This window comes from Duganella sp. GW821-FHT07F09 (assembly GCF_059418705.1).
Map to the genome: position 1 here is coordinate 228,266 of NZ_JBWKQJ010000012.1, position 56,576 is coordinate 284,841.

Below are 56,576 nucleotides of genomic sequence, written 5' to 3' on the forward strand. Positions count from 1 at the left end.
TTGCTGGGGATGGCCTACGCGGCGGTGGTGGTGCAATCGCGCCTGCAGGAGATGAACAAGTCGCTGGAGGAGGCGGCGATGGACCTGGGCTGCAAGCCATATCAGGTGTTCTTCCTGGTGACGCTGCCGAACATCAAGCAGGCTTTGGGCTCCGCGTGGCTGTTGACGTTCACCTTGTCGCTCGACGATGTGGTGCTGTCCGCCTTCCTGTCCGGCCCCGGTTCGTCGACGATGCCTATCGTGATCTTCTCGCGCGCCCGTCTGGGTCTGGACCCGCGCGTGAACGCGGTGGCTGCGTTGACCATCCTGGTCGTCACCATCGGCGTGATCGCGTCGAGCCTCTACATCGCCCGCAACGAGCGGCTGCGGCAAAAACAGATCTCGTCGGCGGCGAAAGGCTGACATAAAAGGCTGGCATAACACGTAGGGCGGATTAGCGAAGCGTAATCCGCCATGGTTGCACCGCCGACGGCGCAAGCATTGGCGGATTACGGCGTTCCGCCTAATCCGCCCTACGTGTCTATGATGATCCTCGCCAGCAGCCTGCCGTAATGGGTAATCTGCTCCGGCGTGCAGTAGGCATAGCCGACCAGCAGGCCGCGCCGCACCGGCTGCGACAGATAATAGGTCGACAGCGCCTTCACCTGGATTCCCTTTTCCGCCGCCTTGCGCTCCAGCGCCACGTCGTCGACGTCGTCCGGCAGTTGTACCACGAGATGCAGTCCCGATTCCTCGCGGGAGATGGTGACGCTGCCGTCCAGGCGGGGTCCGAACTGGTTCACCAGCGTACGCCGTAGCAGTTCGCGCCGCGCGCCATAGATCTGGCGTATCTTGCGCAGGTGCGTGGTGAAGTGGCCGAGCGAGATGAAGTCGGCCAGCGCCGCCTGCACCATCAACTGGCCGGGCCGCTGCAGATCGTACAGCGCGGTCTTGAACCCGTCGATCAGCGCCGGCGGCACCACCAGGTAACCGATCTTGATGCCGGGGTAGAGCGCCTTGGAGAAGGTGCCCATGTAGAGCACCCGGTCATCGTTATCCAGCCCTTGCAGCGCGGCCAGCGGCCGGCCGGTGTAGCGAAATTCGCTGTCGTAGTCGTCCTCCAGTATCCAGGCGTCCTTGCGCACGGCGACATCGAGCAGCTCGCGCCGGCGCGCCAGGCTCATGACCGCGCCGGTCGGGTATTGGTGCGAGGGCGTCACGTAAATCAGGCGTGGTTTGGTCGCCAGGTCCGCCGCCTTGATCGCCATGCCTTCGCCGTCCACCGCCACCGGATGCAATTTGAGCTCGCGCGCCTGGAACACGCGCCGCGCGCCCCAGTAGCCGGGGTCCTCGATCCAGGCGGTATCGCCGGCATCGGCCAGCAGATGTGCGCACAGATCGAGCGATTGCTGGGTGCCGCCGGTGATCAGCACCTGTTCCACCGATACTTTGACCGAGCGCGATAAGCGCAGATATTCCGTGATGGCTTGGCGCAGCGGCGCATGGCCTCCGGCCTGTCCGTAATCCAGCAGGTCGGAACGCAGGTCGCTACCCACCTCGCGCCACACGCGGTTTTGCAGCCGATGCCACAGCTTGAGCGGAAACGATGAGAAGTCCGGATCGCCAGGCGCGAACGGTTGTATCTCGAATTTGGGGCCGGCGGCGACGCGCGTGACCTCCTGACCGCGCTTCGACAGCCTGGCGGCGCGCTGCACCCTCTGCGCCGCCCGTGCACCATGCGGGACAGGCGGCTGGCCGCCGCGCATGCTGGCGCTGTGCGCTTGCAAATCGGCGACATAGGTGCCGCTTCCGAGCCGGCTGGTGACGTAGCCCTCCGCCGCCAGCTGCTCGAAGGCGGCGATGACTGTGTTGCGGGCGATGCGCAGGTCGGCCGCCAGGTCGCGGCTGGACGGCAGCTTGCTGCCGGCGCCGAGGTGCTGCTGATGGATCGCGGCCTTGGCCGCCTCGTACAGGCGGCGCTGCTGGGGCAAACGTGGATGGAAGCCGGTTTGCGCCAGCGTCTGGGCCAGCAGGTCGGAGGTGGGGGAGATGGAACGCAAAGTGGTTCTAATAAATATCAACAAGTGGTGCTCACCATGATACCAAAATAGGACTATGATCAAATGTAATTCATGTTAAATCGATAAATATGCGCAGCCCCATCGTTTTGGTCCCCGCTTGCGTCAATCTGGTTGGCGTCCACGCCAGCCACACGGCGCATCTCAAGTACGTCGCCGCCGTGGCCGACGGCGCCCGCTGCACGCCGCTGATCGTGCCGGCGCTGGGCGAGGCCACCGATTTCGACGCGCTGCTGGACCTGGCCGACGGCATCATGCTGACCGGTTCCCCATCGAACGTGGACGCCGCCCTGTACGGACAGCCGGTGCTCGATCCCCTGTTGCCGCGCGACCCCGCGCGCGACGCCACCACGCTGCCGCTGATACGGGCCTCGATCGAGCGTGGCATACCGCTACTGGCGATCTGCCGTGGCTTCCAGGAGATGAACGTGGCGCTTGGCGGCACGCTGCACCAGGCGGTGCACGATGTGCCGGGCATGTCCGACCATCGCGAGCAAAAAACGCTAACGCTGGAGCAGCAGTACGCCGCGTCGCACCGCGTGACGCTGGAAGCAGGCGGCCGTTTGGCGCAAATACTGGATGGCGCATCGACGATCATGGTCAATTCCCTGCACGGGCAAGGCATCGCCAAACTGGCGCCGTCGCTTGTGGTTGAAGCCCGCGCCGACGATGGCCTGGTCGAGGCCTACAGCCTGGCGGGCGACACGGGATTCACGCTCGCGGTACAGTGGCACCCCGAGTGGCGGTTATCCGAAAACCCCGACTCGATCAAGTTGTTCCAGGCCTTCGGCGAGGCCTGCCGCATCTACAAGCAAGGGAGCGACGCATGAAGACCTACGAACAGTGGGCGCGGCGGGTCCCTTAGTGCCCCTTTTCGCGTCATCCCACGGCACCACGGCAACGGCGGCCCGCATTCGGCCCCGCCCACGATCAAAACAACAATGAGAGAATTACATGGCAATCCGCGAGAACTTTACGTACACAGACATGGATCTGTGGCTGAACGAAAAACACGTCACCGAAATTGAATGCCTGGTGCCCGATCTGACGGGCGTGGCACGCGGGAAGATCCTCCCGCGCGGTAAGTTTACGCAGGAGCGCGGCATGCGCATTCCCGAGGCGGTGCTGGGCATGACCGTGACCGGCAATTATCCGACCGAGGACGCGGGCTACGACCGCGCCATCTCCAGCACCGACCGCGACATGATCCTGAAGGCCGATCCGACCACCATCACCATGGTGCCGTGGGCCAGCGACCCGACCGCGCAGGTGATCCATGACTGCTATTTCTCCGACGGCCGCCTGGTCGACTTCGCGCCGCGCTCCGTGCTGCGCCGTGTGCTCAAGCTATATGAGGACAAGGGTTGGAAGCCGGTCGTCGCGCCGGAGCTGGAGTTCTACCTGACGGCGAAAAACACCGATCCCGATCTGCCTTTGAAACCGCCGATCGGCCGCAGCGGCCGCGCCGAGACCAGCCGCCAGGTCTACAGCATCGATGCCGTCAACGAATTCGATCCGCTGTTCGAGGACATCTACGACTACTGCGACCTGATGAACCTCGACGTCGACACCTTGATTCACGAAATCGGCGCCGGCCAGATGGAGATCAACTTCCTGCACGGCGACCCGCTCGGACTGGCCGACAAGGTGTTCTTCTTCAAACGCACCCTGCGCGAGGCGGCGCTCAAGCATGACATGTACGCGACCTTCATGGCCAAGCCGATGGCGGGCGAACCGGGTTCCGCGATGCACGTGCACCAGAGCGTGGTCGATGTGAAAACGGGGATGAATATCTTCAGCGCGGAGGACGGCTCGGCCGCGCCGATCTTCAAGCAGTACATCGCGGGCCTGCAGCGCTATATGCCATCGGCGATGGCGATCGTCGCTCCGTACGTGAATTCGTACCGCCGCCTGGTGCGCCACACGGCGGCGCCGATCAATATCCAGTGGGGCATGGACAACCGCACCGTCGGGTTCCGCGTGCCGGAATCGGGCGTGCAGGATCGTCGCGTCGAAAACCGCATCATCGGCGCGGACGCCAATCCCTACCTGGCCCTGGCGGTGACGCTGGCCTGCGGCTATCTCGGCATGACCGAGCAGCTGGAACCGACGCCGATGACCGTGGGCAGCGCCTACGACCTCAAAGTCGAATTGCCGCAAGGCTTGCCGGAGGCGCTGCAGCATCTGCGTGCCGAGGACAAACTGCGCAGCGTATTGGGCGGCCGCTTCATCGACGTCTACGCCGCCATCAAGGACCTGGAGCATCAGGAATTCATGACCGTCATCAGCCCCTGGGAACGCGAACACCTGCTGCTGCACGTCTGATCATCCACCTCTCCAACAAGGAATCACTATGGCTAACAACTCATTGGCACCAAGCGCCGCGCTGGTCGCGTCGGTAAAAAGTCCCGCCGCGCCGCAGGTGTACGACACCGCCGCGATCCAGAAGCTGGATACCGCCCACTACATGCATCCGTTCACCGACCACAAGGCGTTGGGCGAAAAGGGTGCGCGCGTGATGGTGCGCGGCGAGGGCATCTACCTGTGGGACTCGCAGGGCAAGAAGGTCCTCGACGGCATGTCCGGCCTGTGGTGCGTCAACGTCGGCTACGGCCGCACCAGCATTTCGGAAGCGGTCTACAAGCAGATGGAGACGCTGCCGTTCTATAACAGCTTCTTCAACACCACCAACGTGCCGGCCGTGCAGCTGGCTGCCAAGCTGGCGAAGATATCGCCGCCGCAGTTCAATCACGTCTATTTCACCGGCTCCGGTTCGGAAGGCAACGACACCAATCTGCGCATGGTGCGCCGTTACTGGGACGTGTTGGGCTACAAGGAACGCCACACCATCATCAGCCGCCATAACGCCTATCACGGCAGCACCGTGGCCGGCGCATCGCTGGGCGGCATGGACGGCATGCATGCGCAGGGCGGCTTGCCGATCCCCGGCATCGTGCATATCGGCCAGCCGAACTACCTGGAGTCGGGGCGCGGCATGACCGAGGACGAATTCGGCATCGAGGCCGCGTCCTGGCTGGAGAAGAAAATCCTGGAGATCGGCGTCGACAAGGTCGCGGCCTTCATCGGCGAGCCGGTGCAGGGCGCGGGCGGCGTGATCATCCCGCCCGCGACCTACTGGCCCGAAATCCAGCGCATCTGCGACAAGTACGGCATCCTGCTGATCGCCGATGAGGTGATCTGCGGCTTCGGGCGTCTCGGCAAGTGGTTCGCGTCGGAGCTGTTCGGCATCAAGCCCGATCTGATCACGTTCGCCAAGGGCGTCACATCCGGTTATGTGCCACTGGGCGGTGTGCTGGTCGGCGACCGCGTGGCCGATGTGCTGATCGGGCAGGGCGGCGAGTTCAATCACGGCTTCACTTATTCCGGCCATCCGGTCGCCTGCGCTGCGGCGCTGGAGAATATCCGTATCATCGAAGACGAGAAGCTGGTCGAGCGCGTCGCCGGCGAAACCGGGCCCTATCTGAAGAAGCGTTTCGCGGAACTGTCCGACCATCCGCTGGTCGGATACGCGGACAGCTGCGGCTTTGTCGCGGGCCTCAACCTGGTGCGCGCAAAGGGAGCCGTTCCGCACGATAACGTGTCGTTCGACGAGGCGCTAGGCGTGGGCATGGTCTGCCGTGGATACATGTTCGACAACGGCATGATCATGCGCGCCGTCGGCGACCGCATGATCATCGCGCCGCCGCTGGTCATGACCGTGGCCCAGATCGACGAGATGGTGGCGCTGATCCGCAAGTGTCTGGACCTGACCTACGCCGACATCAAGGAACGCGGCTGGGTCTAACCTGAATTGGATTGGAGCGAAAAATGACGACAAAGACGGTGGCAACATCGTGGCATGAGCGGGCGGCAAACCTGCGGATGGACGGCCGCGCCTTCATCGGCGGCCAGCGTGTATGGGCGAAGAACGAGCAGCAGTTCGAGAACCTGTCGCCGATCGACGGCCGCAAGCTGGGCATGGTGGCGCGCTGCGACGGCGCCGATGTCGATGCGGCCGTGGCCAGCGCGCGCGAGGCTTTCGAAGCGCGCAGTTGGGCGGGCAAGTCGCCGGCGCAGCGCAAGCGGATCATGATCAAGTTCGCCGACCTGGTGCAAAAGTACGGCCAGGAGCTGGCCCTGCTCGAAACGCTGGACATGGGCAAGCCGATCAAATACAGCCAGAGCGTGGACGTGGGCGCGACCGCCAACTGCCTGCGATGGTACGGCGAGGCGATCGACAAGATCTACGACGAGATCGCGCCGACCGCCGAGAACAGCCTGGCGCTGATCACGCGCGAGCCGGTGGGTGTGGTCGCCGCCATCGTGCCGTGGAACTATCCGATGATCATGGCGGCGTGGAAGATCGCGCCGGCGCTCGCCGCCGGTAACAGCGTGGTGCTCAAGCCGTCGGAGAAGTCGCCGCTGACGGCGCTGCGGCTGGCCGACATCGCGCTGGAGGCGGGCGTTCCGGCCGGCGTGTTCAATGTGCTGCCCGGTTACGGCCACGAGGCCGGCGCCGCGCTGGCGCTGCACATGGACGTGGACTGCATCGGCTTTACCGGTTCCACGCGCGTCGGCAAGCAGATTTTGCAGATGGCCGGGCAGTCGAACCTCAAGCGCGCATGGACCGAGTTGGGCGGCAAGTCGGCCAACATCGTCTGCGCCGATTGTCCCGACCTGGATGCCGCGGTGGCATCGGCCATCGGCTCGATCTACTTCAACCAGGGCGAGAGCTGCAACGCGCCTTCGCGCCTGTTCGTCGAAGCATCGATCAAGGACCAATTCATCGAGAAGGCGCTGGCGATGATGCCGGACTTCCAGCCGGGCGATCCCCTCGATGAAAACACGGTGATGGGCGCCATCGTCGACGCGACGCAGCTGAAGACGGTGATGGGCTACATCGAGGCCGGCAAGGCGGATGGCGCCAAGCTGCTGTCGGGCGGGCGCCAGGCGCGCACCGAGACCGGTGGCTTCTTCGTCGAGCCGACGCTGTTCGACCAGGTCGACAGCGGTATGACCATCGCGCGCGAAGAGATCTTCGGGCCGGTGCTGTCGGTGCTGGCCTTTACCGACTTGAAGGAAGCGATCAGGCAGGCCAATTCCACGCCTTACGGCTTGCAGGCCGCCGTGTGGACATCCGACATGACCAAGGCGATTCAAACGGCGCGCGCGCTGCGGGCCGGCACCGTGCACGTGAACCAGTACGACGGCGACGACATCACCGTGCCGTTCGGCGGCTACAAACAGTCCGGCAATGGCCGCGACAAGTCGCTGCACGCCTTCGATAAATACACCGAACTGAAAACCACCTGGATTCAGATCGGCTAGCCAAACGGGAGACGGCGATGAGCCAGGCAATGAAGGATTTTCTACGCGACCGCAACATCCACGAGGTGGAATGCGTGATCGCCGACATGACCGGGATCGCGCGCGGGAAAATCCTGCCCAAGGACCTGTTCCTCAGCGAAGGGGAGATGCGCCTGCCTAAGAGCGTCCTGCTCAACACCGTCAACGGCGAGCAGCCGAACAACCTGCCTTACACCGGCGCCACCGATCCGGACATGATCTGCGTTCCCGATCTGGCGACGCTGCGGCAGGTGCCGTGGGCGGCGGAAAACGTCGCGCTGGTGATCCACGATTGCCAGAATTTCGACGGCACGCCGGTGGGGCTGTCGCCGCGTGCGGTGCTGCGCAAGGTCCTCAAGCTGTACGCCGAGCGTGGTTGGCAGCCGGTGGTGGCGCCGGAGATGGAGTTCTATCTGGTCGCCCGCAGCAGCAATCCGCACGAGCCGCTGACGCCACCGCTGGGTCGCAGCGGCAAGACCGAATCCGGCCGCCAATCGTACTCGATCGACGCCGTCAACGATTTCGATCCCTTCTTTCTCGAGCTCTCCGCTTTCTGCAAGCAGCACCAATTGGGCGTGGAAACGCTGATCCACGAAGCCGGCGCCGGCCAGATGGAGATCAACTTCACCCACGGCGACGCGCTGGAGCTGGCCGACCGCGTGTTCCTGTTCAAACGCGCGGTGCGCGAGACGGCGCTGCGACACGGGATCTTCGGCACCTTCATGGCCAAGCCGATGGAGACGGAGCCGGGCAGCGCGATGCACATCCACCAGAGCATTCTCGATGCCGCGACCGGCAACAACATCTTCACTGATAAAAAAGGTGAGCCGAGCCCCTTGTTCTTCAACTATATCGCGGGCCTGGAGCGGTACACGGCGGCGGCCACGCTGCTGTTCGCGCCGCACGTCAATTCCTACCGGCGGCTGTCGCGCTTCATGTCGGCGCCGACCAATGTACATTGGGGCTACGACAACCGCACCTGCGGCTTCCGCATTCCCAACTCCACGCCGACCAATCGCCGCGTGGAGAACCGGGTGCCCGGTGTCGACGTCAATCCTTACCTGGCGATGGCGGCAACGCTGGCCTGCGGCTACCTTGGGATGGTCGACGGCCTGACGCCTTCCGAGCCGACCGAGGGCAGTGCGGAGCATGTGCACGACCAACTGCCGCGCAATCTTGAAGATGCGATTCTGCGGCTGCGTGAGTGCAAACCATTGAGTGAGATACTGGGCGAGTTGTTCGTGCAGGCGTTCTGTGAAGTCAAGGAGCTGGAATTCGCCACCTACAGCCGCGTGATAAGTTCCTGGGAGCGTGAGCATCTGATGCTGTTGGTGTGAGGAGGGCGTGATGCACAACACACGCGATGGATTGAACTGGCCGCGCGCGCAGGCGCTGGCGGCACGGGAGCGCGCCGGCTACGCTTCGCGCAATCCCGAATCGGCCAGGCTGGCGGGGGAGGCGGCACGACACCTGCTGTTTGGCGTGCCGATGCACTGGATGAACGACTGGTCGACGCCGTTCGCGCTGACGGTGGGCGAGGCTTCCGGCGCGCGCTTTCGCGATATCGACGGCCATGAGTATGTCGATTTCTGTTTGGGCGACACCGGCGCCATGTTCGGTCACGCGCCGCCCGCCGTGGCGCGGGCGGTGGCGCGCCAGGCCACGCGTGGTTACACGGCCATGCTGCCGTCGGAGGACGCGGCGCCGGTGGCGGCCGAACTGGCGCGGCGTTTTGGTTTGCCCTACTGGCAGTTCGCGCTATCGGCTTCGGACGCCAACCGATTCGTGCTGCGCTGGCTGCGCGCGGCGACTGGGCGCGACAAGGTGCTGGTCTTCAATGGCTGCTATCACGGCACGGTGGACGACGTGTTCGTCGATCTGGTTGACGGCGTGCCGACGCAGCGCGATAGCCTTCTGGGACAGGTTCACACGCTGACGGATCATACCGTGGTCGTCGAATTCAACGATCTGCCGGCGCTGGAGATGGCGTTGGCGCGCGGCGACGTCGCCTGCGTGCTGGCCGAGCCGGTGATGACCAATATCGGCATGGTGCTGCCGGAACCCGGATACTGGGAAGCGGCGCAGCGGATCATCCAGCGCCACGGCGCGCTGCTGGTGATCGACGAGACGCACACCATCAGCAGCGGCCCCGGAGGCTACGCGCAGGCGCACGGCATGCGGCCGGACGCGCTGGTGATCGGCAAACCCGTCGGCGGCGGAATACCCTGCGCGGTGTATGGTTTTACCGAAGCGCTGGCGCGCCGGGTCGAGCAGGCGAAACGCGCCGCGCCGCCGGGTCACTCCGGTGTCGGCACCACCTTGAGCGCAAACATGTTCGCGATGGCCGCGATGCGCGCCAATCTCGAACAGGTGATGACCGACGCGGCGTACCAGCACATGTTCGCGCTGGCGGGGACGCTGGAGCATGGGCTGCGCGACGTCATCGCCCGCCACCGGCTGCCGTGGTGCGTGACGCGGGTCGGCGCCCGCACCGAATTCCAGTTCGCGCCGACGGCGCCGCGCAACGGTGGCGAGGCGCAGAAGATCCTCGACGGCGAGCTGGAACAGATTATCCATCTGTACCTGCTTAATCGCGGCCTGTTGATCACGCCCTTTCACAACATGCTGCTGGTCTGTCCAGACACCACCGAAGCCGATGTCGCCCGCTTGCTGTCCGTCTTCGACGACTGTCTGCGAGAGTTGGTTTAACCAACCCACCGCTGAAACAATCGCGATACAAATCGGCCTACAAACGTGTCGATTGATGAGCCCGCTATGTGCTCCACCGAACCGATGCGATCGCCCGCCAGGTCTACCCTCGGCAGAGCGCGGGCCTGCATTCGACATGCCCGCGCACTTTGACAGTGCGAGGATATGATATGAAAATCGGTATGGTAGGTCTGGGGCGCATGGGCGCCAACATGGTCTGGCGGCTCGCCAGGGACGGCCACCAGTGCGTCGCCTATGCGCGGCACGCGGAGACGGTGAAGTCGGTACTGCGCGAGGGCGTAACCGGCGCCTCCTCGCTGGAGGATCTGGTGTCGCAGCTGGAAACGCCGCGCGTGCTATGGCTGATGGTGCCGGCGGCATCGGTCGACGCCACGCTCGACACGCTCAAACCACTGCTGGAGGCGGGCGACATCGTCATTGATGGCGGCAACTCCCACTATCACGACGACATCCGGCGCGGCGCGCAGCTCAAGGAGATCGGGCTGCACTACGTCGATGTCGGTACCAGCGGCGGCACGCATGGCCTTGAGCGCGGCTACTGCCTGATGATCGGCGGCGAGAAAGAGATCGTCGGCCATCTCAAGCCTTTGTTCGTGTCGCTGTCGCCGGGCCACGCGGCCGCCACGCCGACGCCGGGCCGCGACAAGCCCAATAGCAGCGCCGAACAGGGCTACCTGCATTGCGGACCGAATGGCGCCGGCCACTTCGTCAAGATGGTCCACAACGGCATCGAGTACGGCATCATGGGCGCTTACGCCGAAGGGCTGAACATCCTTCGCAACGCCAATATCGGCAAGCTCGAACACGATGTCGACGCCGAGACCACGCCGCTGCGCAATCCCGAGCATTACCAGTACGACCTCGATCTGGGCGAGATCGCTGAAGTGTGGCGTCGCGGCAGCGTGATCAGCTCATGGCTGCTCGACCTGACCGCCGACGCGCTGCTCAAGGACCCGCATCTTGACCAATTCGCCGGCCGCGTCTCCGATTCCGGCGAGGGCCGCTGGACCATCAACGCCGCCATCGACGAAGGCGTGCCGGTGCCGATCCTGAGTTCCGCGCTGTTCGAGCGATTCAGCTCGCGCGGCAACGCGGATTTCTCCGGCAAGGTGCTGTCGGCGATGCGCGCCGGCTTCGGCGGCCACGCCGAGAAACCGGCCAAGCCATGATGGACGATATCGTCTTTCTGGTCGACTGCGACAACACGCTGATGGACAACGACGCGGTCCAGCGCGACCTGCGCGACCACCTGGAGCGCGAGTTCGGCGCCGAGGCGCGCGACCGCTACTGGGCGATCTTCGAGGAGCTGCGCTCCGAGCTGGGCTACGCCGACTATCTGGGCGCGCTGCAGCGCTACCGTGTCGAATCGCTCAACGAACCGCGCCTGCTGCTGATGGCCGGCTGGCTGATGAACTACCGCTTCGCCGACCGCCTGTATCCGCAGGCGCTGGAGGTCATCAAACACCTGGGCCGGTGGGGCAAGGTGGTGATCCTGTCCGACGGCGACGTGGTCTTCCAGCCGCGCAAGGTGGAGTATTCCGGGCTGTGGGACGCCGTCGACGGCCGGGTGCTGATCTACATCCACAAGGAGACCATGCTGTGCGAGGTCGAGAAGGCCTACCCGGCGCGCCACTATGTGATGGTCGATGACAAGGTGAGGATACTGGCGGCGATGAAGTCCGGCTGGGGCGATCGCCTGACCACCGTGTTCCCGCGCCAGGGGCACTACGCCACCGCGACCGATGTCGCCAGCTTCACCACCCCGGACCTGACCGTCGAACGTATCGGCGATCTGTTGCAGCACCAGTTGCCGGCGTTCGCCGGCCGTGAAAAGGAGAGCACACCATGAACCCTGCATTGCGTCTGTATGAGCTCGGGCAAAGCCTGTGGCTGGACAATATCACGCGCGGATTGCTCACCAGCGGCACGCTGGAGAAGTATATCCACGAGTACGACTTGAAAGGATTGACGTCGAATCCGAGTATCTTCGAGGCGGCCATCCATGGCGCCGATTTCTACGACAAGGCGATCGCTGAACGCAGCGCCGCCGGCGAGTCGGGCGAGTCGATGTTCCTGGAGCTGGCGCTGGAGGATTTGCGCGCCGCCGCCGATCTGTTCCTGCCGATGTACAAGGCGTCGCAGGGGCACGACGGCTGGGTGTCGATGGAGGTCTCGCCGCTGCTGGTGCATGACGCCGAGGGCACGCTGCGCGAGGCCGGGACGCTGCACAAGCGTCTGGACCGTCCTAACGCGTTCATCAAGATCCCCGGCACGCCGGAGGGAGTGAAGGCGATCGAGGAGGCGATCTTCGCCGGCATTCCGGTCAATGTGACGTTGCTGTTCTCGCGGGAGCAGTATCTGGCGGCGGCCGAGGCGTATATTCGCGGTGTCGAGCGGCGGCTCGAGAAGGGGCTCGATCCGAAGGTGGCGTCGGTGGCGTCGGTGTTCGTCAGCCGCTGGGATACGGCGGTCAAGGACAAGGGGCCGGAGGGGATGAACAACACACTGGGGATCGCGATGGCGCGCCGCACTTATGTGGCCTATCGCGAGTTGCTGGCGTCGCAGCGCTGGAAGCTGTTGGCGGAGCGGGGCGCGTTGGCGCAGCGGCTGCTGTGGGCCAGCACCGGGAGCAAGGATCCTGCAGCGTCCGATGTGCTGTACGTGACGTCGCTGACGGCGCCCAATACGATCAACACGGTGCCGGAGAAGACCTTGCTGGCGTTTGCCGATCATGGCATCGTCAATGGCAGCATGCCGCCGGAGGGGGGCGATGCGGAGAAGGTGATCGCGAAGTTCGCCGATGCCGGCATTGATGGCGACGAGTTGGCGGAGCGCCTGCAGCGCGAGGGCGCGGAGGCGTTCAGCAAGTCGTGGGCGAAACTGCTCGAGGTGATCGCGGAGAAGAGCGGGCGGTGAGTTGATTTACGTAGGGCGGATTAGCGCAGCGTAATCCGCCAAGCTCCGTCGGCGGCTCATCGATGGCGGATTACGGCGTGCCGCCTCTAAGGCCTACCGGCCAGGTAGGCCGCCTCTTCGATGGGCCCCCGGGGCGGATTGGCGGGCCTCGCCCGCTAATCCGCCCTACGTGTTTTACGGGTTCATTCAGTTCAGCTTATAACCAGCTAGCCCAGAATCTGCCGCGCCATCAGCAACACATTCTCCACCCCGAAGCCATACTCCCGCAGCAGCCGGTCACCCGGCGCCGAGGCGCCATAGCCTTCGACCGACAGCACCTTGCCGCGCTGCCCGACGTACCGATGCCACCCCTGCGCGACGCCGGCCTCGATCGCCAGCCTTGCATCCAGCTCCGGCGGCAGCACCTCATCGCGATACGCCTGCGGCTGATCCTCGAACAATTCCCAGCTCGGCATCGACACCACGCGCGCCCGCACGCCGTCCTCCAGCAACCGCGCCTGCGCCCGCAACGCCAGATCCACCTCGGACCCTGTCGCGATCAGCACCAGTTGCGGCTTGCCGCCGGTCGCCTCGCCGACCACATACGCGCCGCGCCGCAAGCCCTCGGCCGCCGCATAGCGCTCGCGGTCCAAGGTCGGCACATGCTGGCGCGTGAGCACCAGCGCCACCGGCCGACCTGCCGATTCCACCGCGACCTTCCACGCCACCGCCGTTTCGTTGGCGTCGGCCGGCCGTATCACCACCAGCCCCGGTATCGCCCGCAGGCTGGCCAGGTGCTCGATCGGCTGGTGCGTGGCGCCATCCTCGCCCACGGCGATGCTGTCATGCGTGAACACGTACACCACCTGCAATCCCATCATCGCCGACAGCCGTATCGCCGGCCGCATGTAGTCCGAGAACACGAAGAAGGTGGCGTTGAACGGCAGCGCGCCGCCATGCGCGGCGATGCCGTTGCTGATGGCCGCCATCGCGTGTTCGCGCACGCCGAAGTGCAAGTTGCGTCCGCGCCGGCTCCAGCCGCCGCCGTTCGATCCCTGGCGGTCGCCGGTGCTCTCGTCCATTCCGTCCGGCTGGAAGTCGCCGAAGCCGGTCAGCGCGGTGAAGGTCGACGGATCGAGATCGGCCGAGCCGCCGATCAGCGCCGGCAGCCTGGCTGCGATGGCGTTGGCCACCTTGCCCGCGGCGGTGCGCGTGGCCATGCCCTTGGCGTCGACCGGGAACACGGGGATGTCAGCGTCCCAGCCGGCCGGCAGCTCACCGGCGCCGTCGCGCATCAGCTGTTTGAGTTCGCGCGCCTCGCCGGGGAATGCTTGTTCGTAGGCGGCCAGCCGGTCCCTCCACTCGGCCTGGTGGCGCCCCCCATGCGCGCCGCCGTTGGTGAAGGGGCTGGCCGCGCCGTCGGGAATCAGGAACGGCGGCTGCTCCGGCCAGCCCAGCGCGCGCTTGGTCAGCGCCACTTCGTCGGCGCCCAGCGGCGAGCCGTGGGCGTCGATCTTGTCTTGCTTGTTGGGAGAGCCGAAGCCCAGATGGCTGCGCACCAAAATCAGCGACGGCTTGTGCACCTCGGCGCGCGCGGTGGCCAGTGCTTGCTCGATCGCCTCGATGTTGTTGGCGTCTTCCACCGTCTGGATATGCCAGCCGTACGCTGCGAAGCGCGCGGCGCGGTCTTCGCTGAAGGTCATGTCGCTGCCGGCCGACAGCGTGACCTGGTTGTCGTCGTACAGGTAGATCAACTTGCCCAGCTTGAGGTGGCCGGCCAGCGAGGCCGCCTCCGACGCCACGCCCTCCATCAAATCGCCGTCGCTGACGATGCCGTAGGTGTGGTGGTCGATGACGTTGTGGCCTTCGCGGTTGTAGCGCGCGGCCAGGCTGGCCTCCGCGATGGCCATGCCGACGCCGTTGGCGAAGCCCTGGCCCAGCGGGCCGGTGGTGATTTCCACGCCGGGCGCGTGGCCGCGCTCCGGATGTCCGGGCGTGCGGCTGTCCCACTGGCGGAACTGGCGCAGGTCTTCCAGCGACAGGTCGTATCCGCTCAGGTGCAGCAGACCGTAAAGCAGGGCCGAGCCGTGGCCGGCCGACAGCACGAAGCGGTCGCGGTCGAACCAGTGCGGATCGGCGGGGTGGTGTTTCAGGAAGCGCGTCCACAGCACGTAGGCCATGGGGGCGGCGCCGAGCGGCAGGCCGGGGTGGCCGCTGTTGGCTTGCTGGACCATGTCGACGGCCAGGAAGCGCAGCGTGTTGACGCTGAGCTGGTCGGTGGTGTTCATGCGTGACTCCTCGTGGTGCATAGCAATGCGAAGGAGGCCGACGCCGGGATGGGGCGGCCGCCTCAGTCAGGCTAGCCCAGCCATGCTATCGACTCTGTGCGGCACGCCACCTTGCCGCGCGCGGAGGGCGGCCACCACGTAAGAAGGAAAAATACTTATCAAAAACGAATATAATCTTTGCAATATCCAAATGACAAGCTTATAGTCGCCATGTCGCACTGCAAAAAAACCAGTTGAAGTCTTCGCAAATTAACTTTTGATTAGGAGCGCTATCTTGGGTAAATTGTTTTCCGCCAAATCCGTCCTCGCTTCCGCCGCTTCCGCTTTGTTCCTGCTGGCAGCCAGCGCCGCCCATGCCGACATCACCACCTACACCAGCCAGTCGTCTTATCTGGGGGCCGTGGGCACCACCGGCGTCGATACCTTCGACGATCTCGAGATCGATAGTTACCAAGGACCGCTCACGCGCGCCGCCGGCATCTATGAATATACGGTCGGCACCGCGCCAACCTCGCCGATCCTCTATGGCGCCTCGGACGACGACTCGGACATCTGGCTCACCGGCAACAACCGCATCGATCTGATCACGTTCGCGCCGAGCACCCCGGTGGCGGGCGTCGGCGGCTTCTTCTTCGGCTCGGACATTTTCGGGTTCTCCACGCCGGCCGCCTACCTGACGCTGTCGGCCACCGACAGCACCGGCGCGACGGTCACCTATACGCTCGACGCGCCGGAGCTTAACTCGTTCGTCGGCTTCGTCTCGACGGGCAGCCTGGTGTCGTTCAGCGTCACGGCGGGCAACCAGCCGGGCGTGTGGGCGACGGTGAACGACCTGCACCTGTCGGGTGCCGCGGCGGTGACGCCGGTGCCGGAGCCGGAAACCTACGGCATGATGCTGGCCGGTCTGGGCCTGCTCGGCTTTATCGCCCGTCGCAAGCGCAAGCAGGCGTAACCGGCAAAAACCATCGGCGGCCCGTGCGGGCCGCCGTGGCGTTTTAGAAGCAGTGCTCCAGCGCCGGGAAGCTGCCGTCCTTGACCGCCGCGACGTACGCGCCGATGGCGGCGTCGATGCTGCTCTGGCCCTCCATGAAGTTCTTCACGAAGCGCGCTTTGCGGCCCGGGAAGACGCCCAGCAAATCATGCATCACCAGCACCTGGCCGGAGCAATCCGGCCCCGCGCCGATGCCGATCGTCGGTATCGCCAGCAGGCCGGTGACCTCCTTGCCCAGCGACGACGGTATCGCCTCGAGCACCAGCACCGAAGCGCCGGCCGCTTGCAGCTTCAACGCGTCGGCCTTGAGCAGGTCGGCGCTGTCGGTGGTCTTGCCCTGCACCTTGTAGCCGCCCAGTTGATGCACCGATTGCGGCGTCAGGCCGAGGTGCGCGCAGACCGGAATCCCGCGCTCGGTCAGGAAGCGCACCGTGTCGGCCAGCCATGCGCCGCCCTCCAGCTTGACCATGTGCGCGCCGGCCTGCATCAGTTGCACCGAGTTGGCGTACGCCGTCTCCGGCGTGCCGTAGGCGCCGAACGGCAGGTCGGCGACGATCAGCGCCGACTTGCTGCCGCGCGCGACGGCTGCCGTGTGGTACGCCACCTCGGCGACGGTGACCGGCAACGTCGACTGGTGGCCGTTGCAGACCATGCCGAGCGAGTCGCCGATCAGCAGCATCTCGACGCCGCAGCGGTCCATCAGCGAGGCGAAGCTGGCGTCGTAACACGTCAGCATGGAGATTTTTTCACCGGCCGAACGCAGGTTGGCCAGAGTGTGGACGGTGACAGCCTTGGTGGCGGCCGCTTTGGCCGGTGCAGGTGAGGTGGTGGCGGCGGGCTTTTGGCTCGCGGCCAGTTCGTTTCCTTGCAAATAACCAGACATGGTGGTTCCTTTAGAGATGAAGTCGGACCGCGATAGTGTAGTCCTGAATGCTATCGCGTGCAGAAGGTCAGGTGGCCGGGGCGATGCCCTGGCCGGCGACGCCGGCCGCGTAGTCGCGCGCCGGGCCGCGTCCCGGGATATGGATCGCCGGCGCCAGTTCCAGCAGCGGCACCAGCACGAAGGCGCGTTCGGTCATGCGCGGGTGCGGCACGGTCAAGGTGGGGCTGGCGATGATGGCGTCGCCGTACAGCAGCAGGTCCAGGTCCAGCGTGCGCGGGGCGTTGCGGTAGGGGCGTTCGCGCCCGTGCGCCTGTTCGATGTCGTGCAGCGCGCGCAGCAGCGCCTCGGCGTCCAGGGTGGTGGCGACGCGGGCGACGGCGTTGATGTAATCGTCGCCGTCGGAGTCGATCGGCGCGGTGCGGTACAGGCTTGACGCGGCCATCAGGGTGCAGCCGGGCAGGCGTTGCAGGCGTTCGAGGGCGTCGGCGACGTTGCCGCGCGCGTCGCCAAGGTTGGCGCCGATGCCGATGTAGGCGATGATGAAGGCGAAGCCGCCTTCATCCTGTTTGCCGATGATGCCCATGGTCGCGTGGACGGACTACTCGCCGCTGCCGCCGGCGCCGCCGGTGCCACCTTCGGCCGCGGGGCCTTTGCTACGGCCGCCGCGACGCGGTGCGCGTTTGCGCTTGCTCGCCGCGCCGCCGGGGGCCGACGACGACTGGCCGGCCGTCGCGATCAAGTCCTCGCGGGTGGCCTCGTCGCCCTCGTAGAAGGCGGTCCACCATTCGCCCAGCTCCGCGTCGATCTCGCCGGAGGCGCAGCGCAGCAGCAGGAAGTCGTAGCCGGCGCGGAAGCGCAGGTGCTCCAGCAGCTTGTAAGGGGACTTGCCGGTGCGGCGCTCGAAGCGCGGCTGCATCGACCAGATGTCGCGCATGTCGGTGCCGATCTTGCGCTGCAAGGCCAGCTTCTCGGTCTGCGAATCGAGCACGTCGTCGGCCGCCAGGTGCAGCGCCGGAATGGTCTGCTCGCCGGCCGCGCGATAGGCGGTCCATTTTTCCAGCACCTGGTGCCACAGCAGCGACGCGAACAGGAAGCCCGGCGACACCGTCTTGCCGGCGGCGATGCGGGAGTCGGTCGAATCGAGCGCCAACGTGACGAACTTGAAGCCGAGCGGCTGCTCCAGCACCACGTCGAGCAGCGGCAGCAGGCCGTGGTGCAGGCCTTCCTTGCGCAGCTGCTGCAGGCAGGCCAGCGCGTGGCCGCTCATGAGGAGCTTGAGCATCTCGTCGAACACGCGCGCCGGCGGCACGTTGTCGATCAGCGACGCCATCACGGGAATCGGCGCGGCGGTGACCGGCTCGATGGTGAATTTGAGCTTGGCGGCGAAGCGCACCACGCGCAGCATGCGCACCGGGTCTTCGCGGTAGCGCGCCTCCGGCTGGCCGATGATGCGCAGCGTCTTGGCGCGGATGTCCTCGATGCCGCCGTGGTAGTCCAGCACCTGCTGGTTGGCAGGGTTGTAGTACATGGCGTTGATGGTGAAGTCGCGCCGCACCGCGTCCTCCGCCTGCGAGCCGAAGGTGTTGTCGCGCAGGACGCGGCCATGGTCGTCCTTGGGCGCGTTGTCCAAGGTGGTGCCGCGGAAGGTGGTCACCTCCAACAGGTCCTGGCCGAACATCACGTGCACGATCTGGAAGCGCTTGCCGATGATGAAGGCGCGGCGGAACAGCTTGCGCACCTGCTCCGGCGTGGCGTTGGTGGCGATGTCGAAGTCTTTCGGCTTCACGCCCAGCAGCAGGTCGCGCACCGCGCCGCCGACGACGAAGGCCTCGAAGCCGGCTTCCTGCAAGGTGCTGGTGACGCGCACCGCGTTCGACGACAGCAGCTTCGGATCGATGCCGTGGGCGTCCGGGCCGAGTATCACCGGCGTGTTGGTGTCGCGGGCCTTGGCGGTCTTGTCTTTGGTGCCGAGGATTTTTCGGATCAGTTTCTTAATCATTGAATAGTTCAATTAAAGCCCAGCCTTGAGCGGTGGCGTGCGTTTTCAGGGTGGCGTTCGGGTTGGTCGCGATCGGGTGCGAGACGATCGACATCAGCGGCAGGTCGTTGTGCGAGTCGCTGTAGAAGTAGACGGTGTCGAAATCCTCCAGCGTCTTGCCCATCTTTTCCAGCCAGGCCTTGGTGTGGACGATCTTGCCGGGGCCCTGGGTCGGCGTGCCAAGCAGGCGGCCGGTCATGACGCCCTCGGCGTCGAGTTCCGGCATGGCCGCGATCAGGTGCTCCACGCCCAGCGCCCTGGCGATCGGCGCGGTGACGAAGTGGTTGGTGGCCGTGACGATGGCCACCAGGTCGCCGGCGTCCTGGTGTTTTTTCAGCAGCGCCAGCGCGGCCGGGCGGATCGCCGGCACGATCACCTCGTTCATGAATTGCGCCTGCATCTCCGCCAGCCGCACGGGCGGGAAGCCGGCCAGGGTGCCGAGCGCGAACTCCAGGTATTCGACCGGGTTGATCGTGCCGGCCTGGTACTGCGCGTAGAAATCGTCGTTGCGGCGCTTGAAGGTGGCCGCGTCCACGGCGCCGATGCGCACTAAAAACTCGCCCCATTCGTGGTCGGAGTCGATCGGCAGCAGCGTGTGGTCAAGGTCAAAGAGGGCAAGCTTCATGCGGGATTCGTCATTCTTTCGCTTCCGCCTGCAACCACTCGCGCAACAGCGGCAGGGTGATCGGGCGTTGGGTTTCAAGGGAATACTGGTCCAGCGAGTCGAGCATCGTCGATAACGATCGCATGTCGCGCTGAAAATGGGACAGCAGGTAGGGTATCACGCCGGGCGACAGCGTCAAGCCGCGGGCGGTGGCGGCGGCGCCCAGCGCGGCCACCTTTTCGTCGTCGGTCAAGCCGTGGATCTGGTAGATCAGGCCCCAGCCCATGCGGGTGCGCAGGTCCTCGCGCACCGGCAGCACGGCCGGGGCGACGGCGCCGCTGCACACCATGAAGGCGTTGTTGGCGCGGATTTCGTTAAACAGCGCGAAGGCGTCGATCTGCGCCACCGGCGACAGTTTTTCGCAGTCGTCGAGCAGGTACAGGTCCACCTCCGGCGAATACTGGAACTCGGACTCGATCGAGAACGGCGAGATGTAGCGCGCGCGCCGCTGCTCGTCCTCGCCGCCGGCGCTGGCCAGGGCTTTGAGCAGGTGGGTCTTGCCCACGCCGCCCAAGCCCCACAGGTAGGCGAAGTGCTCGCGCGAGCTGCGATCGGCGAATTGCGCCATCAGCGCCGCCGCCTCGGCGTTCTGTCCCACCTCGAACGATGCGAGGCTGTGCGCCTGGTCCGCGCCTAAATCGAGCACCAGCTGTTTCATGGCGTTCGCCTTGGTTTGATCGTTTGCATAACGCTGTTCTTGACGCTTTTTTTCAATACGTCACGCATTATAGAGGGGCGCCGGGGCGCGTGGTGCCGAAATGCCAAGGGGATGGGTCGCCCGTGCCGCCAGCCAGAATGCCGTGTGCTTGTGCTCTAGCGCGAGGGGAAATGGCATGGAATGTGATTTAGATGGTTAAAAACGGCAGGTGGACGAGGCATTTTGATAAAATAGCGGATTGACCGGGTTCGCGCAGGCTTATTTGCGCGGATTTGTGCAGAAAAGCGCCGAAAACGTGCGATTTTGTTACGAAACGGTCTCCGCCTTCTATTTTACCGCCTCCGCTGCGAAATACACCATGAGCCAAACTTCAAATGTTTCCCTGTCCTACCGTGACGCCGGCGTCGATATCGACGCGGGCGACGCTTTAGTCGAAGCAATCAAGCCTTTCGCCAAGCGCACCATGCGCGAGGGTGTCATGGGCGGCCTGGGCGGTTTCGGCGCCATGTTCGAGATCAGCAAGAAGTACAAGGAGCCGGTGCTGGTGTCCGGTACCGACGGCGTCGGCACCAAGCTCAAGCTGGCGTTCGAGCTCAACCGTCATGACACGGTCGGCATCGACCTGGTCGCCATGAGCGTCAACGACATCCTGGTGCAGGGCGCCGAGCCGCTGTTCTTCCTTGATTACTTTGCTTGCGGCAAGCTCGACGTGGCCATCGCCACCGACGTCATCAAGGGCATCGCCCAGGGTTGCGAGCAGGCCGGTTGCGCGCTGATCGGCGGCGAAACGGCTGAAATGCCGAGCATGTACCCGGCCGGCGAGTACGACCTGGCCGGTTTCGCGGTCGGCGCGGTGGAAAAATCGAAAATCATCGACGGCACCAAGATCGCCCCGGGCGACGTCATCCTGGGCCTGGCCTCGTCGGGCGTGCACTCGAACGGTTACTCGCTGGTGCGCAAGATCATCGAAGTGGCCAAGCCGGACCTGGAAGGCGACTTCCATGGCCGCAAGCTGGCCGACGTGCTGATGCAGCCGACCCGCATCTACGTCAAGCCGCTGCTGGCGCTGATGGCCTCGATGGAAGTCAAAGGCATGGTGCACATCACCGGCGGCGGCCTGGTCGAAAACATCCCGCGCGTGTTGCAGCCGGGCCTGGTCGCCGAGCTGGACTCGACGTCGTGGACCCTGCCACCGCTGTTCACGTGGCTGCAGCAGCACGGCGGCGTGGCCGACGCCGAGATGCACCGCGTGTTCAACTGCGGCATCGGCATGACGGTCATCGTCTCGCAGGAAAACGCCGCCGCCGCCATTGAGCAGCTGGAAGAGGCCGGCGAGATCGTCTACACCATTGGCAAGATCCGCGCCCGCGTCGGCGACGAGCACCAGACCATCGTCGTGTAAGCCCAGGTTTACATGCAAAAAAGAAGCGGACCACGCCAACGCGTCGTCCGCTTTTTTTATTGGGCGCTAGTATAAATAAGTTCCGCATGCGGACCGGAGTGACACGTAGGGCGGATTAGCGAAGCGTAATCCGCCATGTATGAGCCGCCACCGGCTCATACCGACCAGCCCGTGTAGAAATGGTGGACCTGACCCCGGAGTTGCTTTTGATTATGGCGCGGCTTCGCAGACGCCTTTGACCAGGAACGCTTGCGTGACCTTGGCGATCGCCGCCTTGAGCTCGGCGCCGCCGCCGTCGTACATGTCGTTGTGCCTGGCGCCGGGCGGCTTGACGATGCAGGTGCCGTATTGTTTTTGCTCTTGCGCGTCCGGCAGCACGCCGGGGTCGGCTTGCGTGTCGCTGGCGCGGATCGACAGCACTTTGACCGCCGCCGTGCGCGGCAGCGCGCCGCGCCGGTTGTCCAGCGTGACCACGCGGGTGATCGTCGGGTCGCCTTCGCTGGCGCGCTCGGCTGAGATGTCGCCGCCCAACGAGTGGCCGATCAGCGTCACGTGCCGCCAGTCGTAGCCGGGGTGCGATTTGCTCAGACTGTCCTGCACGAAGCGCAGATTGGCGACGCCACGGCGCCGCATGGTCTTCAGTTGCGGGACGACATCCTCGTTTCTGTCGAGCTTGGCATCGGTCGGCAATTGGTGGTCGACGCTGACCACCAGCCAGCCGGCCCGGTTCAGCTCCTCGACCAGGAAGCGGTATTCCTTGTAACCGATGCCGTAGCCGGCGCTGAGCAGGGCGACCGGGCAGGGCGCCTTGGTGCACGGCGCTGCCGGCAGCGACAGTTCGACAGGGATAGTGCGCTGCCTGGCCTGATCCTGCAAGGTCAGGTCCAGGGTCGCGGCCGACGCGGCCGGCATAGCGCCGCCGAGGGCGAGCGACAACACTAAAGCGGATTTCATTGGGAGATGGCGATGACTGACCATTGGACGTCCTTGATCGGCGTGCGCGTTTCGCGGTCGCGCCGGTAGCTGTGGTAGGCGAAGCCGGTGTCGCCGGGATGGCACATGGTGCATTCCGGCGCGGCTGAAAAGTTGGCGAAGCCGGCGCGCTCCAGTTGCCAGGCGGCGATGCCGGCCAGGTTCAGCTTGCCCGCCTCCGACGAAATGACGCGCGCCGGCATGGCGTAACGCTCGCCGAATTGCGCGATCAGCTCCGGCGAGACTTGATAGCAGCAGTCGCCCGCCGCCGGTCCCGTCGCGGCCAGCCAGTCGCCGGTCCGCTCGCCGCGCGCGGCCAGCATCTCGGCGAAGCGCGCGATGATGCCGGCGTAGGCGCCGCGCCAGCCGACGTGCAGCGCGGCCACCGCTTTGCCGTCCTTGCGCGCCAATAACACGGGCACGCAGTCGGCGGTGGCGATGGCCAGCAGCAGGCCGGGGCGTTCCGTCAGCATGCCGTCGGCATCGCCGCAGTCCTGCTGCTCGCTGTCGGCGATGGCGATATGCGTGCCGTGCCGTTCGTGCTGCACCGGACGCCGCTCCCAATACTGTGGAAAGTGCCGCGCCATGTCGTCGTGCCGCGCGCCGAAACCATGTACGACCGACGCCACCGACGCTAAAACCGTGCTTCTGATAACCATTGATTCCAATATCTAGCGTTTAAGGATTTTCTCCACCGGCGCCGGGCGCAGGCGGAAGGCGTCCGGCATGCCCGAGCCGAGCAGCGGCCGCAGATACAGCCGGAACGCTTCCGTGACGTCGGTGCCGCTGGCGCTGATGAACTCATCCTCCATCACCCGCGTCTTGCCGGCCACCGCTTGCAGCGCCTGCAGTTCGTAGTCGACCGCATAGAAGCCGGTGCGTTTGATGGCGACCGAGCCGTCGCGGTCGCCCCACATGGCGAACTGCACCGCCTTTTCGGCGACCTCGCGCGCTTCGCGCTGGTCGACGTCGGACACGCAGCCGATGAACGAGCGCTGCAGATAGCCGAAGGTGTCGCCGCGCACGCGCTTGATGCCCAGCTTGGCCTTGATCTCGTCGCACAACAGGTCGGCCAGCGCGCCGGTGCCCGACAGCTGGACGTTGCCGTGCGCGTCGCGTTCGACTTCCTTGGCCAGCAGGCTGGCGATGGCCTCGCCGGAGGCGTCGTGGATGCCTTCGGAGACGGCGATCACGCAGCGGCCGTAGCGCTCGTACACACCCTTGACGTCGAGCAGGAACTGGTCGAGCGAGAACACGCGCTCGGGCAGGTAGATCAGGTGCGGGCCGTCGTCGGAATATTTCTTGCCCAGCGCGGCGGCGGCCGTCAGGAAGCCGGCGTGCCGGCCCATCACCACGCCGACATACACGCCCGGCAGCGAGGCGTTGTCCAGGTTGGCGCCGGCGAACGCTTGCGCGACGAAGCGCGCGGCGGACGGGAAGCCGGGCGTGTGGTCGTTGCCGACCAGGTCGTTGTCGATGGTCTTGGGGATGTGCATGCAGCGCAGCGGATAGCCGGCCTGCTGCGCCTGTTCGCTGACGATGCGCACCGTGTCGGACGAGTCGTTGCCGCCGATGTAGTAGAACTGTTCGATCTCGTGCGCGCGCAGCACTTTGAAGATTTCTTCGCAGTACGGCAGGTCCGGCTTGTCGCGGGTGGAGCCGAGCGCCGACGACGGCGTGGCCGCCACCAGTTCGAGGTTGCTGCTGGTTTCGCGCGTGAGGTCGACGAAGTCCTCGTTGATGATGCCGCGCACGCCGTGCATGGCGCCGTAGACCCGGGTGACGTCGCGGAAGCGGCGCGCTTCCAGCACCACGCCGGCCAGCGACTGGTTGATGACGGCGGTCGGGCCGCCGCCCTGTGCGACCAGAATTTTCCCTGAGGACATGTTCCGCTCCTTATCGTTGATAAGACTGAGCCGTGACTATACAGCGAATTTTTTACTTCCCACCGATGTTTTTATCCAGGAATTTTTCCACCCGGCCCCAGAAATCGATGCGGTTTTTCGGCAGCGCCCAGCCGTGGCCTTCCTCCGCGTACTCGACCCACTCGACGTCCGGGTTGGTGCGTTTGACGGCGTCGTAGAACTTGACGCCGTGGACGAGCGGCACCCGCAGGTCGGCGCCGCCGTAGGCCAGCAGCAACGGTTGCTTGATGCGGGCCGCCTGCTCCAGCGGCGAGGTCGCCTTCAGCTGCGCCGCGTCCTTGACCCGGTCGCCCACCAGCTGCGGCATGCCGTACTGCTTCCAGTCGTTGGAGATGTCCGAGCTGTAGCGCCAGCCGGCGTCGTACATCAGGCCGATGTCGGTCACGCCCACCCAGTCGATGCCGCATTGGTACAGGTCGGGATCGTTGATCAGGCCCATCAAGGTGGCGTAGCCGCCGTAGCTGGCGCCGGCGATGCAGATGCGCCTGGCGTCGGCGGTGCCCTGGGCGATGGCCCAGCGGGTGCCGTCGGCGATGTCGTCCTGCATCTTCAAGCCCCATTGCTTCCAGCCGGCGCGGAAATGTTTTTCGCCGTAGCCGGTGCTGCCGCGAAACTCCGGCTCCAGCACCGCGTAGCCGCGCGAGGCCAGGAACTGGGCGTCGGCGTTCCAGTTCCAGCTGCCGCCGCGCACGAAGGGGCCGCCGTGGACCAGCACCACCATCGGCAAATTCTTGTGCGGGCCGCCCGGCGGCAACGTCAGCCAGGCCGGGATGTCGAGGCCGTCGCGCGCGGCGTAGCGCACCAGCTCGCGCGTGCCCATGTCGGCCGGCTTGATGTCGGGGGCGACGGTGCCGACTTCGCTCATGCGCTTGGTCTCGGTGTTGAAGATCAGGTAGCGCGACGGTTGCTGGTCGGAGAACGATTGCACCAGCACCCACGGCGTTTCCGGACGGCGGGCGGGCGTGATCAGATTGATGGTGCCGGGCAGCCTGGCGTCGACGGTTTGCTGCAGCGCCTTCATGGCCGGATCGAACCAGGCCGTACCGACCGCGTCGGCATGCACGCGCACACCGAGCAGCTTGTTGTTGCTGATGATCAGATGGCCACGGAAATCGAAGCCGTCCAGGCTCACCAGGGACTCGCCCAGTTTGTTGTTGGCCAGGTCGTAACGGTACAGGGAGCTGCGATCTCCACCACGGTTGCTGGTGACGTACAGCGCGCCGTCGGGCCCGAAGGCGAGCGGATCGAACTCGTTGTCGCCGCCGACGTAGGCGTCGAAGGTCGCCAGCACGCGCCATTGCCGGGTGGCCGGGTCCAGGTAGCGGATCGAGCGCATGTTCTTGTCCAGCGTTTCGACCAGGCGCGGCTCGCCGTTCTGGTCGAGCAGCCACGAGCGCGCCACGCCGGGATGGTCGACCGGCCGCGCGCCGCCGGTGCGGGTGTTCAGGCGCAACAAGTCCAGCGAGACCAGGATGCCGGGGTTGACGATGCCGGCGTCGCTGACGTAGACGTCCTCGCCGGTCTGCGGCCCGTCCTGGTTGAGCATGAAGGTGTGCCACGGCAGCATCTCATTGCCGCTGCCGTCGGTGAGGAACGGCGAGTTGCGCTTGGCCAGTTGGCGAAAACCCTTGCCGTCGCGGTTGGCCGCGAACAGGCCGGGGCCGAAGCGCAGGTCGCGCTGGCCGGTGGTCTTGTCGGTCGTGCTGAATATCAGGCGGTCGTTGTTGACCCAGCGCGCCTCGCCGATATCGGTGTCGGAGAACTGGGCCACCATGCGCGCGCTCATGTCGCCGAGGTCGACCACCGCCAGGCCGTCGCGGCGCCCTTTGGCGCCCGTGAAGGCGGCCAGATAGCGGCCGTTGGGCGACAGCATGGCGCCGTTGAAGGATGGATTGGAGAAGAAGCTGGCGATCGGCGGCCGCGCCGGGGCGGTGGCCGCCGCCGGCGCGTCGGCGGCATGCGCGGCGGACCCGTGGGCGGCGAAGATGGCGGCAACCGCCAGGGCGACGCGGGGCAGGAACTGGTGAAGTCTCATAGTTATTATAGTTAGATAGTTTTGATTGGCGAACGGCGTTGGCGCTCAGGGGATCGCCGCGTTCGGGCCGATATTCTTGTCCAGGAATTTCTCCACCCGGCCCCAGAAATCGATGCGGTTTTTCGGCAGCGTCCAGCCGTGGCCTTCCTCCTCGTACTCGATCCATTCGACGTTGGGGTTGCCCTGCTTGACGGCCTGGTGGAACTTGGTGCCGTGCGGCAGCGGCACGCGCCGGTCGGCGCCGCCGTAGGCCAGCAACAGCGGCTGCTTGATGCGCGACGCCTGCAGCAGCGGCGAGGTGGCCTTCAATTGCTCGGCGTCCTTGACCTGGTCGCCGACCAGCTCCGGCATGCCGTACTGTTTCCAGCCTTCGGGCATGTCGGAGCTAAAGTTCCAGTGGCCGTCGTACAGCAGGTTGATGTCGGTCACGCCGATCCAGTTGACGCCGCACTTGTACAGGTCCGGGTCGTTGATCAGGCCCATCAGGGTGGCGTAGCCGCCGTAGCTGGCGCCGGCGATGCAAATGCGCTTGGGATCGGCCGTGCCCTGGGCGATGGCCCAGCGCGCGCCGTCGGCGATGTCGTCCTGCATCTTCAAGCCCCATTGCTTCCATCCGGCGCGGAAATGCTTGGTGCCGAAGCCGGTGCTGCCGCGAAATTCCGGTTCCAGCACCGCGTAGCCGCGCGAGGCCAGGAACTGGGTGTTCGCATCCCAGCCCCAGCTGCCGCCGCGCAGGTAGGGGCCGCCGTGGACCAGCACCACCAGCGGCAGGTTCTTGCCGCCGCCCCTGGGCATGGTCAGCCAGGCGGGGATCTCCAGGCCGTCGCGCGCCTTGTAGCGCACCAGCGTCTGTTGGGCCATCCGTTCGGGTTCGATTTGCGGATGGCTGTTTCCCAGCAGGCGCATTGTTTGGGTGTCGCTGTTGTAGATCATCGTGCGCGCCGGGAACCGGTCGGAATAGGCCGTCACCATCACCCATGGCGACGCCGGCCGCGTCGGCAGCGACAGCAGGTTGACGGTGTTGGGCAGCATTTGGTCGACCTTGGCCTGCATCGCCTTCATGCCGTCGTCGAGCCAGTCGGTGTCGCGCGCGTCGGTCAGGCGGCGCACGCCGAGCAGCTTGCCCTTGCCGAACAGGAGGCTGCCGGTGAAGTCGTAGTCCGCCAACCGCACCACCGGCTGGTCGGAAATCTTGTTGGTGGCGAAGTCGAAGGTGTACACGGCCGACTTGTCCTGGCCGGCGTGGCTGACGACGTACAGGGTGCCGTCCGGCCCGAAGGCCAGCGGGCTGAAGGCGTCCTTGCCGCCGGTGTAGGCGTCGAAGCTGACGAGCTTGCGCCATTCGTCGTCCCTGGCCGGGTCCCGGTAGTAAATGGTGCCGATCCGGCCCTCCAGCGTGGTGGTCAGGCGCGGCTCGCCGTCGTTGTCGAGCAGCCAGTTCATGCTGTTGCCGGGACGTTTGAACGACGTATAGCGGCCGGTCCTCGTGTTGAGGCGCTGCAGATCGACATAGTCGAACTGGCCTTGGTTGGTGACGGCGCGGTAGGTGACGTAGATGTCGTCGGAATTCTGGCCGTTCTTCTGGCCCAGCAAATAGGTGTTCCATGGCAGCAGTTCGCGGCTGCGGGCGCCGAAGCTGCCGCCGGTGACGAACGGTTTGCCGCTGCGGGCGACCAGTTGCAGGAACTTGCCGCCGTCGCGGTCGATCGCGTACAGTCCCGGCGCGTAGCGCACGTCGCCCTGGCCGACGCTGCGGTCGGTGGCGGTGAACACCAGCCGCTCGTCGTTGACCCACTGGAAGGAACCGATGTCGGCATCGCTGAAGGCGCCCACCACCTTGACGCTGGAGTCGCTCAAGGTCATCACGCCCAGGCGATCGCGGCTGTCCTTGCCGGCCACGCGCACGGCCAGATACTTGCCGCTGGGCGAGAGCAGCGCGCCGCTGAACATTGGGTTGTCATAGAACGCGCCGAGCGGCGGCGGCGCTTGCGTGGCCCCGGCGGTCGGGGCCGCCGCGTCGGCGGCGTGGACCTGGGCAACAAACGCGGCGGCCGCCGCCGTCAAGGTGGCGTGGACGAACAGCTGGGGAAATCGCATTGGGCGGGGCGGTGAAATGTGTGAAGTGTCGAACAATACCACCGTGTTATCAAATCCGCCACATTTCCTCTTGCTATTGTTGTTGGCACCCTACGGCGCGGCGGCCTGGCCGATGTTCTTGTCCAGGAATTTCTCCACCCGGCCCCAGAAGTCGATGCGGTTTTTCGGCAACGCCCAGCCATGGCCTTCCTCCTCGTACTCGATCCATTCGACGTTGGGGTTGCCTTCCTTGACCGCCTTGTAGAACTTGGTGCCGTGCGGCAGCGGCACGCGCATGTCGGCGCCGCCGTAGGCCAACAACAGCGGCTGCTTGATGCGCGCCGCCTGCAGCAGTGGCGAGGTGGCCTTGAGTTGCTCGGCATCCTTGACCTGGTCGCCGACCAAGGTCGGCATGCCGTATTGCTTCCAGGCGTCGTCCAGGTCGGAGGTGTAGTTCCATTGGCCGTCATACAGCAGGTTGATGTCGGTTACGCCGGCCCAGTCGATGCCGCATTTGTACAGGTCGGGATCGTTGACCAGGCCCATCAAGGTCGCGTAGCCGCCGTAGCTGGCGCCGGCGATGCAGATGCGCTTGGCGTCGGCCGTGCCCTGGGCGATGGCCCAGCGCGCGCCATCGGCGATGTCGTCCTGCATTTTCAAGCCCCATTGCTTCCAGCCGGCGCGAAACAGCTTTCTGCCGAAGCCGGTGCTGCCGCGGTACTCCGGCTCCAGCACCGCGTAGCCGCGCGAGGCCAGGAACTGGGCGTCGGCGTCCCAGCCCCAGCTGCCGCCGCGCACGTAGGGGCCGCCGTGCACCAGCACCACCAGCGGCAGGTTTTTGTTGGCGCCGCGCGGCATGGTCAGCCACGCCGGAATCACCAGGCCGTCGCGCGCCTTGTAGTGGACCAAGGATTGTTGCGCCATCCGCGCCGGATCGATTTGCGGATGGGTGCCGCCGATCAGATTGAGTTTTTTGGTGTCGCTGTTGTAGAGCATCGCGCGCGGTGGAAACAGGTCCGAGTACGATTCCACCAGCACCCACGGCGACTCCGGCCGGGTCGGCAGGGACAGCAGGTTGATGGTATTGGGCAGCATCTCGTCAATCTTGGCCTGCATCGCCTTCACGCCGGCGTCGAGCCAGGTCGTGTCCCAGGCGTCGGTCAGGCGCCGCACGCCCAGCAGTTTGTTGTCCCCGAAGATGAGATTGCCTGTGAAATCGTAGCCGTCGAGCACGATCACCGGCTGGTCCGAGATTTTATTGGCGGCGAAATCGAAGGTGTAGACGGCCGTCTTGTCCTGGCCGGCGTTGCTGGTCACATACAGCGTGCCGTCCGGCCCGAACGCGAGCGGCCTGAACGCGCCCTTGCCGCCGGTGTAGTTGTTGAAGCTGACGAGCTTGCGCCATTCCTGCTCCTTGGCCGGGTCGCGGTAGTAGATCGTCTTGATGCCTTTCTCGACCGTGGCGGTCAGGCGCGGCTCGCCGTCCTTGTCGAGCAGCCAGGACATGCTGTCGCCGGGCCGTCTGAACGCCGTGTAGCGCCCGGTCAGCGTGTTGAGGCGTTCGAGCTCGATGTAGTCGATTTGTCCCGGCCGTTGGATGGCCGGTTTGACCACGTAGACGAACTCGGAATCCTGCTTGGTCCGTTGGCCCAGCAAATACGTATTCCACGGCAGCAGCTCGCGACTGTGGATGGCGGTGGCGCCGCCCGCCGTGATGAACGGCTGGCCGGCGCGGCTGGCGAGCTGGATGAACTTGCTGCCGTCGCGGTTGACCGCGTACAGGCCGGGGGCGTAACGCGCGTCGCCCTGGCCGACGGTGCGGTCGGTGGCGGTGAACACCAGCCGCTCGTCGTTGACCCAGTCGAAGCTGCCGATGTCGGCGTCGCTGAAGTTGCCCACGGCTTTGACGCTGTTGTCGCTTAGCGTGATCACGGCCAGCATGTCGCGATGGTCTTTTTTGCCCATGCGCACGGCCAGATATTTGCCGCTGGGCGAGAGCAGCGCGCCGCTGAACTCCGGATTGCTGAAGAAGTCGGCGATCGGCGGACGCGCGGGCGTGGGCGGACTGGCGGCTGGCGCGTCGGCGGCCGTGGCCGGCGACGACATGGCTGCGGCGGCGAGCGCACACAGGACGGCGCGGGCAAGCAATTGCATGGATCTCATGACACTTTATGAAGGTAGGATAACTTCCGCAGGGTATCACCCAGTTATCAAATCCGCCACATCCCGCCGATGCCTGAAATGTAACGTTACATTTCCTTGTGTTCGGCCGCGCGGATGTAGTCGACCAGCGCGGCGGTCTCCGGGTCCGGCGCCGGCGTCGCCAGGCTGACGACGACCATCGTCAGCAGGCCGGCCGGCACGCCGAAGATGCCGGCCGAGATCGGCGCGATGTGGAACCACTGCCCGGCCGCGCTGCCGCCGAGGATGGGATTGGTGTGCAACATGTAATACAGGCACACGGAGAAGCCGGCGATCATGCCGGCCACCGCGCCCTGGTGGTTGGCGCGCTTCCAGAACACGCCCAGCGCCAGCGCCGGGAACATCGCCGAGCCGGCCAGCGAGAACGCCGCGCCCACCAGCGAGATGATGTCGCCCGGCTTGGTCGAGGCGGCGTAGGCGGCGATGAAGGCCACGCCCAGCAGCAGCAACTTGGAGATCGTCACGCGCTTTTGCGTGGAGGCGGTGCGGTCGACGATCTTGTAATAGACGTCGTGCGACAGCGCGTTGGAGATCGCCAGCAGCAGGCCGTCGGCGGTCGACAGCGCCGCCGCCAGCCCGCCGGCCGCCACCAGGCCGGAGATCACGTACGGCAGGCCGGCGATCTCCGGCGTGGCCAGCACCAGCACGTCGGCGTCGATGGTGATCTCGGCCAGCTGCACCACGCCGTCGCGGTTGATGTCGCTGATGCTGAACAGCGGATTGATCTTGTCGACATTGCTCCAGTACGACACCCAGTTGGGCAGGTGGGCGAAGTCGCTGCCGACCAGCGCGCTGTAGATGTCGTACTTGACCAGCACCGCCAGCGCCGGGATGGTCAGGTAGATCAGCAGGATGAAGAACAGGGTCCAGAACACCGACACGCGCGTCTCGTGCACCGACGGCGTGGTGTACGAGCGCATCAGGATGTGCGGCAGCGCGGCCGTGCCCAGCATCAGGCAGAACACCAGCGCCAGGAAGTTGTTGCGCTTGATGTCGGAGGTGGCCGGATCGCCGGGGTAGGGCGTGGCGTGCGGCGTGATCGGCTCGGCCCGCGCCAGGTTTTGGGCGCGCGCGTCCGACCACATGCGCGCCGCCTCGTCGGCGTCCTTCGGATAGGCGATCAGCGCGCGCTCGGCGGTGCGGATCTCCAGCAGCGAGGCGTTGCGCAGCTTGACGTCGTCGAGCTTGCGCTGCATTTGCAGCCGGCCCGCCTCCCACGACGACGGCAGGGTGTTGAGGCGCAACTGGTAGTCGTCGGCGCGCTGGCGGAAGATGGCGCGCACCTCGGCCTCCTTCGGGTCCTCCTGCAGCACCGCTTCGCGCGCGCTCAGTTGCGGCAGCAGCTTGCCGTAGGCCACCTGCGGGATCGGGTTGTCGCTGTGCTTGGCCGACAGCCAGATGGCCGGTATCAGGAAGGCGACCAGGATGATGATGTATTGCGCCACCTGGGTCCAGGTGATGGCGCGCATGCCGCCCAGGAAGGAGCACACCAGGATGCTGGCCAGACCGAGGAAGATGCCGACCGAGAAGTCGACGCCGGTGAAGCGCGAGGCGATCAGCCCCACCGCGTAGATCTGCGCCACCACGTAGATGAACGAGACGATGATGGTGGCGATCACGGCGATGATGCGCACGGCGCGGCCGCCACGGCTGAGGTCGCCGCTGGCGCCGCCGTAGCGCACGGCCAGGAAATCGGGGATGGTGTACTGGCTGAACTTGCGCAGGTAGGGCGCGATCAGCAGCGCCACCAGGCAGTAGCCGCCGGTCCAGCCCATGATGTAGGCCAGGCCGTCGAAGCCGTGCAGATACAGGCCGCCGGCCAGGCTGATGAAGCTGGCGGCCGAGATCCAGTCGGCGGCGGTGGCCATGCCGTTGAACATGGCCGGCACGCGGCGCCCGGCGACATAATATTCCAGCACGTTGGAGGTGCGGCTGAGCACGCCCAGCGTGGCGTACAGCACGATGGTGGCGAACATGAACAGGTAGCCGATCCACACGCGCGGCATGCCCTCCTGTTCCAGCACGGCCAGCGAGATCAGGAAGAAGACGAAGCCGAGCGTGAACAGCGAGTAATAGCGGCTCAGCCGCCGGAAGAAGGTGCCGGGTTCTTTCAAACGCTGGGCTCCTTCGTGGCCGATGGCTTGGTCGGCGCGGCCGCCAGGTCGAGGCGGCGCATGCGCCAGGCGTAGAACGCCAGGATGGCCAGGGACACCAGCGAAGCGCCCTGCGCGGCCAGATAGAACGACAGCGGCCAGCCGAACACGCTCAGCCCGGTCAGCTCGCGCGCGAAGAAGGCGACGCAAAAGCCGGTGAGCAGCCACAGCAGCAGCAACCAGCCGGTCATGGCGCGGGTCTTGCGCCAGTGCTGTTTGCGCGTCAGCGGCGGGGTGGACCGGGCTTCGGTGTTATCCATAATGCGGCGCTTCGCTTTCTTCTTCCGGCGGTGGCGGCGGCGGGAAGCTGACGCGGAACAGGCAGCCCGGCAGCTTCGGTTGCAGCGAGCGCGGATTGCTGTAGATATCGACCTCGGCGCCGTGCTGCTGGGCGATCTCGCGCACGATCGCCAGCCCCAGTCCGCTGCCTTCGGCGGTGTGGCCGAGGATGCGGTAGAAGCGCTCGAACACCCGTGCGCGCTCGGCCTTGGCGATGCCCGGTCCGGTGTCCTCGACCTCCAGATAACCCGGCTCGCCCTGGTGGCCGCGCACCCGCACCGTCACGCTGCCGCCGGCCGGCGTGTAGCGCAGCGCGTTGTCGATCAGGTTGGACAGCAGCTCGCGCAGCATGGTCGGATCGCCGACGATCTGCACCGGTTCGTGCGGCGCCTCGTAGCCCAGGTCGATGCGGTGCGAGAACGAGGCCTGCACCCAATCCTGCACCACGCCGCGCGCCAGCTCGGACAGTTCCAGCGCCAGCATGGCGGTGCCGGTCTGCGGCTGGTTCTCGGCGCGCGCCAGGGCCAGCAGCTGGTTCACCAGCCGCGTGGCCGCCTGCGAGCTCTTGGCCAATTGTTCCAGCGAGCGGTGGATCTCGCCGCCGTCGGTCTGGCGCAGCGCCAGCTCCGATTGCATGCGCATGCCCGCCAGCGGCGTGCGCATCTGGTGCGCGGCGTCGGCGATGAAGCGTTTTTGCATCTCGATCGACAGCGACAGCCGCGCCAGCATCTCGTTGAGCGAGCGCACCAGCGGTGAAATCTCCTCCGGCACGTCGCTCGATTCAATGGGGCTCAGGTCGTCCGAACCGCGCGCGCGTATGCGCTCCTGCAACTGCGCCAGCGGCGACAGCCCGCGCGCCAGCGCGAACCACACGAGGGCCAGCACGATGGGCAGGATGATGAACTGCGGCAGGATCACGCCCTTGATGATCTCGTTGGCCAACTGGCCGCGCTTTTCCAGCGTCTCGGCCACCTGCACCAGCGCCAGCTGCGGCTCGTCGTCGCCGCCCCTTTCCAGCCGCACATACGAATAGGCCACGCGCACCGGCGTGCCATGCATGCTGTCGTTGCGGAAGCGCACGCTGCCGGCGCGGTAGTGTTCGTCCTCTTCCACCTGCGGCGGCGGCAGGTCGCGGTCGCCGTCGATGTGCTCGCCGCGCGGGCCGTGGACCTGGAAGTAGACATTGTCGACGTCGTCGGCGCGCAGGATGTCGCGCGCCGAGCCGGACAGGCTTTTGATGATCTTGCCGTCGACCGAGCGCACCTGCTGCGCCAGCACCGTCACGCTGTCCTCCAGCGCGTGGTCGAACGGCTGGTTGGCGATCGACTTGGCGACCAGGTAGGTGATGGCGATGCTCATCGGCCACAGCAACAGCAGCGGCGCCAGCATCCAGTCCAGGATCTCGCCGAACAGCGAGTTCTGTACGCCCTCGTCGGCCTCGGCGGCGGGCGGCTGGTATTCCGGGCCGTCCGCCTCCGCGTCCGCGAGTTGCTCGGGCGCGGGCAGGCGGTTCACTTGATGGCGTCGCCGATGTCGGCGTTGGCGCGGGCCGCTTCGGAATATTTCTCCAGGCAGTAGCCCAGCCCGCGCACGGTGGCGATGCGCACGCCGCCCACTTCGATCTTTTTGCGCAGCCGGTGCACATAGACCTCGATGGCGTTGTTGCTCACTTCCTCGCCCCATTCGCACAGGTGGTCGACCAGTTGTTCTTTCGACACCAGGCGGCCGGTGCGCGCCAGCAGGATTTCCAGCAGGCCCAGCTCGCGCGCCGACAGGTCCAGCATCTGGTCGTTGATATAGGCGCTGCGGCCGACCTGGTCGTACGACAGCGGCCCGTGCTTGATGATGGTGGCGCCGCCGCCGGCGCCCCGGCGCGTGAGCGCGCGCACCCGCGCCTCCAGCTCGGACAGCGCGAACGGCTTGGCCATGTAATCGTCGGCGCCCAGGTCGAGGCCGTTGACCCGTTGTTCGATCGAATCGGCCGCCGTCAGGATCAGCACCGGCAGCAGCGACGAGCGCGAGCGCAGGCGGCGCAGCACCTCCAGCCCGGACAGCTTGGGCAGCCCCAGGTCCAGGATCAGCAGATCGAATTCCTGGGTGGACAGGGCGGTGTCGGCCTCCTGGCCGTTGCGCACGCAATCGATGGCGTAGCCGGACTGGCGCAGCGAACGCGTCAGCCCGTCGGCCAGCACGCTGTCATCTTCGGCTAGTAAAATACGCATGTCAGAACACTCCGGCTGCAGAAGCTTGTATTGTGTTTCATTTCCCGCAAGGTGGCGAGTTTTTGTACGATTTCGCCGATTCTCTACAAATCCGCTTGCATTGATCACTGTTTTTTTATACAGTACTGCCTGAACCGACGAATTGTCCCACCACCCACTGGTTGAAAGCACATTATGGACGACAAAAAAGCTGTAATTCCCGCATCTGAAAAAGCCAAGGCGCTGGCCGCCGCGCTGGCACAGATTGAAAAGCAATTCGGCAAAGGCTCCGTCATGCGCATGGACGCCAACGCGCCGATCGAGGACGTGCAAGTGGTGTCGACCGGCTCGCTGGGCCTGGACATCGCGCTGGGCGTAGGCGGCCTGCCGCGCGGCCGCGTGGTGGAGATCTACGGTCCGGAATCGTCCGGTAAAACCACCTTGACCCTGCAAACCATCGCGGAAATGCAAAAACTGGGCGGCACCTGCGCGTTCATCGACGCGGAACACGCGCTGGACGTCGGCTATGCCCAAAAACTGGGCGTCAACCTGCACGAGCTGCTGATCTCGCAGCCGGACACCGGCGAGCAAGCGCTGGAAATCTGCGACGCGCTGGTGCGTTCGGGCTCGGTCGACCTGGTCGTCATCGACTCCGTCGCCGCGCTGACGCCACGCGCCGAGATCGAAGGCGACATGGGCGATTCGCTGCCGGGCCTGCAAGCCCGTCTGATGTCGCAGGCGCTGCGCAAGCTGACCGGCTCGATCAACCGCACCAACACGCTGGTCATCTTCATCAACCAGATCCGCATGAAGATCGGCGTCATGTTCGGCTCGCCGGAAACCACCACCGGCGGCAACGCGCTGAAGTTCTACGCCTCCGTGCGTCTGGACATCCGCCGCACCGGCTCGATCAAATCGGGTGACGAGGTGATCGGTAACGAAACCAAGGTCAAGGTCGTCAAGAACAAGATCGCGCCACCGTTCAAGGAAGCGCACTTCGACATCCTGTACGGCGCCGGCACCTCGCGCGAAGGCGAAATCCTGGACCTGGGCGTGGAAGCGAAGATCGTCGAGAAGTCCGGTTCGTGGTACAGCTACAACGGCGAGCGCGTCGGCCAGGGCAAGGACAACGCCCGTATCTTCCTGCAAGAGCGTCCGGCGCTGGCATGGGAAATCGAAAACAAGGTCCGCGAATCGCTGGGCGTGCGCACCTTGCCGCCGCTGGCCGCCGACAAGGGCGAGAGCGTCGTCAAGCTGAAGTCCGTCGACAAGGCGGACAAAGGCGACAAGGCCGACGCGGCGTAATTCGCCCGTTGCCCGAATCGCGCGCTTTCCGCGTAGGCGGAAGGCGCATCCCAGCCACCGTGCCACTTCCATGGCCGGTGGTTTTCTCATTGTGCAGAGGGTTTTATGGCCGCACCTCAACTTAGCCTGAAGGCACGCGCGCTGCGGTTTCTGTCGATGCGCGAACACAGCCGGCTGGAGCTGGGCCGCAAGCTGTCCAAGTACGCGGAGGAGGGCGACGACGTCGAAGCGTTGCTCGACCTGCTGGAGAAAAACAACTGGCTGTCGCAGGAACGGTTTTCGGAATCGCTGATCCACCGCCGCTCGGCGCGTTTCGGCAACAGCCGCATCGTGGCGGAATTGCAAAGCCACGGCGTCAAAGGCGAAGCGTTGCAGGAACTTAAAGCCGGCCTGGCCGACAGCGAAACTGCGCGCGCCTGCGAAGTGTGGGAGCGCAAATTCGGCGTGGTCGCCACCGACCCGAAGGAGCGCAACAAGCAGATGCGGTTTCTGATGTTGCGCGGTTTTTCCCAGCGCGCCGTGCAAGCCGCGATGAAAGGCGTCGACCTGGACGAGTTCGACGACCACTAAATTCACCACATCCCCTTTCCACCGGATATCGAAATCCGGCGGTGCCATCACGCGACACCATTTCCCCGCGCCGCAGCATTTATGAAGAACTTGGCATCAGGCACGTCGCAAGTCGGGCTGGGGTGTGCTACACTTTTAGGGTTTTTGCAGCACCGTGGGTGCGGTGGTTGTCCGTAGAAGCTACGGCAACGTGCATTTTCGATAAGAGAAATGCGCAAGGCTGCTAACTAACTCATGCCGCGAGAGCGGTATATTCTTATGTCACTGTCAATACCAGTTCACTGTCGTGCGTTCCGCACGGTCGTCCCAGCATATCCGCATACCGGTTGCCTATGGAAGATTGACGCCTGTTCCACCTCCGGCCATCGCGCTGGCAGCACCCCCCTGATCGTCGCCACACCCCCCAATTCCAAAACATTGCCCCGCACTGCGTCACGACGCCGTCGCACGGGCCGGTTTTACCCGCGCTGGGTGGACAAAGCAGCACCGGGTAGCGCGTAGCAACATCTGCTTATCTAGCATCACACATTTCGCAGTATCAACCGATTTATACACATCAGCATCAGAAGGGAAGCCAGCATGAAAATCCATGAGTATCAAGGCAAAGAAATCCTCCGAAAATACGGAGTGACGGTTCCGCGCGGTATTCCGTGCATGTCCGTTGAAGAAGCAGTCAAAGCTGCGGAAACCTTGGGCGGCCCGGTCTGGGTTGTGAAAGCACAAATCCACGCCGGTGGCCGTGGTAAAGGCGGCGGCGTGAAAGTTGCGAAATCGCTGGAACAAGTCAAAGAATTCTCCGAGCAGATCCTGGGCATGCAGCTGGTCACGCACCAGACCGGCCCTGAAGGCCAAAAAGTACGCCGCCTGCTGATCGAAGAAGGCGCGGACATCAAGAAAGAACTGTACGTGTCGCTGGTCACCGACCGCGTCTCGCAGCGCGTTGTCCTGATGGCTTCCTCCGAAGGCGGCATGGACATCGAAGAAGTTGCCGAGTCCCACCCAGAACTGCTGCACTCGATCGCCATCGACCCAGCCGTCGGCCTGACCGACGCTGACGCCGACGCGATCTCGACCAAAATCGGCGTGCCTGCCGAGTCGATCGCCGACGCCCGCGCCAACCTGCAAGGCCTGTACAAAGCCTACTGGGAAACCGATTCGTCGCTGGCCGAAATCAACCCGCTGATCCTGACGGGTTCGGGCAAGGTCATCGCCTTGGACGCCAAGTTCAACTTCGACGCCAACGCACTGTTCCGTCAACCGGAAATCGTCGCTTACCGCGATCTGGACGAAGAAGATCCAGCCGAAGTCGAAGCATCGAAATTCGACCTGGCCTACATCTCCCTCGACGGCAACATCGGCTGCCTGGTCAATGGCGCCGGTCTGGCCATGGCCACCATGGACACCATCAAGCTGTTCGGCGGCGAGCCGGCCAACTTCCTGGACGTGGGCGGCGGTGCGACGGCTGAGAAAGTCACCGAAGCATTCAAGATCATGCTGAAAAACCCAGGCCTGAAAGCTATCCTGGTCAACATCTTCGGCGGCATCATGCGCTGCGACGTGATCGCCGAAGGCGTGATCACCGCTGTGAAAGCTGTCTCGCTGAACGTGCCGCTGGTGGTCCGCATGAAGGGCACCAACGAAGACCTGGGCAAGAAGATGCTGGCCGATTCCGGTCTGCCTATCATTGCTGCCGACACCATGGAAGATGCAGCGAAGAGCGTCGTAGCAGCCGCTGCCGGTCAAGCTTAATTAAGGAATCAACATGTCCATTCTGATCAATAAAGATACCAAAGTCGTTACCCAAGGGATCACCGGCAAGACCGGCCAGTTCCACACCCGTGGCTGCCGCGATTACGCGAACGGCAAAAATGCATTCGTCGCAGGCGTGAACCCAAAGAAAGCCGGCGAAGACTTCGAAGGCATTCCAATTTTCGCCAACGTCGCTGAAGCGAAAAAAGAAACCGGCGCCAACGTGTCGGTCATCTACGTCCCGCCAGCAGGCGCCGCCGCCGCTATTTGGGAAGCCGTGGAAGCCGAGCTGGACCTGGCAATTTGCATCACCGAAGGCATTCCTGTCCGCGACATGATGGCCCTGAAGGACCGCATGGCCAAAGCCGGCTCGAAGACCCTGCTGCTGGGCCCTAACTGCCCAGGCCTGATCACCCCGGACGAAATCAAGATCGGCATCATGCCAGGTCACATCCACAAGAAGGGCCGTATCGGCGTGGTTTCGCGTTCGGGCACCCTGACCTATGAAGCAGTCGGCCAGCTGACCGCGCTGGGCCTGGGCCAATCGTCGGCAGTCGGCATCGGCGGCGACCCGATCAACGGTCTGAAGCACATCGACGTCATGAAGATGTTCAACGACGATCCTGATACCGACGCGGTCATCATGATCGGCGAAATCGGCGGTCCGGACGAAGCCAACGCGGCTTATTGGATCAAAGACAACATGAAAAAACCGGTCGTCGGCTTCATCGCCGGTGTGACCGCTCCTCCGGGCAAGCGCATGGGCCACGCCGGCGCGCTGATCTCCGGCGGCGCCGACACCGCACAAGCCAAACTGGAAATCATGGAAGCTTGCGGCATCACCGTCACCAAGAACCCGTCCGAAATGGCGCGTCTGCTGAAAGCCATGCTGTAATAACAGCCCGGTTGAATGTGGAATAATGAAGGGGAGCCTAGCGCTCCCCTTTATTTTTTGGAGAATCGGATTGGCGAAAATTATCGTCACGCGCGACGGCCAGGTGGAACAGCAGGTTCAGCTGAGCAAAGAACGGATGACCATCGGGCGCCATCCGCGCAACGACATCGTGCTGACGCATCCGGCCGTCAGCGGCGAGCACGCCGTCATCGTCACCATCCTCGACGACTCCTTCCTGGAAGACCTGCACAGCACCAACGGCACCTTCGTCAACGGCCACCGCATCGGCAAGCATTTCCTGCAGCACCAGGACGTCATCAAGATGGCCAAGTTCCAGGTCGAGTTCGTAGCCGACGGCGTGCGGCCGAGCATGGCCGCCGAACCGCTGCTGGCCCACATCGAAGTCTTAAATGGCAACAATGCCGGCAAACAAATGGCGCTGACCAAGCCCCAGACCACGCTTGGCCGCGCCGGCGTGCAGGTGGTGGTGATCGAGCGCCAGCCGGATGTTTATACGTTGACGCATATCGAGGGAGGACAGGCGCCGCTGGTCAATGGCGTCGCGGTCGACAAGCAGGCATGGCGGCTCGGTCATGGCGACGTGATCGATCTCGGCGGCACGCAAATGGCCTTCCGCATCGCCTGACAATAATTGTCACGCATTGTCACGGCTGACAAAACGCGGCGCTAAGGAGTGACAAAAAACGGCACTCGGAGCGGCAAAAATGGCGGTTCTGAAAATATTCTGGCTGGTTTTGCTTAAAAAATAGGCTGGCACACCGCTTGCGATAAGAGAGGTGTACCACCCAATTTTTTCACCCCACAGGAGTCGCAAAATGAAATCCATGAAAATGATGAAGAAACAAGCACAGGCCGGCTTCACCCTGATCGAACTGATGATCGTGGTTGCCATTATCGGCATTCTGGCCGCTGTCGCGATCCCTGCGTATAGCGACTACACGGTCAAAGCCAAAGTCGCCAATATCCAAGGCGCCGCCGATTCGCTGAAAACGGCTGTCGCATTGTGTGCGCAAGAAGCCGGCGGCGTGCTGACGGACTGCGACACTGGCAAAAACGGTGTTCCAGCCGCGTTCACGCCTACCAAGGAAGTCGCTTCGGCAGTGGTTGCGGACGGCGTTGTCACCTTGACCTTGGCAGCTGGTCTGGGTACCGGCGTCAACGGTGAAACCGTGACCTACACGCCGACGATCGCGGCTGGCGCCACTAATCTCGTGTGGACTACCACCACCACGGTCAGCCATGTCGCAGCCAAGGCAGCGCTCGAGAAGAACAACATCTAATAACGATGCGGCATAAAAAAAACCGGCTTCGCAGCCGGTTTTTTTCGTCCGTATCGACGGCCACGCGACGGGTTTTCACACAATCTTCTGCCGGTCCGCGATCAACGCCTCATAGGTCAAATTCTGCAACATCGTGTAATGCACCGGATCCAAATCCACAAACTGCACGCCGTACGTGAACACCTCCGGCTTATCCCCCGCCGCCGGCTTGACCACATTGATATTCCGGATCGTCGCATTCGGATTCACGCGCACCTGCCGGTTGCCGGGCTGCGCGATCAAATAGAACGACAGTCCAACCTGCGCATCATCCTCAGGCAACCGTTTCGGCGACTCGATCAGCGCCCCCGACACGCTCAGGTTCACCAGGAACACCGACGACGTGCCAACCGGCGTCGTCACCTGCGCCGGAATATCCACCTTCACCCGCATCGCCGCACGCAAGCTGGTCCCCTGGATCGACACCGGGAACGACAGATGCGCATAAAAGAACGGACGAGGAAACACGCGCTGCACGACACACGAGAACGAGCACACGTTCACGCCGGAAAACACGCGGATGGTCAGCTTGTCGCCATCGTTGATCGAGATCGGCGCGTTGTTCTCAAACGGCACTTTCACGATTAAATACTCATCCTTGACCCAGCCGATGATGGTCGAAAAGTGCTGGATCGGCTTCATGGTCCGGTGCGTGATGAACTGGATCCTGCCGCCCACCTGCAGGTTCATCTGTTCGAATTCGTATTCCTGAGTCTTGGCTTCGCTCGGGAGAGGGTTGCTGCTCATTCAAGTTCTTTCTCGCAGGCGCGTCGGCGACCACGGCAAGGTAACTGCCAAAAATTACTTCCGTGCTATTTATTATATACGCGTTAACTTAGAGTAACAAAGCAGCAATCGGTGATGCTGTCATGGACATTCACGCAGGGGGAAAAGCGTTGCATTTTGACGATTTATTACTCAAAAAAGATACGGATTTGTGAATTTTGATAACGCTGGTGTTGTCTTTCATTCACGCCAGGTGAGGCGGCGAACGGCGCCGCCCGTGGCTCGGTCGGACACGATAGCATCGCCGGCAGCCCTAACGTCGGACAGGAAGTATGATAAGGTATTACCTATCACTAACCGACAGGAAAGCCCCATGACTGCCACCGTTGCTCGACCTATGTCTGTCAAGCTGGACCCGGACACCCGTGCCCGGCTTGAGCAGTTGGCGCAGTCACGCCGTCGAACCCCGCACTGGATGTTGCGCGAGGCCGTCGCACAGTACGTTGAGCGCGAGGAGAAGCGTGACGCCTTCAGGCAAGACACGATAAAAGCATGGGAGGAGTTTCAGTCTTCCGGATTGCATGCCACCGCCGGCGAGGCCGACACGTGGCTCGCTCAGCTCAGCGAAGGCAACGACATCGAGCCGCCTGAATGCCACGGCTGATCTGGTCGCCGCGTGCGTTGCGCGACGTGCAGCGTCTCTATCGATTTTTGGCGGACAAGAACCCGGGCGCCGCGACGCGTGCCGTTCAAGCTGTTCGACAAGGCGTCAAGATGCTGGGGCTGCGGCCGGAGATCGGCCGCCCCATTGAGGACATGGAGGAGGCGTATCGGGAATGGCAGATTGATTTTGGAGACAGTGGCTACGTGGCGCGGTATCACGTATCCGCCGATACCGATACCGTGATCATCTTGGCGGTACGTCACCAGAAGGAAGCAGGGAAGTGACCACGCTGGTCGCACGCACGTCACGTCAACCTGCTGTCATCGAATTTCAGCCAACATTGTAGCGTCCTGGCCTCGCTCGCCATCAGGGGCGGCAGCTCGTCGCTAGCTCGTCGCGCTCCAATCCCCCGACTTCCCACCATGCTTTTCCATCACCCGTATGTCGCTCATCACCATGCCGCGATCCACCGCCTTGCACATGTCATACACAGTTAGCAAGCCGACCTGCACCGCGGTGAGCGCTTCCATTTCCACGCCGGTCTTGCCGTAAGTCTCGACCTGAGCCTTGCAATGAACGCTCGAATTCGCCACATCCGTCTCAAAATCCACCGTCACCCGCGTCAACGCCAGCGGATGGCACAGCGGAATCAAGTCGCTGGTGCGCTTGGACGCCATGATCGCCGCGATGCGGGCGATGCCGAGCACATCGCCTTTTTTGGCCGTGCCGCCGGTGATGATCGCCAACGTTTCCGGCTTCATGCGGATGGTCCCGCTGGCCAGCGCGATGCGGTGCGTCTCCTGCTTGGCGCCGACATCGACCATGTGGGCTTGCCCGGAGGCGTCGAAGTGGGTCAGGTGGTCGGCTGGTGGAGCGGATGCGGTGTCGGTCATGATGAAGAGCTAACAAAATAATTCAGTGGCGGGCGTTGTGCGTAAGCACCCGAGATGCGGGTATCATATCACCGTGAAATCGAACCGTTGCCCCCCTACCTACGATGGCCGCCGTCCCTTGCGCATGCGCATGATCGCGGCCGCCCTGCTGGTCGCCATGCCGATGGCCATGGCGCAGAACGCGCTCGCCCCGGCCAAGATTCCCAACCTGCCGGCGCTGGGCGATACCGAACGCCAGGACTTGTCGCCGCTGATGGAGCGCAAGCTGGGCGAGGAGATCATGCGCGATATCCGCCGCGACCGCGATTTCCTCGACGACGGCCCTATCCTCGAGTACCTGAACACCTTCGGCAACGCGCTGGTGGCGGCCCGCCCGGACGCGCGCGGCGAGGCCAATTTCGACTATTACTTCTTCGCCGTGCGCGATCCGAACCTGAACGCGTTCGCGTTGCCGGGCGGCTTCATCGCCGTGCACTCGGCGCTGCTGCTGGCGGCGCAGTCCGAATCGGAACTGGCGTCCGTGCTGGGCCACGAGATCGGCCACGTGGCGCAGCGCCACATCGCCCGTTCCATCGGTCAGCAAAAGCAGGATGCGCTGATCCCGCTGGCGGCGATGATCCTGGCCGCGCTGGCGTCCCGTGCCGGCGGCGACGCGGCCATGGGCGTGTTCATGGGCGGGCAGGGCCTGGCGATCCAGCGTCAACTGAATTTCGGCCGCGACGCCGAGCGCGAGGCCGACCGCATCGGCTTCCAGATCATGGGCGAGGCCGGCTTCGATACGTCCGGCATGGTGGGATTCTTCCAGCGCATGCAGGCCGCTAGCCGCAATTACAGCGATCTGGTGCCGGCTTATCTGCAGAGCCACCCGTTGACGACCGAGCGCATCGCCGACATCCAGGCGCGCATCCGCGACCAGCCGTACAAGCAGCGCGTCGACAGCCTCGATTTCTATCTGGTGCGTTCGCGCGCGCGCGTGTTGCAGGATCAGACGTCGCAGGGCTATGCCGAGTCGAAGACGTTCTTTGAGAACCAGATGCTGCAGGAGAACCGCCATCAGCTGACGGCGGGGCAGTACGGCATGGCTTTCCTGGCGCTCAAAAAAGGCGATACCGCCAACGCGCAGGTGTGGCTGGACAAGGCGCGCGCGACGTTCGGCAAGGCGCCCGCCGCCGGCACCTTCAGCGCGGCGCCGAAGCCGTCGTCGGATGCGATTTTCGTCAGCACGGCCATCGAGATCAAGCTGGCGCAGCCCAACGACAAGGCCGTCCTCGCGCAGGCCGTGGTCGACGCCGAGGCGGCGCACCAGCGTTATCCGCTGTCACGCGGCATCGCGCACCTGTACGGCGAGGCGCTGATCGCCGCCGGCAAGTACGAGGAGGCGGCCAGTTATCTGCGCGACCAGGTGCAGTCCTATCGCGAAGATCCGAACGCCTATGATCTGCTGGCGCAGGCGTATTCGAAGCAGGGCAAGGTGGCGTTACAGCACATCGCGCTGGCCGAGTCGTATGTGTTGCAGGGCGGCGTATTGTCGGCGCTCGACCAGCTCGGCTATGCGCGCAAGGCGCCCGATGCGTCGTTCTACGACCAGGCCGTGATCGATGCGCGCGAGCGCGAGTTGCAGGCGCGCCGGCGCGAGGAAATGGGCGACAAGGGCAAGAAGGATTTGCGCGAGGCCGACAGTCGGCCGGCGTTCAAGGCGGAGATGCGCTCGGGTTCCCGCGCCGAGGACGACGACCGTACCAGCAATCCGAACAGCCCGTTCTCCAACCAGTCGACCAATCCGTTCGACCGGCTGCGCCAGGGTTCGCAGGACCTTACGCCGGGGCGCTCGGTTCGCTGACGTAGCCGAAGTGCGCCGCCAGCTGCGCGGCGGTCACGCGATGCACCGGCACCTGGCGCTCGTGATCGGTCAAGGTCAACGTGGAGGCGACCGAGTGCGCGTCGCTCTCCATCCATTCCAGCAAGGTCTCGTCGGCCACCGGCTCGTCGTTCATCCTCAGCAGTGGCAGCACCAGCGCGAAATCGCGGTCGTCCAGCTGGGCGACGATTTCGCCGCTGCGCAGGACCAGCGCGCCGGTCTCCGTCAACACCGCCTTGTCGATGCCGCCCATGGCGGTGCCCGTGTGCAGCAGCCATCCGCAGGACGGATCGGTGCGCACGATGTAGGGCGTCGCTTCCAGGTTCACGTACACGCGCTGCGGGCCGTTCTGGAAATACCAGCAACCCCGTTCGTCGGCCGCGTAGTTGCGCACGATGAAGGCGATCAGCGCCTCGTGCGCGAGTTTGTCGCCGGGTAGATTTTGCTGCTGGGCGCGCTCATCGCGCATGCGCCAGTTGCCGCGCGCGTCCAGGCCCAGCCAGCCGTAGCAGTGGGGCACGTTCGGCCATTTGGCCAAGGCCTGCTTGACGATGTCATCCATGTTTCTTCTCGATCCGTTTCTGGGCCATACCGTCGTTGGCGCCTTCCATAAAGTGAATCAGACGCTGCGGCAGCCAGTGCAGCTTGCCCGGCAGCCAGCCGACCGCGAAGCCGACATGGCCTCCGTGGTCAGGATAGTCCAATACCACGTTTGACGCCGCACGCTGCGGCAGGTGGCGCCCGGGCAGGAAGGGATCGTTCCTGGCGTTGAGCACCAGGGTCGGCACGGTGATGTCGTTGAGCACGTGCTTGGCGCTGGCGCGGTCCCAGTAGTCGTCGGTGTCGCGGTAGCCGTGCAGCGGCGCCGTGACGACGTTGTCGAAGGCGTACAGGTCGCGCGCCGCGTGCAGCGCGTCGAGGTCGAACAGGCCGGGGAATTCGCGCAGCTTGGCGATGCATTTGGGCTTGAGCGTTTGCAGGAACATGCGCGTGTAGATCATGTTGAAGCCGCTCGACAGCGAGGCGCCGCCCTGCGCCAGATCCAGCGGCGCCGACACCGAGCACGCCGCGTCGACGAAGTCGGCCTGGTGTTGCGATTCGCCCAGCCAGCGCAGCAGCGCGTTGCCGCCCAGCGAGACGCCGGCCGCGTAGAACTTGCCGCCGCCCTGTTCGACGTGCTTCGCGTGCAGGCGGCGGACGATCCAGTCGACTTCGGTGGCGTCGCCGGAGTGGTAGAAGCGCGGCGCGCGGTTGGCCTCGCCGGAGCAGCCACGGAAATGCGGCACCGCGCCGGACCAGCCGCGCGCGGCGATGTCTGCCATCAGCGCGCGCGCGTAGTGGCTGTCGGACGAGCCTTCCAGGCCGTGGAACAGCACCACCAACGGTTGTCCGGGCCGGCCGTCGACGAAGTCGACATCGACGAAGTCGCCGTCCGGCGCGTCCCAGCGTTCCCGGCGGAACGCCACCGCCGGCTTGGCGATGGCCACGGCCGGGTAGATGGTTTGCAGGTGACCGCTAGGCAGCCAGAACGGAGCGGTGTACTTCACGGCGGACAGTCGATGGTGGCGTTAATGCAGGATTTGCGTCGCCGTGTCGGTCGGCACGGGACCGGGCGCTACCGATACATGGTGCAGCACGATGCGCCAGCCACGCGGTGTTTTAACGTAGACGTTGGTGGCGAGCAGGTGCGCCGGTTCGCCGCTGGCGGCCGTCGTGCCTTCGACCACCGTGTGCACGGAACTCATCAGATTGTGGGTTTCGTGCAGTTGCGACGGCATGATGTGCAGGCCGCCGTGTTCGAGGATCTTGCTCCATGACGAGCGGATCGCCGCGTGGCCGATCAGGCGGGGGCCGCCCGGATGGACGCAGACGATCTCTTCGTCGTCGGCCCACAGGGCCATCAGCGCGTCCAGGTCGGCGCGGTTGAGCGCGGCGTAGAACGCCGTTTCCACCTCGACGGCGCTGCCGTTCAACTGTTTTTCTCGTTTAATGGGCATGCTGGCTCCGGGAGACGCGGCTGGCGGTGTGCATATTAATGGTGGCCGACGACGGTGCCTGGCTTCAGGCGGTAGGCGGTGCCGCAGTACGGGCACTTGGCGACGCCGTCGTGGTTGAATTCCAGGAACACGCGTGGGTGCGACGACCACAGCGGCATTGCTGGGTTCGGGCAATGTGCCGGCAAATCCTTGCCATCCAGCTCAACGGCGTTGGTGGCGGCTGCGGCGGACGTGTTGGCGTTGGTCATGTTGTAATGCTCCGAAAGGCGTGAAAACCACGATTTTAACGGAATTGCGCATTGAGCAAAAATCATCGGTAAAATAGCGCCTCCACAATACGGGTGTGGCCTGCTGTGTGGCGGGAATGCCACAACCACCTGAGTAGCTGAAGCCACATGACCCAACCGAGCAGCACCCCTCCCGCGCCCGGCCGCTACATGCCGGAACACCATGAGCCTTCCTGGCGGGAAGGCCTGAAGGTCGGCACTCCCACGTTGTTCGGCATCGGCGCCTGGGGACTGGTGGTGGGCATCGCGATGGTCAAGTCCGGGTTGAGCGTGCCGCAGGCGCTGGGTATGACCTTGCTGGTGTTCGCGGGCTCCGCCCAACTGGCGGCGCTGCCGTTGATCGCGGCGAGCGCGCCGATCTGGGTCATCTTCCTGACGGCGTTCGTCGTCAATCTGCGTTTCGTTATCTTCGCGGCCTTGTTGGCGCCGCACTTCGCGCACCTTCCATGGACGCGTCGGTTTTTGCTTGGTTATGTCTCCGGGGATATGACGGTGGCGATGTTTTTGCAAAAGTATCCGTCCGAGGAGCCGCAGGTTGGGAAGTTGTCCTATCTGAAGGGCTTGATGTATCCGAACTGGGGCGCTTGGCAGGTTGGCTCGATCGCCGGCATTTTCCTCGGCAGCACGGTGCCGCCCGAATGGGGGCTGGGTTTTGCCGGCACGTTGGCCATTATTTGCGTGATGATCCCGTTGATGGTGGGGCGCCCGGCGCTGTGCGGCGTGCTCGTCGCGGGCGGCGTGTCCGTGGTCGCGGCGGGGTTGCCGTACAAATTGGGATTGTTGTTGGCCGTGCTAGTGGGAATGCTGACCTCGATGGCAGTCGAAGAAGGCACGGAAAAGTGGCGTAGCCGGGAAGGCAAAAATGGCTGATTGGGAAATTTGGGTCGTCATCGGCGTGCTGGCGCTGGCCACCGCCGCTACGCGCAGTTCGTTTTGGCTGATCGGCCAGCATGTCACCATCCCCAAACGCGTGCAGGAAATGCTGCGCTATGCACCGGCCTGCGCGCTGGCGGCCATTATCTTCCCGGATCTGCTGCTGGCCCCGGACGGCCACGTCGTCCTCGATTTCAGCAACCTGAAATTAATCTCGGGCGTTGTCGCTACAGGTTACTATTTGCTGCGACGCAATATGCTTGAGACCATCATCTTTGGGATGGCTTTCTTTACGGCACTGCGCCTCTTACCCACCCTTGTTCCTGTATTTCAATAACAATAAAACACGGCTCGGCTTGCGGTAAAATAGCGCTCTTCTTTCAACTCACCCTTGGGTCGCCATGTCCGCTGTTTTGAACTTCATCCGTCTGCAAGATCTCATCGCCCAGAATGCGCTGCAAGGCAAGCGCGTCTTCATCCGTGCCGACTTGAACGTGCCGCAGGATGATGCGGGCAATATCACCGAAGATACGCGCATTCGCGCCTCGGTTCCCGCGATTAAAGCGGCCGTGGCCGCCGGCGCCAAAGTGATGGTGACGTCCCATCTGGGCCGTCCGACCGAAGGCGAGTTCAAACCGGAAGACAGCCTGGCGCCGGTCGCCGCTCGCCTGTCCGAGCTGCTGGGCCAGCCGGTCGAGCTGAAGCAGAACTGGGTCGATGGCGCCGGCCTGGAAAACCTGCAAGCCGGCCAGGTCGTGCTGCTGGAAAACGTCCGCGTCAACAAGGGCGAGAAGAAGAACAACGACGAACTGGCGCAAAAAATGGCCAAGTTGTGCGATATCTACGTCAACGACGCTTTCGGCACCGCCCACCGCGCCGAAGCATCGACCCACGGCATCGCCAAGTTCGCGCCGGTCGCGTCGGCCGGTCCGCTGCTGGCCGCCGAGCTGGACGCGTTGGGCAAGGCGCTGGGTGCCCCGGCCCGTCCGCTGCTGGCCATCGTCGCCGGTTCCAAGGTTTCGTCCAAGCTGTCGATCCTGAAGGCATTGGCCGACAAGGTCGACAACCTGATCGTCGGCGGCGGCATCGCCAACACCTTCATGAAGGCCGTCGGCCTGAACATCGGCAAGTCGCTGGTGGAAAATGAGCTGGTGGAAGAAGCCAAGGCCATCATCGACATCATGGCCAAGCGCGGCGCGCAAGTGCCGATCCCGGTCGATGTCGTGTGCGCCAAGGAATTCTCGCCAACGGCCGTCGCCACCGTCAAGGACGTGGCCGATGTCGCCGACGACGACATGATCCTGGATATCGGTCCTAAAACCGCCGCCACCCTGGCCGCGCAGATCGCGGCCGCCGGCACCATCGTCTGGAACGGCCCGGTCGGCGTGTTCGAGTTCGACCAGTTCGGCGAAGGCACCAAGACCTTGGCGCTGGCCATCGCCAACTCCAAGGCGTTCTCGATCGCCGGCGGTGGCGATACCCTGGCGGCGATCGCCAAATACGGTATCACCGAGCAGATCGGTTATATCTCGACCGGCGGCGGCGCTTTCCTGGAATTCTTGGAAGGCAAGACCTTGCCAGCGGTGGAGATCCTGACGCAGCGTGCTGCGGCGCAATAACTTTAGTATCGATGTGACGTAAAAAGCACGGTCGTGCGGTGTAGCAAATTGCCAGTAAAATCCTAGGAATAGCTGAAAAAAGCCCGGTTCGTGAAAGTTTGCTACAAAGATTTGTAGTTTGGCTACATTGGTAGCCACTTTGGCACCTACGAACCGGGCGACACCAAGCTCGACACGAGCTTACAGTGCAGCTTTCCTGGTTTTTTCCTGGTCTCCGCCGCTGTTGCGGGGGCTTTCCGCATGACCCAACGCTAAGGAATCCTATGTCCCGTAGTACCAAAATTGTCGCAACGATCGGCCCGGCCTCTACAGACTTCAACGTTCTGGTAAAAATGATACGCGCCGGGGTGGATGTCGTGCGTTTGAATTTCTCGCACGGCAAGGCGCAGGACCATATCGACCGCGCCAAGCTGGTGCGCGAGGCGGCGGCCGAATGCGGTCGCGAAGTGGCGATCATGGCGGACATGCAGGGTCCTAAGATCCGTGTGGGCAAATTTGAAAATGGTAAGATCGATCTGGCCAATGGCGACAAGTTCATCCTGGACGCCAAGTGGGGCGAGAACGGCGAACTGGGCAACCAGGAGCGCGTCGGTCTGGATTACAAGGCGCTGCCGCAGGATTTGCGCGCCGACGACAAGCTGCTGCTGAACGACGGCTTGATCGTGCTGGTGGTCGACAAGATCGTCGGCCATGAAATCTTTACCACCGTGAAAATCGGTGGCGAGCTGTCCAATAACAAGGGCATCAACCGCCAGGGTGGCGGCCTGACCGCGCCGGCGCTGACCGCCAAGGACATGGAAGACATCAAGACGGCAATGAGCTTCCAGTGCGATTATCTGGCGATCTCGTTCCCGAAAAGTGCAACCGACATGGAAATGGCGCGCACCCTGGCCAATATCGCCGGCGAGCCGTTCAACCACAAGCCGATGATGATCGCCAAGATCGAGCGCGCCGAAGCGATCCCTGTGCTGCAGGAGATCCTCGACGCCTCCGACGGCATCATGGTCGCCCGTGGCGACTTGGCGGTGGAAGTGGGCAACGCGGCGGTGCCGGCGTTGCAAAAACGCATGATCAAGATGGCGCGCGAGTCGAACAAGCTGGCGATCACCGCGACCCAGATGATGGAGTCGATGATCTTCAACGCCGTGCCGACCCGCGCCGAAGTGTCGGACGTGGCCAACGCCGTGCTGGACGGTACCGACGCGGTGATGACCTCGGCGGAAACCGCCTCGGGCCGCTACCCGATCGAGACCGTGGAAATGATGGCCGCCATTTGCGTGGAAGCCGAGCAGTCCGAGTACAACAAGCTCGACGCCGACTTCCTGAATGTGACCTTCACCCGCATCGACCAGTCGATCGCCTACGGCGCGCTGTTCACCGCGCACCACTTGGCGGTCAAGGCGATCGTCGCGCTGACCGAGTCCGGTTCGACCGCGCTGTGGATGAGCCGTCACAACATCGACACGCCGATCTACGCGTTGACGCCGAGCGTGACGACCCAGCGCAAGGCGGCGCTGTACCGCAACGTGAAGGCATACAATTTAGCGCAGGCTGGCGATAGCGCCGCCGTGTTGCAGGCGGCCGAAGACTTGCTGGTGCAGAACGGCATCGTCAAGAAGGGCGATATGATCGTCGTGACGTGGGGCGGCCAGATGGGCCAGGCCGGCGGCACCAACGCGCTCAAGATCGTCAAAGTAGGTATTAAGTAAGTCCGATAGCGCGCCCCCGCGGAACGGGGGCGCAACGCTCCGGCAACCAAGTTTTTTTATTGTTTGGAGTACACATCATGTCCCTCGTATCCATGCGTCAACTGCTGGACCACGCCGCTGAAAACGGCTATGGCATCCCTGCTTTCAACGTCAACAATCTGGAGCAAGTGCAGGCCATCATGGCCGCCGCCGACGCGCTCGACAGCCCGGTCATCATGCAAGCCTCGGCCGGCGCCCGCAAATATGCCGGCGAAGCGTTCCTGCGTCATCTGATCGACGCCGCGATTGAAGCCTATCCACACATTCCGGTCGTCATGCACCAGGATCACGGCCAGTCGCCGGCGGTCTGCATGGCAGCGATCCGCTCCGGCTTCTCGTCGGTGATGATGGACGGCTCGCTGGAAGCGGACGGCAAGTCGGTCGCATCGTACGAGTACAACGTCGAAGTGTCGCGCGAAGTGGTCAAGTTCTCGCACGCCATCGGCGTCACCGTCGAAGCCGAGCTGGGCGTTCTGGGTTCGCTGGAAACGATGAAGGGCGACAAGGAAGACGGCCACGGCGCCGACGGCACCATGACCCGCGAGCAGCTGCTGACCGACGTCAACCAGGCCGCCGACTTCGTCAAGCAAACCCAGTGCGACGCGCTGGCCATCGCCATCGGCACCTCGCACGGCGCCTACAAGTTCACCCGCAAGCCAACCGGCGACATCCTGGCGATCGACCGCATCAAGGAAATCCACGCGCGCATCCCGAACACCCACCTGGTGATGCACGGTTCGTCGTCGGTGCCGCAGGAACTGTTGGCCATCATCCGCGAATTCGGCGGCGACATGAAGGAAACCTATGGCGTGCCGGTTGAAGAAATTCAGGAAGGCATCCGTCACGGCGTTCGCAAGATCAACATCGACACCGACATCCGCCTGGCGATGACCGCCGCGATCCGTCAGTTCATGTTCCAGAACCCGTCGAAGTTCGATCCGCGCGACTACCTGAAGCCTGCCCGCCTGGCCGCCGAACAAATCGTTCGCGCCCGTTTCGAGCAGTTCGGCTGCGCCGGCCAGGCGTCGAAAATCAAGCAAGTTACGCTGGAAAAAATGGCCGAGCGTTACAAGGCCGGCGAGCTGCAACAGATTGTGAAGTAAAATTCGGGTTGGACGGGCGAAGGTTGCCCGAATCTCTTGACCGGCTGGCAAGGTTTCCTTGTCGCCGGTTTTCGCTTTTTCTACGTTTGGTTAATACATTCTCCGCTATGAACAGCCTTTACCAATCCTCCATCAAATCCCTGCCACTGCTCGGCCATGGCAAAGTCCGCGACAACTACGCCGTCGGCGACGACAAGATCCTGATCGTCACCACCGACCGCCTGTCCGCCTTCGACGTTGTCATGAACGAGCCGATTCCCGGCAAGGGCATGGTTTTGAACCAGATGAGCGATTTCTGGTTCGAGAAGCTGGGCCACATCGTGCCGAACCACCTGACCGGCGTCGCGCCGGAGTCCGTGGTTGCAGCCGATGAGGTGGAACAGGTCAAAGGCCGCGCCGTGGTCGCCAAGCGTCTGAAGCCGATCATGGTCGAGGCGGTGGTGCGCGGTTACATCATCGGTTCGGGCTGGAAGGATTACCAGGCCACCGGCAGCATCTGCGGCATCGAATTGCCCGCCGGTCTGCGCCAGGCGGAGAAGTTGCCCGAGCCGCTGTTCACCCCGGCCGCGAAAGCCGATCTGGGCGAGCACGACGAAAACATCAGCTTTGCCGACATGGAAAGCCGCATCGGCGCCGAACTTGCCGCCAAAATGCGCGATATCAGCATCAAACTGTACACGGCAGCGGCGGACTATGCGGCCACGCGCGGCATCATCATCGCCGACACCAAGTTCGAATTCGGCCTGGACGAAAACGGCGTCATGCACCTGATGGACGAAGTGCTGACCGCCGACTCGTCGCGCTTCTGGCCTGCCGATTCGTACGCGCCGGACATGTCGCCGCCGTCGTTCGACAAGCAGTTCGTGCGCGATTACCTGGAAACCCTGGACTGGGGCAAGACCGCGCCGGCGCCGGCGCTGCCGGCCGACGTCATCGACAAGACCCAGGCCAAGTACTTCGAGGCGATCGAGCGCCTGACCGGCCAGAAGCTGAAGGCCTGAGATGGCGGACGCTAACAACAAACCTCTGGTCGGCGTCATCATGGGCTCGTCGTCGGACTGGGATGTGATGCAAAACGCGGTCGCCATCCTCAAGCAGTTCGGCGTGCCGTTCGAGGCGCAAGTCATTTCCGCGCACCGCATGCCGGACGAGATGTACGCGTATGCCAAGAGCGCGCGCGCGCGCGGCTTGCGCGCCATCATCGCCGGTGCCGGCGGCGCCGCGCACCTGCCGGGCATGGTCGCGGCGATGACCATCGTGCCGGTGCTGGGCGTGCCGGTGCCGTCGAAGTATCTGCGCGGCGAGGATTCGCTGTTGTCCATCGTGCAGATGCCGAAGGGCGTGCCGGTGTCGACCTTTGCCATCGGCGAGGCGGGCGCCGCCAATGCCGCGCTGACGGCCGTGGCCATGATCGCCGCCAACGACGACGCGCTGGCCGACAAGCTGGAAGCCTTCCGCGTGACGCAGACCGAAGCGGCCAAGGCCATGACGCTGCCGCTTGAATAACGTTTGAAATAAATCGATGAGTAAAGATTTTTCTCCACTTCTGCCCGCCGCCAATCCGGCGGCGTGGCTGGGCGTGATGGGCGGCGGTCAACTGGGCCGCATGTTCGCCCAGGCCGCCCAGAGCATGGGTTATCAGGTTGCCGTGCTCGAGCCCGCCGATGAATGTCCCGCCGGCCAAGTCGCGCAGCGCCTGGTCAACGCCGGCTACAGCGATGCCGCCGGCCTCGACGCCTTGGCCGCGCAATGCCTGGCCGTCACCACCGAATTCGAGAACGTGCCCGCCGACAGCTTGTCGCGGCTGGCCGAACGCGTGTTCGTCGCGCCCAACGCCCATGGCGTGTCGGTGGCGCAGGACCGCATCGCCGAGAAGAAATTCTTTGTCGATTGCGCGCCGCGCTCGGGTGTGCTGCCGGCGCCGCACAAAGTGATCGCATCGCAGCAGGATATCGACGATATCGCCGACGATCTGCTGCCGGGCATCCTCAAGACCGTGCGCATGGGTTACGACGGCAAGGGCCAGGTCCGCGTGAAGTCGCGCGAGGACGTGCGCGCCGCGTTTGAAAGCATGGACAACGTCACCTGCCTGCTGGAAAAGATGCTGCCGCTGGCCTATGAGGTATCGGTGCTGACGGCGCGTGGCGCCGATGGCGCGTCGGTGGTCTATCCAATCGCCGAGAACGTGCACCGCGACGGCATCCTGTTCACCACCACCGTGCCGGGTCCAAACGTTTCGGACGCCAGCGCCAAGGTGGCGCAGCAGGCCGCGCAAGCGATTGTGGCCGAGCTCGGCTACGTGGGCGTGCTGTGCATTGAATTCTTCGTGCTGACCGACGGCAGCCTGGTGGTCAATGAAATGGCGCCGCGTCCGCACAACAGCGGCCACTACACGATGGACGCCTGCGTCACCAGCCAGTTCGCGCAGCAGGTCCGCGCGATGGCGCGCTTGCCGCTGGGCGACGTGCGCCAGCATTCGCCGGCCGTCATGCTCAACATCCTCGGCGACGTCTGGTTCGAAGGGGACGGCGACACTGCCCGCGAGCCGGCTTGGGACCGCATCCTGGCCCTGCCGGGCGCCTGCCTGCATCTGTATGGCAAGGACGATCCGCGCCGCGCCCGCAAGATGGGCCACCTGACCATTGTCGCGCCGACTTTGGACGAGGCGCAGCGCCAGCTGAATGCCGCCTGCGCCATCCTGGGTATCGCGCCGTGAAGAAACAGCATCACGCGGTAGCCGACGCCGCCGACATCGCGGCGGCGGCAGCGGTTCTGGAGGAGGGCGGCCTGGTCGCCTTCCCGACCGAGACCGTCTACGGCCTGGGCGCCGACGCCGAAAATCCCGCCGCCGTGGCGCGGATTTACCAGGCCAAAGGCCGTCCGAACGACCACCCGGTGATTGTGCACGTGGCGCCCGGCGCCGATCTGGACTATTGGGTCACCGACATTCCGGACGCGGCGCGGCAACTGGTCGCCGCCTTCTGGCCGGGACCGCTGACCCTGATTTTGAAACGCGCCGGCCACATTCCCGACGCCGTCTCCGGCGGCCAGGACACGGTCGGCATCCGCTGCCCCTCGCATCCGGTCGCCATCGCCTTGCTGAGCGCCTTCAAGGGCGGCAAGGGTGGCGTAGCCGCGCCGTCTGCCAACAAGT

The 56,576-nt window shown here is 64.3% G+C and carries 53 protein-coding genes (2 of these 53 running past the window's edge); 30 read left to right on the forward strand and 23 right to left on the reverse strand.

What is annotated here, in order from left to right; all coding sequences use genetic code 11:
- Positions 1-402, forward strand: the 3' portion of a protein-coding gene (locus AC07P1_RS27915) for an ABC transporter permease (RefSeq protein ID WP_494698902.1). The gene continues 444 nt to the left of window position 1, outside the view; the window shows 402 of its 846 coding nt (coding positions 445-846); its start codon lies beyond the left edge, outside the window; the stop codon is at positions 400-402.
- Between the two features lie 110 nt (positions 403-512).
- Here the strand turns inward: AC07P1_RS27915 and pdxR are convergent, their stop codons facing one another.
- Entirely contained in the window at positions 513-2,030 is a 1,518-nt protein-coding gene (pdxR, locus tag AC07P1_RS27920) for a MocR-like pyridoxine biosynthesis transcription factor PdxR (protein ID WP_494698949.1), read from the reverse strand.
- Between the two features lie 98 nt (positions 2,031-2,128).
- Between pdxR and AC07P1_RS27925 the strand changes: the two genes are divergently transcribed.
- The 9 genes from AC07P1_RS27925 (at position 2,129) to tal (ending at position 13,049) form a co-directional block, all read left to right on the forward strand.
- Positions 2,129-2,887, forward strand: coding sequence for a gamma-glutamyl-gamma-aminobutyrate hydrolase family protein (locus tag AC07P1_RS27925; RefSeq protein WP_494698903.1), 759 nt, complete (start codon positions 2,129-2,131; stop codon positions 2,885-2,887).
- 124 nt (positions 2,888-3,011) lie between these two features.
- Entirely contained in the window at positions 3,012-4,382 is a 1,371-nt protein-coding gene (locus AC07P1_RS27930; RefSeq protein ID WP_363509732.1) for a glutamine synthetase family protein, read from the forward strand.
- A gap of 28 nt (positions 4,383-4,410) precedes the next feature.
- A complete protein-coding gene (locus AC07P1_RS27935) occupies positions 4,411-5,862 on the forward strand; it encodes an aspartate aminotransferase family protein (protein WP_494698904.1) in 1,452 nt (483 codons plus the stop codon).
- 23 nt (positions 5,863-5,885) lie between these two features.
- Positions 5,886-7,385, forward strand: a complete 1,500-nt coding sequence (locus AC07P1_RS27940) for an aldehyde dehydrogenase (protein ID WP_494698905.1) — start codon at positions 5,886-5,888, stop codon at positions 7,383-7,385.
- A gap of 17 nt (positions 7,386-7,402) precedes the next feature.
- Positions 7,403-8,740 (forward strand): glutamine synthetase family protein, encoded by a 1,338-nt coding sequence (locus AC07P1_RS27945; RefSeq protein WP_494698906.1) that lies wholly within the window; start codon positions 7,403-7,405, stop codon positions 8,738-8,740.
- A 10-nt stretch (positions 8,741-8,750) separates the two neighbouring features.
- Entirely contained in the window at positions 8,751-10,112 is a 1,362-nt protein-coding gene (locus AC07P1_RS27950; RefSeq protein WP_494698907.1) for an aspartate aminotransferase family protein, read from the forward strand.
- A gap of 170 nt (positions 10,113-10,282) precedes the next feature.
- Positions 10,283-11,302, forward strand: a complete 1,020-nt coding sequence (gene gnd / locus AC07P1_RS27955; protein WP_494698908.1) for a phosphogluconate dehydrogenase (NAD(+)-dependent, decarboxylating) — start codon at positions 10,283-10,285, stop codon at positions 11,300-11,302.
- Positions 11,299-11,982, forward strand: coding sequence for an HAD family hydrolase (locus AC07P1_RS27960; protein WP_494698909.1), 684 nt, complete (start codon positions 11,299-11,301; stop codon positions 11,980-11,982). Before gnd ends, AC07P1_RS27960 begins: the two co-directional genes overlap by 4 nt.
- Positions 11,979-13,049 carry a transaldolase gene (gene tal, locus AC07P1_RS27965; RefSeq protein WP_494698910.1) on the forward strand — a complete coding sequence of 357 codons (1,071 nt, stop codon included), beginning with the start codon at positions 11,979-11,981 and terminating at the stop codon, positions 13,047-13,049. The genes AC07P1_RS27960 and tal overlap by 4 nt, the downstream gene beginning before the upstream one ends.
- 206 nt (positions 13,050-13,255) lie before the next feature.
- On the opposite strand, the gene tkt is transcribed toward tal, so the two are convergent.
- Positions 13,256-15,316, reverse strand: coding sequence for a transketolase (gene tkt / locus AC07P1_RS27970; RefSeq protein ID WP_494698911.1), 2,061 nt, complete (start codon positions 15,314-15,316; stop codon positions 13,256-13,258).
- A gap of 274 nt (positions 15,317-15,590) precedes the next feature.
- On the opposite strand from tkt, the gene AC07P1_RS27975 reads away from it, so the two are divergent.
- Positions 15,591-16,268: a PEP-CTERM sorting domain-containing protein gene (locus AC07P1_RS27975; RefSeq protein WP_494698912.1), complete on the forward strand. Its 678-nt coding sequence runs from the start codon at positions 15,591-15,593 to the stop codon at positions 16,266-16,268.
- A gap of 43 nt (positions 16,269-16,311) precedes the next feature.
- Here AC07P1_RS27975 and panB read toward each other — a convergent pair whose 3' ends face one another.
- The 5 genes from panB to hda form a co-directional block, all read right to left on the reverse strand.
- A complete protein-coding gene (gene panB, locus AC07P1_RS27980; RefSeq protein ID WP_494698913.1) occupies positions 16,312-17,190 on the reverse strand; it encodes a 3-methyl-2-oxobutanoate hydroxymethyltransferase in 879 nt (292 codons plus the stop codon).
- 67 nt (positions 17,191-17,257) lie between these two features.
- Entirely contained in the window at positions 17,258-17,773 is a 516-nt protein-coding gene (gene folK, locus AC07P1_RS27985) for a 2-amino-4-hydroxy-6-hydroxymethyldihydropteridine diphosphokinase (RefSeq protein WP_494698914.1), read from the reverse strand.
- Positions 17,774-17,788: 15 nt separating this feature from the next.
- Positions 17,789-19,189, reverse strand: coding sequence for a polynucleotide adenylyltransferase PcnB (pcnB, locus tag AC07P1_RS27990; RefSeq protein ID WP_494698915.1), 1,401 nt, complete (start codon positions 19,187-19,189; stop codon positions 17,789-17,791).
- The gene (locus tag AC07P1_RS27995) at positions 19,182-19,853 is read right to left on the reverse strand and encodes a histidinol-phosphatase (RefSeq protein WP_494698916.1); all 672 of its coding nucleotides are present in this window, start codon (positions 19,851-19,853) and stop codon (positions 19,182-19,184) included. Before AC07P1_RS27995 ends, pcnB begins: the two co-directional genes overlap by 8 nt.
- A gap of 10 nt (positions 19,854-19,863) precedes the next feature.
- Positions 19,864-20,550 (reverse strand): DnaA regulatory inactivator Hda, encoded by a 687-nt coding sequence (gene hda / locus AC07P1_RS28000; protein ID WP_090325307.1) that lies wholly within the window; start codon positions 20,548-20,550, stop codon positions 19,864-19,866.
- Between the two features lie 358 nt (positions 20,551-20,908).
- On the opposite strand from hda, the gene purM reads away from it, so the two are divergent.
- Positions 20,909-21,952 carry a phosphoribosylformylglycinamidine cyclo-ligase gene (gene purM, locus AC07P1_RS28005; protein ID WP_494698917.1) on the forward strand — a complete coding sequence of 348 codons (1,044 nt, stop codon included), beginning with the start codon at positions 20,909-20,911 and terminating at the stop codon, positions 21,950-21,952.
- 210 nt (positions 21,953-22,162) lie between these two features.
- On the opposite strand, the gene AC07P1_RS28010 is transcribed toward purM, so the two are convergent.
- From AC07P1_RS28010 to AC07P1_RS28055, 10 genes are all read right to left on the reverse strand, one after another.
- Positions 22,163-22,906, reverse strand: a complete 744-nt coding sequence (locus AC07P1_RS28010) for a hypothetical protein (protein WP_494698918.1) — start codon at positions 22,904-22,906, stop codon at positions 22,163-22,165.
- Positions 22,903-23,583, reverse strand: a complete 681-nt coding sequence (locus AC07P1_RS28015; RefSeq protein WP_494698919.1) for a purine nucleoside phosphorylase YfiH/LACC1 family protein — start codon at positions 23,581-23,583, stop codon at positions 22,903-22,905. The genes AC07P1_RS28010 and AC07P1_RS28015 overlap by 4 nt, the downstream gene beginning before the upstream one ends.
- 12 nt (positions 23,584-23,595) lie before the next feature.
- Positions 23,596-24,810: a 6-phosphofructokinase gene (locus tag AC07P1_RS28020; RefSeq protein WP_494698920.1), complete on the reverse strand. Its 1,215-nt coding sequence runs from the start codon at positions 24,808-24,810 to the stop codon at positions 23,596-23,598.
- A gap of 52 nt (positions 24,811-24,862) precedes the next feature.
- Positions 24,863-26,884, reverse strand: coding sequence for a S9 family peptidase (locus AC07P1_RS28025; RefSeq protein WP_494698921.1), 2,022 nt, complete (start codon positions 26,882-26,884; stop codon positions 24,863-24,865).
- A 45-nt stretch (positions 26,885-26,929) separates the two neighbouring features.
- Positions 26,930-28,981, reverse strand: coding sequence for an alpha/beta hydrolase family protein (locus tag AC07P1_RS28030; RefSeq protein ID WP_494698922.1), 2,052 nt, complete (start codon positions 28,979-28,981; stop codon positions 26,930-26,932).
- A 90-nt stretch (positions 28,982-29,071) separates the two neighbouring features.
- A complete protein-coding gene (locus AC07P1_RS28035; RefSeq protein ID WP_494698923.1) occupies positions 29,072-31,114 on the reverse strand; it encodes an alpha/beta hydrolase family protein in 2,043 nt (680 codons plus the stop codon).
- A gap of 95 nt (positions 31,115-31,209) precedes the next feature.
- A complete protein-coding gene (locus tag AC07P1_RS28040; RefSeq protein ID WP_494698924.1) occupies positions 31,210-33,276 on the reverse strand; it encodes a sodium:solute symporter family protein in 2,067 nt (688 codons plus the stop codon).
- Positions 33,273-33,575 (reverse strand): DUF4212 domain-containing protein, encoded by a 303-nt coding sequence (locus AC07P1_RS28045; RefSeq protein WP_494698925.1) that lies wholly within the window; start codon positions 33,573-33,575, stop codon positions 33,273-33,275. Before AC07P1_RS28045 ends, AC07P1_RS28040 begins: the two co-directional genes overlap by 4 nt.
- Entirely contained in the window at positions 33,568-35,109 is a 1,542-nt protein-coding gene (locus AC07P1_RS28050) for a sensor histidine kinase (protein WP_494698926.1), read from the reverse strand. Before AC07P1_RS28050 ends, AC07P1_RS28045 begins: the two co-directional genes overlap by 8 nt.
- Positions 35,106-35,816, reverse strand: coding sequence for a response regulator (locus AC07P1_RS28055; protein ID WP_494698927.1), 711 nt, complete (start codon positions 35,814-35,816; stop codon positions 35,106-35,108). Before AC07P1_RS28055 ends, AC07P1_RS28050 begins: the two co-directional genes overlap by 4 nt.
- Before the next feature lie 174 nt (positions 35,817-35,990).
- Here AC07P1_RS28055 and recA point away from each other — a divergent pair, with 174 nt between their 5' ends.
- The 6 genes from recA (at position 35,991) to AC07P1_RS28085 (ending at position 41,615) form a co-directional block, all read left to right on the forward strand.
- Positions 35,991-37,100, forward strand: coding sequence for a recombinase RecA (gene recA, locus AC07P1_RS28060; protein ID WP_315222324.1), 1,110 nt, complete (start codon positions 35,991-35,993; stop codon positions 37,098-37,100).
- A gap of 105 nt (positions 37,101-37,205) precedes the next feature.
- A complete protein-coding gene (recX, locus tag AC07P1_RS28065; protein ID WP_494698928.1) occupies positions 37,206-37,670 on the forward strand; it encodes a recombination regulator RecX in 465 nt (154 codons plus the stop codon).
- 579 nt (positions 37,671-38,249) lie between these two features.
- A complete protein-coding gene (gene sucC / locus AC07P1_RS28070) occupies positions 38,250-39,419 on the forward strand; it encodes an ADP-forming succinate--CoA ligase subunit beta (protein ID WP_090325339.1) in 1,170 nt (389 codons plus the stop codon).
- A 13-nt stretch (positions 39,420-39,432) separates the two neighbouring features.
- Positions 39,433-40,314 carry a succinate--CoA ligase subunit alpha gene (sucD, locus tag AC07P1_RS28075; RefSeq protein WP_019923788.1) on the forward strand — a complete coding sequence of 294 codons (882 nt, stop codon included), beginning with the start codon at positions 39,433-39,435 and terminating at the stop codon, positions 40,312-40,314.
- A 70-nt stretch (positions 40,315-40,384) separates the two neighbouring features.
- Positions 40,385-40,960, forward strand: a complete 576-nt coding sequence (locus AC07P1_RS28080; protein WP_494698929.1) for an FHA domain-containing protein — start codon at positions 40,385-40,387, stop codon at positions 40,958-40,960.
- Positions 40,961-41,150: 190 nt separating this feature from the next.
- Positions 41,151-41,615, forward strand: coding sequence for a pilin (locus AC07P1_RS28085; protein ID WP_494698930.1), 465 nt, complete (start codon positions 41,151-41,153; stop codon positions 41,613-41,615).
- Between the two features lie 75 nt (positions 41,616-41,690).
- Here the strand turns inward: AC07P1_RS28085 and AC07P1_RS28090 are convergent, their stop codons facing one another.
- Entirely contained in the window at positions 41,691-42,401 is a 711-nt protein-coding gene (locus AC07P1_RS28090; RefSeq protein ID WP_494698931.1) for a flagellar brake protein, read from the reverse strand.
- A gap of 352 nt (positions 42,402-42,753) precedes the next feature.
- Here AC07P1_RS28090 and AC07P1_RS28095 point away from each other — a divergent pair, with 352 nt between their 5' ends.
- On the forward strand, positions 42,754-43,044 hold the full coding sequence (locus AC07P1_RS28095; RefSeq protein WP_494698932.1) for a CopG family ribbon-helix-helix protein: 291 nt from the start codon (positions 42,754-42,756) through the stop codon (positions 43,042-43,044).
- On the forward strand, positions 43,032-43,328 hold the full coding sequence (locus AC07P1_RS28100) for a type II toxin-antitoxin system RelE/ParE family toxin (RefSeq protein ID WP_494698933.1): 297 nt from the start codon (positions 43,032-43,034) through the stop codon (positions 43,326-43,328). The genes AC07P1_RS28095 and AC07P1_RS28100 overlap by 13 nt, the downstream gene beginning before the upstream one ends.
- Before the next feature lie 102 nt (positions 43,329-43,430).
- On the opposite strand, the gene moaC is transcribed toward AC07P1_RS28100, so the two are convergent.
- Positions 43,431-43,937 carry a cyclic pyranopterin monophosphate synthase MoaC gene (moaC, locus tag AC07P1_RS28105; RefSeq protein ID WP_494698934.1) on the reverse strand — a complete coding sequence of 169 codons (507 nt, stop codon included), beginning with the start codon at positions 43,935-43,937 and terminating at the stop codon, positions 43,431-43,433.
- Between the two features lie 124 nt (positions 43,938-44,061).
- Here moaC and AC07P1_RS28110 point away from each other — a divergent pair, with 124 nt between their 5' ends.
- On the forward strand, positions 44,062-45,777 hold the full coding sequence (locus AC07P1_RS28110) for a beta-barrel assembly-enhancing protease (protein ID WP_494698950.1): 1,716 nt from the start codon (positions 44,062-44,064) through the stop codon (positions 45,775-45,777).
- Here the strand turns inward: AC07P1_RS28110 and AC07P1_RS28115 are convergent.
- From AC07P1_RS28115 to AC07P1_RS28130, 4 genes are read right to left on the reverse strand one after another with little or no spacing between them, the layout of a single operon-like run.
- Positions 45,752-46,357 (reverse strand): DUF2946 family protein, encoded by a 606-nt coding sequence (locus tag AC07P1_RS28115; protein ID WP_494698935.1) that lies wholly within the window; start codon positions 46,355-46,357, stop codon positions 45,752-45,754. The two genes, AC07P1_RS28110 and AC07P1_RS28115, sit on opposite strands and share 26 nt — an antisense overlap.
- Entirely contained in the window at positions 46,350-47,342 is a 993-nt protein-coding gene (locus AC07P1_RS28120; protein WP_494698936.1) for a YheT family hydrolase, read from the reverse strand. The genes AC07P1_RS28115 and AC07P1_RS28120 overlap by 8 nt, the downstream gene beginning before the upstream one ends.
- Positions 47,343-47,363: 21 nt before the next feature.
- Positions 47,364-47,792 carry a YybH family protein gene (locus tag AC07P1_RS28125; protein ID WP_494698937.1) on the reverse strand — a complete coding sequence of 143 codons (429 nt, stop codon included), beginning with the start codon at positions 47,790-47,792 and terminating at the stop codon, positions 47,364-47,366.
- A gap of 35 nt (positions 47,793-47,827) precedes the next feature.
- Positions 47,828-48,040, reverse strand: a complete 213-nt coding sequence (locus tag AC07P1_RS28130; protein WP_090325353.1) for a zinc-finger domain-containing protein — start codon at positions 48,038-48,040, stop codon at positions 47,828-47,830.
- Positions 48,041-48,187: 147 nt separating this feature from the next.
- Here AC07P1_RS28130 and AC07P1_RS28135 point away from each other — a divergent pair, with 147 nt between their 5' ends.
- The 9 genes from AC07P1_RS28135 to AC07P1_RS28175 form a co-directional block, all read left to right on the forward strand.
- On the forward strand, positions 48,188-48,949 hold the full coding sequence (locus tag AC07P1_RS28135) for an AzlC family ABC transporter permease (RefSeq protein WP_494698938.1): 762 nt from the start codon (positions 48,188-48,190) through the stop codon (positions 48,947-48,949).
- A complete protein-coding gene (locus AC07P1_RS28140; protein ID WP_494698939.1) occupies positions 48,942-49,289 on the forward strand; it encodes an AzlD domain-containing protein in 348 nt (115 codons plus the stop codon). The genes AC07P1_RS28135 and AC07P1_RS28140 overlap by 8 nt, the downstream gene beginning before the upstream one ends.
- 64 nt (positions 49,290-49,353) lie before the next feature.
- Entirely contained in the window at positions 49,354-50,571 is a 1,218-nt protein-coding gene (locus tag AC07P1_RS28145; protein WP_315222350.1) for a phosphoglycerate kinase, read from the forward strand.
- 263 nt (positions 50,572-50,834) lie between these two features.
- Positions 50,835-52,280 (forward strand): pyruvate kinase, encoded by a 1,446-nt coding sequence (gene pyk / locus AC07P1_RS28150; RefSeq protein ID WP_494698940.1) that lies wholly within the window; start codon positions 50,835-50,837, stop codon positions 52,278-52,280.
- Positions 52,281-52,357: 77 nt separating this feature from the next.
- Positions 52,358-53,422 (forward strand): class II fructose-bisphosphate aldolase, encoded by a 1,065-nt coding sequence (fba, locus tag AC07P1_RS28155; protein ID WP_090325362.1) that lies wholly within the window; start codon positions 52,358-52,360, stop codon positions 53,420-53,422.
- Between the two features lie 107 nt (positions 53,423-53,529).
- The gene (locus AC07P1_RS28160; RefSeq protein WP_463452862.1) at positions 53,530-54,423 is read left to right on the forward strand and encodes a phosphoribosylaminoimidazolesuccinocarboxamide synthase; all 894 of its coding nucleotides are present in this window, start codon (positions 53,530-53,532) and stop codon (positions 54,421-54,423) included.
- Position 54,424: 1 nt separating this feature from the next.
- Positions 54,425-54,928 carry a 5-(carboxyamino)imidazole ribonucleotide mutase gene (gene purE / locus AC07P1_RS28165; protein ID WP_494698941.1) on the forward strand — a complete coding sequence of 168 codons (504 nt, stop codon included), beginning with the start codon at positions 54,425-54,427 and terminating at the stop codon, positions 54,926-54,928.
- A 16-nt stretch (positions 54,929-54,944) separates the two neighbouring features.
- Entirely contained in the window at positions 54,945-56,138 is a 1,194-nt protein-coding gene (locus tag AC07P1_RS28170; RefSeq protein WP_494698942.1) for a 5-(carboxyamino)imidazole ribonucleotide synthase, read from the forward strand.
- Positions 56,135-56,576 carry the beginning of an L-threonylcarbamoyladenylate synthase gene (locus tag AC07P1_RS28175; protein ID WP_494698943.1) on the forward strand. 629 nt of this gene lie beyond the right edge of the window, so the window shows 442 of its 1,071 coding nt (coding positions 1-442); its start codon is at positions 56,135-56,137; the stop codon falls past the right edge of the window. Before AC07P1_RS28170 ends, AC07P1_RS28175 begins: the two co-directional genes overlap by 4 nt.

Excerpts from the sequence above, each read along its gene's own strand:
- AC07P1_RS27925 (WP_494698903.1), top strand. The coding sequence starts at position 2,129 with ATGCGCAGCCCCATCGTTTTGGTCCCCGCTTGCGTCAATCTGGTTGGC.
- AC07P1_RS27930 (WP_363509732.1), top strand. The coding sequence starts at position 3,012 with ATGGCAATCCGCGAGAACTTTACGTACACAGACATGGATCTGTGGCTG.
- AC07P1_RS27935 (WP_494698904.1), top strand. The coding sequence starts at position 4,411 with ATGGCTAACAACTCATTGGCACCAAGCGCCGCGCTGGTCGCGTCGGTA.
- AC07P1_RS27940 (WP_494698905.1), top strand. The coding sequence starts at position 5,886 with ATGACGACAAAGACGGTGGCAACATCGTGGCATGAGCGGGCGGCAAAC.
- AC07P1_RS27945 (WP_494698906.1), top strand. The coding sequence starts at position 7,403 with ATGAGCCAGGCAATGAAGGATTTTCTACGCGACCGCAACATCCACGAG.
- AC07P1_RS27950 (WP_494698907.1), top strand. The coding sequence starts at position 8,751 with ATGCACAACACACGCGATGGATTGAACTGGCCGCGCGCGCAGGCGCTG.
- gnd (WP_494698908.1), top strand. The coding sequence starts at position 10,283 with ATGAAAATCGGTATGGTAGGTCTGGGGCGCATGGGCGCCAACATGGTC.
- AC07P1_RS27960 (WP_494698909.1), top strand. The coding sequence starts at position 11,299 with ATGATGGACGATATCGTCTTTCTGGTCGACTGCGACAACACGCTGATG.
- tal (WP_494698910.1), top strand. The coding sequence starts at position 11,979 with ATGAACCCTGCATTGCGTCTGTATGAGCTCGGGCAAAGCCTGTGGCTG.
- tkt (WP_494698911.1), bottom strand. The coding sequence starts at position 15,316 with ATGAACACCACCGACCAGCTCAGCGTCAACACGCTGCGCTTCCTGGCC.
- panB (WP_494698913.1), bottom strand. The coding sequence starts at position 17,190 with ATGTCTGGTTATTTGCAAGGAAACGAACTGGCCGCGAGCCAAAAGCCC.
- folK (WP_494698914.1), bottom strand. The coding sequence starts at position 17,773 with ATGGGCATCATCGGCAAACAGGATGAAGGCGGCTTCGCCTTCATCATC.
- pcnB (WP_494698915.1), bottom strand. The coding sequence starts at position 19,189 with ATGATTAAGAAACTGATCCGAAAAATCCTCGGCACCAAAGACAAGACC.
- AC07P1_RS27995 (WP_494698916.1), bottom strand. The coding sequence starts at position 19,853 with ATGAAGCTTGCCCTCTTTGACCTTGACCACACGCTGCTGCCGATCGAC.
- hda (WP_090325307.1), bottom strand. The coding sequence starts at position 20,550 with ATGAAACAGCTGGTGCTCGATTTAGGCGCGGACCAGGCGCACAGCCTC.
- purM (WP_494698917.1), top strand. The coding sequence starts at position 20,909 with ATGAGCCAAACTTCAAATGTTTCCCTGTCCTACCGTGACGCCGGCGTC.
- AC07P1_RS28010 (WP_494698918.1), bottom strand. The coding sequence starts at position 22,906 with ATGAAATCCGCTTTAGTGTTGTCGCTCGCCCTCGGCGGCGCTATGCCG.
- AC07P1_RS28015 (WP_494698919.1), bottom strand. The coding sequence starts at position 23,583 with ATGGTTATCAGAAGCACGGTTTTAGCGTCGGTGGCGTCGGTCGTACAT.
- AC07P1_RS28020 (WP_494698920.1), bottom strand. The coding sequence starts at position 24,810 with ATGTCCTCAGGGAAAATTCTGGTCGCACAGGGCGGCGGCCCGACCGCC.
- AC07P1_RS28025 (WP_494698921.1), bottom strand. The coding sequence starts at position 26,884 with ATGAGACTTCACCAGTTCCTGCCCCGCGTCGCCCTGGCGGTTGCCGCC.
- AC07P1_RS28030 (WP_494698922.1), bottom strand. The coding sequence starts at position 28,981 with ATGCGATTTCCCCAGCTGTTCGTCCACGCCACCTTGACGGCGGCGGCC.
- AC07P1_RS28035 (WP_494698923.1), bottom strand. The coding sequence starts at position 31,114 with ATGCAATTGCTTGCCCGCGCCGTCCTGTGTGCGCTCGCCGCCGCAGCC.
- AC07P1_RS28045 (WP_494698925.1), bottom strand. The coding sequence starts at position 33,575 with ATGGATAACACCGAAGCCCGGTCCACCCCGCCGCTGACGCGCAAACAG.
- AC07P1_RS28055 (WP_494698927.1), bottom strand. The coding sequence starts at position 35,816 with ATGCGTATTTTACTAGCCGAAGATGACAGCGTGCTGGCCGACGGGCTG.
- recA (WP_315222324.1), top strand. The coding sequence starts at position 35,991 with ATGGACGACAAAAAAGCTGTAATTCCCGCATCTGAAAAAGCCAAGGCG.
- recX (WP_494698928.1), top strand. The coding sequence starts at position 37,206 with ATGGCCGCACCTCAACTTAGCCTGAAGGCACGCGCGCTGCGGTTTCTG.
- sucC (WP_090325339.1), top strand. The coding sequence starts at position 38,250 with ATGAAAATCCATGAGTATCAAGGCAAAGAAATCCTCCGAAAATACGGA.
- sucD (WP_019923788.1), top strand. The coding sequence starts at position 39,433 with ATGTCCATTCTGATCAATAAAGATACCAAAGTCGTTACCCAAGGGATC.
- AC07P1_RS28085 (WP_494698930.1), top strand. The coding sequence starts at position 41,151 with ATGAAATCCATGAAAATGATGAAGAAACAAGCACAGGCCGGCTTCACC.
- AC07P1_RS28090 (WP_494698931.1), bottom strand. The coding sequence starts at position 42,401 with ATGAGCAGCAACCCTCTCCCGAGCGAAGCCAAGACTCAGGAATACGAA.
- AC07P1_RS28095 (WP_494698932.1), top strand. The coding sequence starts at position 42,754 with ATGACTGCCACCGTTGCTCGACCTATGTCTGTCAAGCTGGACCCGGAC.
- AC07P1_RS28100 (WP_494698933.1), top strand. The coding sequence starts at position 43,032 with ATGCCACGGCTGATCTGGTCGCCGCGTGCGTTGCGCGACGTGCAGCGT.
- moaC (WP_494698934.1), bottom strand. The coding sequence starts at position 43,937 with ATGACCGACACCGCATCCGCTCCACCAGCCGACCACCTGACCCACTTC.
- AC07P1_RS28110 (WP_494698950.1), top strand. The coding sequence starts at position 44,062 with ATGCGCATGATCGCGGCCGCCCTGCTGGTCGCCATGCCGATGGCCATG.
- AC07P1_RS28115 (WP_494698935.1), bottom strand. The coding sequence starts at position 46,357 with ATGGATGACATCGTCAAGCAGGCCTTGGCCAAATGGCCGAACGTGCCC.
- AC07P1_RS28125 (WP_494698937.1), bottom strand. The coding sequence starts at position 47,792 with ATGCCCATTAAACGAGAAAAACAGTTGAACGGCAGCGCCGTCGAGGTG.
- AC07P1_RS28130 (WP_090325353.1), bottom strand. The coding sequence starts at position 48,040 with ATGACCAACGCCAACACGTCCGCCGCAGCCGCCACCAACGCCGTTGAG.
- AC07P1_RS28135 (WP_494698938.1), top strand. The coding sequence starts at position 48,188 with ATGACCCAACCGAGCAGCACCCCTCCCGCGCCCGGCCGCTACATGCCG.
- AC07P1_RS28140 (WP_494698939.1), top strand. The coding sequence starts at position 48,942 with ATGGCTGATTGGGAAATTTGGGTCGTCATCGGCGTGCTGGCGCTGGCC.
- AC07P1_RS28145 (WP_315222350.1), top strand. The coding sequence starts at position 49,354 with ATGTCCGCTGTTTTGAACTTCATCCGTCTGCAAGATCTCATCGCCCAG.
- pyk (WP_494698940.1), top strand. The coding sequence starts at position 50,835 with ATGTCCCGTAGTACCAAAATTGTCGCAACGATCGGCCCGGCCTCTACA.
- fba (WP_090325362.1), top strand. The coding sequence starts at position 52,358 with ATGTCCCTCGTATCCATGCGTCAACTGCTGGACCACGCCGCTGAAAAC.
- AC07P1_RS28160 (WP_463452862.1), top strand. The coding sequence starts at position 53,530 with ATGAACAGCCTTTACCAATCCTCCATCAAATCCCTGCCACTGCTCGGC.
- purE (WP_494698941.1), top strand. The coding sequence starts at position 54,425 with ATGGCGGACGCTAACAACAAACCTCTGGTCGGCGTCATCATGGGCTCG.
- AC07P1_RS28170 (WP_494698942.1), top strand. The coding sequence starts at position 54,945 with ATGAGTAAAGATTTTTCTCCACTTCTGCCCGCCGCCAATCCGGCGGCG.